Annotated in this window: 49 protein-coding genes (2 of these 49 cut by a window edge); 25 read left to right on the top strand and 24 right to left on the bottom strand. The window is 48.1% G+C overall.

Going from position 1 to position 57,671, the window contains the following annotated elements; genetic code table 11:
• Together KVT36_RS10440 and KVT36_RS10445 are read right to left on the bottom strand one after the other, a co-directional pair.
• On the bottom strand, window positions 1-1,276 hold the 5' portion of the coding sequence (locus KVT36_RS10440) for a glycosyl hydrolase family 18 protein (protein WP_217603434.1). It extends 2,837 nt beyond the left edge of the window; the window shows 1,276 of its 4,113 coding nt (coding positions 1-1,276); its start codon is at window positions 1,274-1,276; its stop codon lies off the left edge, out of view.
• Window positions 1,277-1,760: 484 nt separating this feature from the next.
• Entirely contained in the window at window positions 1,761-4,148 is a 2,388-nt protein-coding gene (locus KVT36_RS10445) for a glycoside hydrolase family 127 protein (protein WP_217603435.1), read from the bottom strand.
• Window positions 4,149-5,244: 1,096 nt separating this feature from the next.
• Here KVT36_RS10445 and KVT36_RS10450 point away from each other — a divergent pair.
• Window positions 5,245-6,153 (top strand): bestrophin family protein, encoded by a 909-nt coding sequence (locus KVT36_RS10450; protein ID WP_217603436.1) that lies wholly within the window; start codon window positions 5,245-5,247, stop codon window positions 6,151-6,153.
• A 23-nt stretch (window positions 6,154-6,176) separates the two neighbouring features.
• Window positions 6,177-8,783 carry a glucosidase gene (locus KVT36_RS10455; protein ID WP_217603437.1) on the top strand — a complete coding sequence of 869 codons (2,607 nt, stop codon included), beginning with the start codon at window positions 6,177-6,179 and terminating at the stop codon, window positions 8,781-8,783.
• 1 nt (window position 8,784) lies between these two features.
• On the opposite strand, the gene KVT36_RS10460 is transcribed toward KVT36_RS10455, so the two are convergent.
• From KVT36_RS10460 to KVT36_RS10480, 5 genes are all read right to left on the bottom strand, one after another.
• On the bottom strand, window positions 8,785-9,798 hold the full coding sequence (locus tag KVT36_RS10460; protein ID WP_217603438.1) for an AraC family transcriptional regulator: 1,014 nt from the start codon (window positions 9,796-9,798) through the stop codon (window positions 8,785-8,787).
• Between the two features lie 715 nt (window positions 9,799-10,513).
• Window positions 10,514-11,491 (bottom strand): AraC family transcriptional regulator, encoded by a 978-nt coding sequence (locus KVT36_RS10465; protein WP_217603439.1) that lies wholly within the window; start codon window positions 11,489-11,491, stop codon window positions 10,514-10,516.
• Window positions 11,492-11,697: 206 nt separating this feature from the next.
• Window positions 11,698-13,722 (bottom strand): gliding motility-associated C-terminal domain-containing protein, encoded by a 2,025-nt coding sequence (locus KVT36_RS10470; RefSeq protein ID WP_217603440.1) that lies wholly within the window; start codon window positions 13,720-13,722, stop codon window positions 11,698-11,700.
• Window positions 13,723-13,923: 201 nt separating this feature from the next.
• Entirely contained in the window at window positions 13,924-14,952 is a 1,029-nt protein-coding gene (locus KVT36_RS10475; RefSeq protein WP_217603441.1) for an asparaginase, read from the bottom strand.
• Between the two features lie 42 nt (window positions 14,953-14,994).
• Window positions 14,995-15,765, bottom strand: a complete 771-nt coding sequence (locus tag KVT36_RS10480; protein ID WP_217603442.1) for a TatD family hydrolase — start codon at window positions 15,763-15,765, stop codon at window positions 14,995-14,997.
• Between the two features lie 119 nt (window positions 15,766-15,884).
• On the opposite strand from KVT36_RS10480, the gene KVT36_RS10485 reads away from it, so the two are divergent.
• Window positions 15,885-16,760 (top strand): hypothetical protein, encoded by an 876-nt coding sequence (locus KVT36_RS10485; RefSeq protein ID WP_217603443.1) that lies wholly within the window; start codon window positions 15,885-15,887, stop codon window positions 16,758-16,760.
• Window positions 16,761-17,117: 357 nt separating this feature from the next.
• Here the strand turns inward: KVT36_RS10485 and KVT36_RS10490 are convergent, their stop codons facing one another.
• Entirely contained in the window at window positions 17,118-17,750 is a 633-nt protein-coding gene (locus tag KVT36_RS10490) for a polysaccharide deacetylase family protein (protein WP_217603444.1), read from the bottom strand.
• Between the two features lie 124 nt (window positions 17,751-17,874).
• On the opposite strand from KVT36_RS10490, the gene gltX reads away from it, so the two are divergent.
• Window positions 17,875-19,407, top strand: coding sequence for a glutamate--tRNA ligase (gltX, locus tag KVT36_RS10495; RefSeq protein WP_217603445.1), 1,533 nt, complete (start codon window positions 17,875-17,877; stop codon window positions 19,405-19,407).
• 85 nt (window positions 19,408-19,492) lie between these two features.
• Here gltX and KVT36_RS10500 read toward each other — a convergent pair whose 3' ends face one another.
• Window positions 19,493-21,166 (bottom strand): glutamine--tRNA ligase/YqeY domain fusion protein, encoded by a 1,674-nt coding sequence (locus tag KVT36_RS10500; RefSeq protein ID WP_217603446.1) that lies wholly within the window; start codon window positions 21,164-21,166, stop codon window positions 19,493-19,495.
• A gap of 129 nt (window positions 21,167-21,295) precedes the next feature.
• On the opposite strand from KVT36_RS10500, the gene KVT36_RS10505 reads away from it, so the two are divergent.
• The 4 genes from KVT36_RS10505 to fumC all read left to right on the top strand — a co-directional run bounded on the left by KVT36_RS10505 (window position 21,296) and on the right by fumC (window position 25,128).
• A complete protein-coding gene (locus tag KVT36_RS10505) occupies window positions 21,296-21,703 on the top strand; it encodes a cobalamin B12-binding domain-containing protein (RefSeq protein WP_254639943.1) in 408 nt (135 codons plus the stop codon).
• Window positions 21,704-21,816: 113 nt separating this feature from the next.
• Window positions 21,817-22,608 (top strand): outer membrane beta-barrel protein, encoded by a 792-nt coding sequence (locus tag KVT36_RS10510; RefSeq protein WP_217603448.1) that lies wholly within the window; start codon window positions 21,817-21,819, stop codon window positions 22,606-22,608.
• Between the two features lie 115 nt (window positions 22,609-22,723).
• Window positions 22,724-23,500 (top strand): enoyl-CoA hydratase/isomerase family protein, encoded by a 777-nt coding sequence (locus KVT36_RS10515; RefSeq protein WP_217603449.1) that lies wholly within the window; start codon window positions 22,724-22,726, stop codon window positions 23,498-23,500.
• 227 nt (window positions 23,501-23,727) lie between these two features.
• Window positions 23,728-25,128 carry a class II fumarate hydratase gene (fumC, locus tag KVT36_RS10520; protein WP_217603450.1) on the top strand — a complete coding sequence of 467 codons (1,401 nt, stop codon included), beginning with the start codon at window positions 23,728-23,730 and terminating at the stop codon, window positions 25,126-25,128.
• A 69-nt stretch (window positions 25,129-25,197) separates the two neighbouring features.
• On the opposite strand, the gene KVT36_RS10525 is transcribed toward fumC, so the two are convergent.
• The 8 genes from KVT36_RS10525 to KVT36_RS10560 form a co-directional block, all read right to left on the bottom strand.
• On the bottom strand, window positions 25,198-26,166 hold the full coding sequence (locus KVT36_RS10525) for a sulfite exporter TauE/SafE family protein (protein WP_217603451.1): 969 nt from the start codon (window positions 26,164-26,166) through the stop codon (window positions 25,198-25,200).
• Window positions 26,167-26,301: 135 nt separating this feature from the next.
• Window positions 26,302-29,172, bottom strand: a complete 2,871-nt coding sequence (locus KVT36_RS10530; RefSeq protein ID WP_217603452.1) for a TonB-dependent receptor — start codon at window positions 29,170-29,172, stop codon at window positions 26,302-26,304.
• Window positions 29,173-29,749: 577 nt separating this feature from the next.
• Window positions 29,750-30,412 carry a lipoprotein signal peptidase gene (locus tag KVT36_RS10535; protein ID WP_217603453.1) on the bottom strand — a complete coding sequence of 221 codons (663 nt, stop codon included), beginning with the start codon at window positions 30,410-30,412 and terminating at the stop codon, window positions 29,750-29,752.
• Window positions 30,413-30,522: 110 nt separating this feature from the next.
• The gene (locus tag KVT36_RS10540; protein ID WP_254639944.1) at window positions 30,523-33,048 is read right to left on the bottom strand and encodes a bifunctional UDP-N-acetylmuramoyl-tripeptide:D-alanyl-D-alanine ligase/alanine racemase; all 2,526 of its coding nucleotides are present in this window, start codon (window positions 33,046-33,048) and stop codon (window positions 30,523-30,525) included.
• 37 nt (window positions 33,049-33,085) lie between these two features.
• Window positions 33,086-34,033 carry a TerC/Alx family metal homeostasis membrane protein gene (locus KVT36_RS10545; RefSeq protein ID WP_217603454.1) on the bottom strand — a complete coding sequence of 316 codons (948 nt, stop codon included), beginning with the start codon at window positions 34,031-34,033 and terminating at the stop codon, window positions 33,086-33,088.
• 78 nt (window positions 34,034-34,111) lie between these two features.
• Window positions 34,112-36,547, bottom strand: coding sequence for a gliding motility-associated ABC transporter substrate-binding protein GldG (gene gldG, locus KVT36_RS10550; protein ID WP_217603455.1), 2,436 nt, complete (start codon window positions 36,545-36,547; stop codon window positions 34,112-34,114).
• Between the two features lie 189 nt (window positions 36,548-36,736).
• Window positions 36,737-37,201 (bottom strand): iron-sulfur cluster assembly scaffold protein, encoded by a 465-nt coding sequence (locus tag KVT36_RS10555; RefSeq protein ID WP_089906500.1) that lies wholly within the window; start codon window positions 37,199-37,201, stop codon window positions 36,737-36,739.
• Between the two features lie 171 nt (window positions 37,202-37,372).
• Window positions 37,373-38,587, bottom strand: a complete 1,215-nt coding sequence (locus tag KVT36_RS10560; protein ID WP_217603456.1) for an IscS subfamily cysteine desulfurase — start codon at window positions 38,585-38,587, stop codon at window positions 37,373-37,375.
• A 161-nt stretch (window positions 38,588-38,748) separates the two neighbouring features.
• Between KVT36_RS10560 and mce the strand changes: the two genes are divergently transcribed.
• On the top strand, window positions 38,749-39,150 hold the full coding sequence (gene mce / locus KVT36_RS10565; protein ID WP_217603457.1) for a methylmalonyl-CoA epimerase: 402 nt from the start codon (window positions 38,749-38,751) through the stop codon (window positions 39,148-39,150).
• 1,087 nt (window positions 39,151-40,237) lie between these two features.
• Here the strand turns inward: mce and murF are convergent.
• Window positions 40,238-41,521 carry a UDP-N-acetylmuramoyl-tripeptide--D-alanyl-D-alanine ligase gene (gene murF / locus KVT36_RS10570; RefSeq protein WP_217603458.1) on the bottom strand — a complete coding sequence of 428 codons (1,284 nt, stop codon included), beginning with the start codon at window positions 41,519-41,521 and terminating at the stop codon, window positions 40,238-40,240.
• Window positions 41,522-41,744: 223 nt separating this feature from the next.
• Between murF and KVT36_RS10575 the strand changes: the two genes are divergently transcribed.
• The 5 genes from KVT36_RS10575 (at window position 41,745) to apaG (ending at window position 44,750) form a co-directional block, all read left to right on the top strand.
• On the top strand, window positions 41,745-42,107 hold the full coding sequence (locus KVT36_RS10575; protein WP_217603459.1) for a hypothetical protein: 363 nt from the start codon (window positions 41,745-41,747) through the stop codon (window positions 42,105-42,107).
• A 106-nt stretch (window positions 42,108-42,213) separates the two neighbouring features.
• The gene (locus KVT36_RS10580; RefSeq protein ID WP_368670016.1) at window positions 42,214-42,762 is read left to right on the top strand and encodes a YceI family protein; all 549 of its coding nucleotides are present in this window, start codon (window positions 42,214-42,216) and stop codon (window positions 42,760-42,762) included.
• Window positions 42,763-42,890: 128 nt separating this feature from the next.
• Window positions 42,891-43,832, top strand: a complete 942-nt coding sequence (locus tag KVT36_RS10585; protein WP_217603460.1) for a DUF5777 family beta-barrel protein — start codon at window positions 42,891-42,893, stop codon at window positions 43,830-43,832.
• Entirely contained in the window at window positions 43,820-44,146 is a 327-nt protein-coding gene (locus tag KVT36_RS10590) for a DUF4157 domain-containing protein (RefSeq protein ID WP_217603461.1), read from the top strand. The genes KVT36_RS10585 and KVT36_RS10590 overlap by 13 nt, the downstream gene beginning before the upstream one ends.
• A 217-nt stretch (window positions 44,147-44,363) precedes the next feature.
• Window positions 44,364-44,750, top strand: coding sequence for a Co2+/Mg2+ efflux protein ApaG (gene apaG / locus KVT36_RS10595; RefSeq protein WP_089906493.1), 387 nt, complete (start codon window positions 44,364-44,366; stop codon window positions 44,748-44,750).
• A 109-nt stretch (window positions 44,751-44,859) separates the two neighbouring features.
• Here apaG and KVT36_RS10600 read toward each other — a convergent pair whose 3' ends face one another.
• Complete coding sequence (locus KVT36_RS10600; protein WP_217603462.1) at window positions 44,860-45,903, bottom strand: hypothetical protein; 1,044 nt, start codon at window positions 45,901-45,903, stop codon at window positions 44,860-44,862.
• Between the two features lie 99 nt (window positions 45,904-46,002).
• Between KVT36_RS10600 and KVT36_RS10605 the strand changes: the two genes are divergently transcribed.
• From KVT36_RS10605 to serS, 3 genes are read left to right on the top strand one after another with little or no spacing between them, the layout of a single operon-like run.
• The gene (locus KVT36_RS10605; protein ID WP_217603463.1) at window positions 46,003-46,680 is read left to right on the top strand and encodes a porin family protein; all 678 of its coding nucleotides are present in this window, start codon (window positions 46,003-46,005) and stop codon (window positions 46,678-46,680) included.
• A 29-nt stretch (window positions 46,681-46,709) separates the two neighbouring features.
• A complete protein-coding gene (locus KVT36_RS10610; protein ID WP_217603464.1) occupies window positions 46,710-48,374 on the top strand; it encodes an NAD+ synthase in 1,665 nt (554 codons plus the stop codon).
• A 37-nt stretch (window positions 48,375-48,411) separates the two neighbouring features.
• Window positions 48,412-49,683 (top strand): serine--tRNA ligase, encoded by a 1,272-nt coding sequence (gene serS / locus KVT36_RS10615; RefSeq protein WP_217603465.1) that lies wholly within the window; start codon window positions 48,412-48,414, stop codon window positions 49,681-49,683.
• A gap of 9 nt (window positions 49,684-49,692) precedes the next feature.
• Here serS and KVT36_RS10620 read toward each other — a convergent pair whose 3' ends face one another.
• Window positions 49,693-50,484, bottom strand: a complete 792-nt coding sequence (locus KVT36_RS10620) for an AraC family transcriptional regulator (protein WP_217603466.1) — start codon at window positions 50,482-50,484, stop codon at window positions 49,693-49,695.
• A gap of 130 nt (window positions 50,485-50,614) precedes the next feature.
• On the opposite strand from KVT36_RS10620, the gene KVT36_RS10625 reads away from it, so the two are divergent.
• From KVT36_RS10625 to KVT36_RS10645, 5 genes are all read left to right on the top strand, one after another.
• Window positions 50,615-51,154, top strand: a complete 540-nt coding sequence (locus tag KVT36_RS10625; protein WP_217603467.1) for a GNAT family N-acetyltransferase — start codon at window positions 50,615-50,617, stop codon at window positions 51,152-51,154.
• Window positions 51,155-52,201, top strand: coding sequence for a M48 family metallopeptidase (locus tag KVT36_RS10630; protein WP_217603468.1), 1,047 nt, complete (start codon window positions 51,155-51,157; stop codon window positions 52,199-52,201).
• A gap of 1 nt (window position 52,202) precedes the next feature.
• Window positions 52,203-53,288 carry a HesA/MoeB/ThiF family protein gene (locus tag KVT36_RS10635; RefSeq protein ID WP_217603469.1) on the top strand — a complete coding sequence of 362 codons (1,086 nt, stop codon included), beginning with the start codon at window positions 52,203-52,205 and terminating at the stop codon, window positions 53,286-53,288.
• A gap of 195 nt (window positions 53,289-53,483) precedes the next feature.
• A complete protein-coding gene (locus KVT36_RS10640; RefSeq protein WP_217603470.1) occupies window positions 53,484-53,801 on the top strand; it encodes a type II toxin-antitoxin system RelE/ParE family toxin in 318 nt (105 codons plus the stop codon).
• A gap of 4 nt (window positions 53,802-53,805) precedes the next feature.
• Window positions 53,806-54,144 (top strand): HigA family addiction module antitoxin, encoded by a 339-nt coding sequence (locus KVT36_RS10645; RefSeq protein WP_217603471.1) that lies wholly within the window; start codon window positions 53,806-53,808, stop codon window positions 54,142-54,144.
• Window positions 54,145-54,150: 6 nt separating this feature from the next.
• On the opposite strand, the gene moaA is transcribed toward KVT36_RS10645, so the two are convergent.
• Entirely contained in the window at window positions 54,151-55,122 is a 972-nt protein-coding gene (moaA, locus tag KVT36_RS10650; RefSeq protein ID WP_217603472.1) for a GTP 3',8-cyclase MoaA, read from the bottom strand.
• Window positions 55,123-55,124: 2 nt separating this feature from the next.
• The gene (locus tag KVT36_RS10655) at window positions 55,125-55,496 is read right to left on the bottom strand and encodes a hypothetical protein (RefSeq protein WP_089906482.1); all 372 of its coding nucleotides are present in this window, start codon (window positions 55,494-55,496) and stop codon (window positions 55,125-55,127) included.
• 69 nt (window positions 55,497-55,565) lie between these two features.
• Between KVT36_RS10655 and moaD the strand changes: the two genes are divergently transcribed.
• On the top strand, window positions 55,566-55,856 hold the full coding sequence (gene moaD / locus KVT36_RS10660; RefSeq protein WP_254639945.1) for a molybdopterin converting factor subunit 1: 291 nt from the start codon (window positions 55,566-55,568) through the stop codon (window positions 55,854-55,856).
• A 3-nt stretch (window positions 55,857-55,859) separates the two neighbouring features.
• Window positions 55,860-56,276: a molybdenum cofactor biosynthesis protein MoaE gene (locus tag KVT36_RS10665; protein ID WP_217603473.1), complete on the top strand. Its 417-nt coding sequence runs from the start codon at window positions 55,860-55,862 to the stop codon at window positions 56,274-56,276.
• Window positions 56,277-56,351: 75 nt separating this feature from the next.
• On the opposite strand, the gene KVT36_RS10670 is transcribed toward KVT36_RS10665, so the two are convergent.
• Both KVT36_RS10670 and moaC read right to left on the bottom strand, forming a co-directional pair.
• A complete protein-coding gene (locus KVT36_RS10670) occupies window positions 56,352-56,933 on the bottom strand; it encodes an NTP transferase domain-containing protein (protein WP_217603474.1) in 582 nt (193 codons plus the stop codon).
• Window positions 56,934-56,943: 10 nt separating this feature from the next.
• The gene (gene moaC / locus KVT36_RS10675) at window positions 56,944-57,435 is read right to left on the bottom strand and encodes a cyclic pyranopterin monophosphate synthase MoaC (protein ID WP_089906478.1); all 492 of its coding nucleotides are present in this window, start codon (window positions 57,433-57,435) and stop codon (window positions 56,944-56,946) included.
• A gap of 49 nt (window positions 57,436-57,484) precedes the next feature.
• On the opposite strand from moaC, the gene KVT36_RS10680 reads away from it, so the two are divergent.
• Window positions 57,485-57,671: the beginning of a molybdopterin molybdotransferase MoeA gene (locus tag KVT36_RS10680; RefSeq protein ID WP_217603475.1), read on the top strand. The gene runs 1,022 nt beyond the window's last position; 187 of the gene's 1,209 nt are visible here — the first part of the coding sequence; the start codon lies at window positions 57,485-57,487; its stop codon lies off the right edge, out of view.

The raw sequence follows: 57,671 nt of genomic DNA on the forward strand, positions 1-57,671 counted from the left end.
AACCGGAGCCGGTGTTCTGCAGTATGTAGCTGTAGCTGGGAGTACCATCCCACAGGTCTTTTGCCCAGTTGGTATAATCTGCGCAGGTCTGGATAGGACCATCCGGCTGCACAGTTTCTGCACGTTTGGTGGTAGCACCGTTCAGCGTAGCAGCGCCGTTGGTGATTACACCACGGCCATAAAAAGGCGCACCCAGGTTCACTTTGCTCATGTTAACGCCCAGTGTGCGTAAGGCCTTTACACAAGCATCTACAGAGAAGTTGTTGTACTCTGCACCGGGATAATCATACAACGGTGCATTATGGCCTGCTTTGTTTGACCAGCCACCGTTGAAGTCATAGGTCATCATGTTATAATAATTCATGGAATTATTTAACCGTGACCAGGGGAAACCCTGCAGCTTAGCAGGGGAAGCAGAAAACGCAGCAGTGATCAGCTTATTAGCGCCGATGGCAGCACGTACCTGCTCAATCAGAACCGCAAAGTTGTTATAATCTACCTGACCGTAATGCTCAATGTTCATACCCGGATCATTAGGGTATTCCCAGTCAAAGTCAATACCATCAAAACCCATAGCTATCAGCTTCTGACAGTCTGCCACAAACTTTGCGCGTTTGGTAGCATCAGCGGCCATTTCAGGATAGTGTTTGCACATGCTCCAGCCACCGATAGAGGCCATTACCTTTACACCCTTTTGGTGGGCCAGGTCTATTACGCCCGGTGCGCCGCCCTGTTTGGGAACAGACAGCGGAAATGCGCCGGTAGCACCGGTGTTCACATTTTTCCAGCCGCTGCCTTCATTGCGGTAGCCCAGCGTGTAGGCGTAGCTGCCGTCGGAGATATAATACAGCGGGGCATCCAGCTCGCCAAACAGCAGGAACATATCCCAGCTGCTGTAAATGTCTTCATTCACCAGCGCTGCAGGTTCCTGTACGGCGCCTACCTGGTAAATGTTCTTGTTACGGAAGTCACCACTGTGCAGTGAACCGTCTTTTGCTACACCAAAAAAGGAAAAGTTCAGGATGGTGTACTGGGAGTAATCTACGTTCAGGTGATTGTAACCGCCTTTCGGTACAATACCTGCTACGTCTTTCCAGGCATCCCATTGGGTGATGTAACCTATCACCTGTTTGCTGTGCTGTTTGGTGGTAGCCGGCACGGTTGGGCTAACCTGTGCCTGTGCGCTGCCCTGCCATAGCAATAGGGATAAACAGCATGCTTGCTTGAACCGGCGTAGCCAGCCGCCGGGAGGAGTAGTAACTCTCAAGGTTCTCATGTTCGGATAATTTGGTTTGTTTAATGACACGTGAAAGTGTCTGCAGGGTCATGCCTTGCAGAGATCCACAGGTGCCGGTTTTGTCAACTGATTATAGGTTTTAATGAATAATGCCATAGGTTCAATAACTCAAGATATAGTACGTGCTAAATCGATTTGGCCAAAGGGTATTAGATCAGCTCATGCATAGGTGTCGTTTGTACAATCAAGAAGTACTACTACGCTCCGGTTTTTTTACAATAAATCTGTTGACTACAGTATATGGAAGCAAAGATATTAGGTGAGGGAGTGATAAAAAACGCAGGTAAACAGGGATTAGGTGCAGCAAAATACGCATATACATATGCGTGAATAACGGAACATAGTGTTAGTTGTACATTAAGTCCGCGCAGGGTTTCAGGGGATGATGATAGCGCGTATATACAAGTGTGCCACACCGTTATGGTGTGGCACAGCTATATAAGTGTGGCGCTTCTCCACATTTTTATTCTACTTTCCATTCAACAATGCCGGCTGCATGTTCTTTGGGCAGCTGCACTTCCATCCGGAGCGCGCTGGTTTCTACCGGATCAAATTTTACGCTGTTGAAAGTATCTTTTTCTGTCGTGTAGGCATTGCTGTTCTTAACAGGTAACCATTCTCCGCTAGGATCTTTATACAGTAGCTTCCAGGAAGCGGGTAAGCGGCAGCCTCCCCAGGGGCTGTCATCATACCAGTATACCTGTGCGCCGGAAATTTTTGCCGGTACTGCAAAATCATACTGCACCCATTGCAGGGTATCTTTTAAAGGCCACCAATGGTAGTAGGGTACACTGCCATCATGTGAGCTGGAAGGTTCCAGCTGATCATTCAATGTTCTTAAAGCTTTTGTTTTGTGCGAACCGCTCACAGTGCTTTTAGATGCTATGGTAGCTGGTTTCAGCGGTACAACAGCAGTGGCTTTATCTGCTACCCATACCGTCATATCACCTGCACCGCGGTTAGCCCAGGCATAATAGGGAATGGCAGTAACCCTGGCTGGTTCCTGCACCACCTTATTATCCTCAGTAATGGTTTGTGTAAGCGCGGTAGTATGTATTACTTCCACACCATTCAGCAGGTTGGGCTCAAAGGCAGTACTGACATCGTTTTGCTCATTCACCAGCAAATGGCGTACAGAGGCCTTGTTATTATCCGGCCATTCAAAACAATATACCAGCGGGCCGCGTTGCAAAGCGGTTTTATCATCATCTGCTTTCACGGGTGCGGATGCTTTTACATAACGCACATCCATCGGGAAATTCACTTTAATAACATCGCCTTTTTTCCAGCTGCGGTGAATAACAGCATAGCCGTTTTCAATGGAATCCTGAGCAGGCGCGCCATTTACGGTGATGGTATATTTTTTTGTTTCCGGTGTTGCATAAGTATATAAACCGCCGGGCATAGGCGCATTATTTAACCAGGCGGGCAAACGGATAGCCATATCAAAGGTTTGATTGCCTGCAGGGTTCACCGTGAAAGTAATATCACCATCCCAGGGATAATTGGTTTGCTGATCTACCTCCACTGTTTTTTTCTTTAAGGGGATAGCAGCTTTGCTTTGTATGAACAGGTTCACATAAATACGGTCTTTACCCGTAGCATATACATAACCTGGTACAGATGGAATAAAGCGGCATACATTGCTGGGACAGCAGGCGCAGCCAAACCACTCGCTTCTTTCATGCTGGCCCATTGATTCCAGCGGGTTAGGATAAAAGAAACGGTCGCCGTTAATAGCTACCCCGGATATCATACCGTTGTAGAGGATCTGTTCCAGCACATCGTAATACTTAGCTTCCCCATGCAGCAGGAACAGGCGGTAGTTCCAGTAAATGTTGCCAATGGAAGCGCAGGTTTCATTATACGCGCTCATGTTGGGCAGCGCATAATCCGGTCCAAAACCTTCATGGCCGGCTTCTGCACCAATGCCGCCGGTAATGTAGATCTTATGATCTACCACATCATGCCAGATGGCATCTATTGCCTGCACATAACCTTTATCGCCGGTAAGCGCAGCCACATCTGCCATACCGCTATACATATAGGTGGCGCGCACAGCATGACCAACAGCACGGGTTTGCTCTGTAACGGGCGCCTGCGCCTGGTTGTATTCCGTACCATTCTTGCGGATGTCCAGGAAATATTTGGCCAGCTGCAGGTAGCGTTTATCATGGGTTACACGGTACATTTTTACCAGGCCCATTTCTACGATCTGGTGGCCGGGATAATATTTTAAACCGCCTTCCACAAAATCATGATATACCAGGTTGGCATTTTTAATAGCAATATTCAGCAGGGTTTTTTTACCGGTGGCCAGGTAATGCGCGGTAGCAGCTTCATACAGGTGGCCGCAGTTGTATAGCTCGTGGCTCAGGTCCGGATCTTTTTCCCAGCGTTTTTCTCCTGCCCAGGGATGCAGCTTTCCACTGTCTTTGGCAATAGTGCGGTTGGTGTATAAATAACCATCCGGCTCCTGTGCTTTGCCAATGTAATAGATCAGCGTATCCAGCTGTGCTTCCAGTTTTGGATCCGGGTAGGTTTGCAGCGAGTAGCTGGCCCCTTCAATGATCTTATAAATGTCTGTATCATCAAAGGGATATTCTGTATTGAACTTTCCTTTTTTGAGCTTACCGGCTATCAGGAAATTGTCTACCCGCCCGGTTTTGTAACACTGTTCCAGCGCAATGGGAATGGTTACTTTGTAATTACTAAGGATGCGCGGCGCCCAGAAATGGTCCGTTACTTTTACCGCGGTAAAAGGTACCGGCTGTATGGGATAGTCTTGCGCAAACAGCCTTGCTACGTGGAATGCGAGCATTATAACTGTCAGATATACAATTTTTTTCATGTCAGCAGTTTAAACCTGAGTATAATGGAATTATTGTAAATATAGGAGTATATAAGTTTGTTAAGTGGCAATATTTTAACCGGAGATCAACGGGAATTACGAATTGTCAATTACGGATTACGAATGGGGCACTGCGAACAGGATATTGTTCACGGAAATTATTGCTACTGAGGTAATTATTTGCTGGGTTTGATGATCAAAAGCCGGGAACAACAGCATTGGAATGCCTATAAAAGCATTGCGGGGGCATGTAAGAAGGCCGTGTAAGGAGGGCATGTAGGTGATGTTAAAAGGATGATGAGGGGGGAATAAAAGAAACGCAAAGAGAAGGTAAAGGAAAGGTAGGTTAAAACTCCGCACCAGAAAACAGACAAGGTCCAGCTCCATTGCTGCGGCAGGCCATTGCAGCCCCTGTTTAGGGATAAGAACCTTAACAAACAAAATGGAAAGCGCTCTTACAGCTTCAACACAGTTAAGCATGCCATTGCAGGCGTTGTATTAAATATTAAGGTGTAAAGGTATAAAGGGGTTAAGGCATAAAGTATAAAGGTATTAAGGTGTTAAAATTGTATTAAGTATAGCATTTTCAACCGGCAAAACTGGAAAGTCCCCAACCCCGCAGTGCGGCCGCAGGTCCGGATGCCGGCCCTTAGCCGGCGTGACACGGCCGGCGCTGCCCATGTACCTCCAACGCTCGTCCGCTTGATGCCGCCCAATAGCCGCACGCACAGGCGGGTACAGGCCGGAACCGGACCTGCAAAGCACGCCCGATTACACACTAACCAGGCAAGCCCCCACCCCGCAGGTCCGAATGCCGGCCCTTAGCCGGCGTGACACGTCTGGCGCTGCCCAAACACCTCCAACGCCCGTCCGCTTGATGCCGCCTGATAGCCGCATACCCGGGCGGGTACAGGCCGGAACCGGACCTGCAAAGCACACCAGGTCACACAGTAACCACACAAGCAACGAACAACCCGCAATTGAGGGCGCGGGAAGCTTTGCAGGTGATTTTGCAGAACGGGGAGTTAGTAAGTGCTTCTCCACTAATTTGCTCATCTCCCCCTTATAGAGTAACTTTTAGGTATAATCGGAATTTATGCTGTTGAACGACCGGCTTTCGCTAACCCAGGTTTTCAGGCTTACCTGGCGGGTGGACTTAATGATCCTGGCATGCTGCACCATTGCATACCTTACAGATAATTACTGGCTGGAAATGCAGATCTCCATACCAATCAGCATTTCAACTGTGCTGGGTACAGCTATTGCCTTTTTCATCGGGTTTAACAACAACCAGGCCTATGACCGCTGGTGGGAGGCCCGCAAGGTCTGGGGGGAGCTGGTGAACGATTCCCGGTCCTGGGGCCGTTGTCTGCTGTATAACTGCGCTACAGAGGAAAATGAAGAAGCCCCGCACATTACCCGCCGCATGATATACCGGCAGCTGGCTTTCCTGTACGCGCTGAAATCATCCCTGAGAAAAACACCCGAGGACATATACTACGCCGGTTACCTCAGCGAAACAGAGGCGGAGCGCGTAAAAATGCAAAGCAACATTCCTAATGCCATTTTAAGCCTGCAGGCAGAAGACCTGCAGCTGCTCACCCGCCAGGGCGTAATAGACGGTTTCCGTTTCCGCGAGCTGAACGCTTTGCTGATCAGGCATTGCGATAGCATGGGAAAATCAGAAAGAATAAAAAATACCGTATTCCCGCCCAGCTATTTATTTTTTACGCGTGTATTTATCTGGTTCTATGTGGTGCTGAATACATTGATGATGAGTGAAAGCATAGGCGCATGGTCTATATTATTTGGTTGGGCATTCGGGTTTGTATTTCATGTAACACACCAGAACGGCATCAGCATCATGAACCCTTTTGGCGCTACAATGATGGCTGTTCCGCTGGATAGCATAAGCCGCACCATTGAAATTAATTTACTGGAAATGCTGGGCCATGATAATATACCATCTCCCATACAACCAACAGACCAGCAAATACTTTTGTAACGGATCCATAAACAACAGATGAAATGAATAAGGAACAAGCAAGGCTGCAGCACAAAGAATGGAAAAAATGGGGCCCGTATGTAACAGACCGGCAGTGGGGAACCGTACGGGAAGATTACAGCGCCGATGGTAATGCCTGGAATTACACCACGCACGATATGGCGCGCAGTAAAGCCTACCGCTGGGGAGAAGAAGGTATTGCCGGCATTTGCGATGACCAGCAGCTGCTCTGTTTTGCCATCGCGCTGTGGAACAAAAAAGACCCCATCATTAAAGAAAGATATTTTGGATTAAACGGACATGAAGGTAACCATGCGGAGGATGTAAAGGAGCTGTATTACTACCTGGATAATACGCCCACGCACGCTTACATGAAAATGCTGTATAAGTACCCGCAGCAGGCATTTCCCTATACACAGCTGCTGGAAGAGAACCGCCGCCGTGGCAAACAGGACCCGGAGTATGAAATAATTGATACCGGCATTTTTGATAACGATGAATACTTTGATGTATTTGTGGAATATGCCAAAGCAGCGCCGGAAGACCTGCTTATAAAGATCACCGTACATAACCGCGCAAAAAATGCTGCGCACCTGCATATCTTACCCACACTGTGGTTCCGCAATACCTGGGACTGGGCGCCGGATAAAAGCCAGCCACTGCTGTCCGGCAACGGGGCAGATGTAATAGACATTGCCCATAAAGACCTGGGCTATTACCAGCTGTATTGCGAAGATGCAGGGGAAATATTATTCACCGATAATGAAACCAATTTTCCGCGTCTGTATAACTACCAGGATGGGAAACGTTTTTATAAAGATGGGATCAATGATTACCTGGTGCACGGCCATGCGGCTGCGGTAAATAATACCCGGCAGGGCACTAAAGCAGCCGCCAATTACGAGGTGACCATTGAAGGCGGCGGCGCTGTCAGCATCCGTTTGCGGTTAATGAAAGGAACGGAGTCACACCCTTTTGCGGATTTTGATGCCCTGTTCAGCACCCGCCTGCAGGAAGCCGATGAATTTTACAGCACGCTGCAAAAAAAGCTCAGCTCAGATGATGAGAAGATGGTGCAGCGCCAGGCCTTTGCCGGTATGTTGTGGAATAAACAGTTCTACTATTACTATGTAGCCCAATGGCTCAAAGGCGATCCCTCACAACCCACGCCGCCTGCGGAGCGGCTGAATGGCCGTAATAAAGAGTGGCAGCACCTGAATAATGAAGATATTATTTCCCTGCCGGATGAATGGGAATACCCCTTGTTTGCCGCCCGGGACCTGGCTTTCCCTTGCATACCCCTGGCTATGATAGATAGCGGGTTTGCCAAAGATCAACTCAGCCTGCTTACCCGCGAATGGTATATGCATCCCAGCGGGGAGCTGCCTGCTTATGAGTGGGCTTTTGGAGATGTGAACCCGCCGGTGCATGCCTGGGCCGCCTACCGTGTGTTTCAGCTGGACCGGGAATATAACGATGGTAAAGAGGATATCTCATTCCTGGAATCAATTTTCCATAAGCTGCTGCTCAATTTTACCTGGGGGAAAAACCGAAAGGAGGCCAATGACAACATAATTTTTGAAGGCGGTTTTTTAGGCCGGGAAAAATTTGGGGGGTTTGACCGTACCGCCCCCCGCCCCCCCGGCGGTTATATTGAGCAGGCAGATGGCACCAGCTGGATGGCCATGTATTGTTTGAATATGCTGCGCATATCGCTGGAGCTGGCCAAACATAATAAGGTGTATGCAGATATGGCTACCAAGTTCTTTGAGCACTTCCTGTACATAGCAGGCGCTATTAGCAGTATTGGGGAGGAAGCCAGCGGGGAAGGCCTGTGGGATGAGGAAGATGGATTTTATTACGACCAGCTGCGTTTTACCAACGACGGGGTTCAGAAAATGAAGGTACGCAGCATGGTGGGCCTTATACCCCTGTTTGCCGTGGCCGTGCTGGATGAAGAGATCTTTGCCACGCAGCCGGAATTTACAGAGCGCCTAAAGTGGTTCCTGAGCTTCCGGCCGGACCTGGCTGGCCTGGTAAGCCGCTGGTATGAGAAGGGCAGCGGGGAAAAACATTTACTAAGCCTGCTGCGGGGGCACCGTATGAAACGCATCTTGCGCCGTATGCTGGATGAAACGGAGTTCCTGAGCGATTATGGCATACGCTCCCTCAGTAAGCATCACGAACAGCACCCCTACGAGTTCTGGCTGGATGGCAACCAGTTTACCGTAGCCTATGCCCCGGGAGAAAGCACTACCGGCATGTTTGGCGGTAACAGTAACTGGCGTGGGCCGGTATGGATGCCGGTGAATTTCCTGATCATTGAAAGCCTGAAACATTTTCACCATTATTACGGGGATGATTTCCGGGTGGAGTACCCTACCCACAGCGGCAATTATTTATGCCTGAAGGAAATAGCAGTGGAGCTAAGCAAGCGCCTGGTGCGGCTGTTCCTGCGTGATGAGCATGGCCGGCGCCCGGCTATGGGAGCTAATGACAAAATGCAGTTTGATCCTCACTTCCGGGATTACCTGCTCTTTTACGAATATTTTCATGGGGATAATGGGCGTGGTGCAGGCGCTGAACACCAGACCGGGTGGACCGGCCTGGTGGTAAAGCTGTTATCTTAAACTATTGCGCATTACGGATGGCAATAGGATCATATCCATAATACTTTTCAAACTCCACGGTAAGTGCCAGCCGGTTACGGTAACCGGTGCGGTAGGCTATGCTATTCAGGCTGGACCGGGTTTGCAGCAGCAGGTCATAGGCCGTCATCATTCTTTGCTGCAGAATAAAATCATCTGCCGGCGTGGCAAACACCTGTTCAAAGGCTGTACGCAGCAAAACCTCCGGGATATTGAACCGCACGGCCAGCTCTTTGCTGGTGAACCTTTCGGGTATATGCGTTTTAATATACTCCAGCACGCGGTGCATGAGCGCTATCTGCGAATCCGGCAGGTGCGCGGGCTCCTGTAAGGATTGCGCATACTGTATGGCAAAATTCTGGTAAAGATCCACACAGCAGCGGTACAGGTAACATTCCGCCTGCATGCCCACATACCGGCAGGATAATAACTTGCTCAGTAATAAAGAGCCTACGAAATTGATCTGGTACGGCTGCTTGTTCACCGGTCCGTTTAAGTGTTCCGTGGACTCTAAGGTAAGTGGTTGCAGGGCCGGGAATTTGGCTACCAGCGCAGGCAGCATAGCCGGTTTTACATTAATGTGAAAGCTGGTGATCCGCTGGCCAACATCCAGTGCAGCGGTATGGAAATCCGCATGCAGGCTAAAGAGGTTCACCTCCTTTTCACTTAGCCGGAAAGGTCCCATGTGGTCGATCATGGCATGGATGGTATCATCGTGCATGTAGTGCAATGCCAGGATATGCTGGCTGGTGTAGGGCCGCAGGATAAAGTACTGACGGGCAAAGATATCATGACCGAATATGGAGAACTCGCCTACTTTAATGTGTTGGGTTAACATATCACAATCATCATCGCGGTAGAAATAAGCGCCGGCATAAGGCATGATCAGCTGCAGGTATTCATCGGGAATATTTTCTGCAGCGGTGTAATTGTGTGTGTCTTCCCGCTCAATGAGCAGCCATTTTTCAGCGGGTTTGTTGAATGCATGTTTTTCCATGGAAAAAGGTGTTTAAACAAATTAATTGGATGTTGTAACACGGAACCATTTCTGCCTGCAGGTTTAAGCTACGTCAGGAAATAGGAGTGATAGCCTTTGCACCGGCTGTTCTGAGGAGTTGGCGCTAAGGTTATCAGAAGCTATTTAGCTGTTTCACATGGGAACAAACAATCAATCAGACGCTATTATTCTGTTAATATACGTAGCATACCGAAAAGGAGATTTTAAAGATCTTATTCCTGACAAAAAAATTATACAACCTGCCGTATCCGGGTTGGACGCGGACAGGAGGGAGGGAAAAGCATGGCGATGGAAAATGGTGTTGTTACAAGGGAAAAGCGTTCCACCTGGAAAGGTAGAACATGCTATATGTTCAAATAACCATAAAGACACCATATAGGTAGTGAACCTAGTTGAGTGTGATAGAAAGTTTGTTAAACGTATTTTATCTCAAAACTTTTACCGGAGCAGTACCCATCCCTTCAGCGTGATGGGTGCCTGCCACCGGTGGGAACAACGGAACCAGGCGTGAGTCGCCTATATATATATAACGAAAGCTAATGGTTCTCTCTGCGTGCGTTACCGGCATTGATATGAAAAACAGTGCATATGTGATACCGTACTTCGTTTATAAAATTCCTTAGAAATGGAGAATTATCGCTTATCCGGGTAGTACTTTCTTCGCATCATTTCCGGACAATCTCACTGGATAATTTTATCGCATATTGCGTAGTGCCTGCGGGGGAATGCCATGGTGTTTTTTAAATGCACGGTTAAAATTGCTGATCTCTGTATAGCCCAGATCATAAGCAATATCCGACAGGTTCTGCTCTGTTGTAGTGATCAGGTAATAGGCCCGCGCCATGCATTGCTTATGCACAAAAGCCGGCAGGCTTATTTTAAACAGGCGCTGGAAATGGCGGCTTAATGTTTTTTCATGCATGTGATTCATAAGCGCCAGCCTGGCCAGTGTATGGTGAATATGCGGATTGGCTTTTACCATTTCCCATATTTTCACCAGCAGCTCCTTATTGGGTATATCGGGTAAGCCATCCAGGTGATCCTGTTCCTTCAGCACTTTGCCATACTGGGTCAGTATTTTAAGAATGCCGGTTTTAAATTCCATCAGCAGGATGCCGCCGGTTTCCTGGCTATGGCGCATAGCATGTAAGGTTTCATACACGTTATAATCTATGAGCGCAGGTAACATCAGCTTGCCTTCATTACTAACCGTCATTACACGGTTCATGAGCTCTGCTATCTCCTCATTGCTTTCTGCCATTTCTTCCAGCCAGGTATATTCCAGCTCCATGTGTAAAGATTCTGCAGGCCCGGCTTCAAACCACGCCTCATTAATGCTGGTAGGCAGGTATATTAAGTTATAACGCTGCGGCTCCAGTGCTACACGTCCAAAACCCTGCACCTCTGCATACACACTGCCTTCCAGCATATGACGTAATGCAATGGTAGGCTCGTTTACAGCAAAGAACAGGTTCACCGGCTGGGTTATCATAAACCGGTAAATATAAATGCGGTAATGTTTGTGCAAAAAGGTTTGGGTCAGAATAGTGCCAAACTTATATTGCCGGTATTGCCTGGTGCCCCAGGGCACCAGGTAGGGGTGAAGATGATCTGGGATAACTATCTCTTGACCCGGATCTTTAATTTGATCAGGCGCAATCAAAACGTTCATTACGTGATGTGGTTGTTATAGATTAGGTTGACTAGAATAACTCACTAAGCAGGTTTATACTAACGTTAATGGGTCCGCTCATACATGGAATTAAACTTCCGATACGTTCGGTTAATGGACGCATTGTTAAAGCAATATTAACTAAAAACTGTTGAATTAGGCCGCAGTACTATTAAATAGCTATAATGGACAAAGTAGTGTATGCGTTACCGTAGTAAAACGGTTACGCCCTTCTTGAATACTTTTTCGCCGGTGTCTTTGTTGGTGTAACTAAGCATCCAGGCATAGGTGCCTATAGGTTGCGGCCTTCCGGATACAGTACCATCCCACTTATGACGCCAGTCGTTGGTTTCAAAAATAAGCTGGCCAAGGCGGTTGAAAATGGAGAATTTGAGATTAATTGCTTTATAACCGTTCAGCGGGTACAGATAATCATTTGTACCATCGCCATTCGGGGTAAAACCTGTAGGTACATCAATATAACAGCTGGCCACGGCTTTAATGAGGTGATAAGCTGTATCAAAACAGTTCATGCTGCTTTGTGCAATAAGCAGCACATTATAATCACGGTCTTCTTTTAACTGCGGATAACTTTGCGGCAAAGGATTCGTTGTTGTGGTAACAATGCCATTCCCAAACTCCCAGCGGTAGCCAATAATATTTTTGCCGGTGCTTTTGTTGGTAAAGGTTGTAGCATCCTGCGGGCATAGTATGTCGGCAGATGCGGTGAAATCTGCATGCAGCTCATTGTCCAATAAAATATCCTGTGAGCTGCTGTCGCTGCATACATCATTGGATACGGTTAGCTGAATGGTATGCGGGCCAAAAACATCATAAGATTTAATGGGGTTTTGCGCATTGCTGAAGGTATTGCCATCAGAGTTCCAGATCCATTTATTTACACTGTTGGCGCCATTGTGTGTTAATGCTACTGTATCATATTCACAATGCAGGCGCATGGTGTAGGTGAAATCCGCATTCACGGTATCGCTGGTATTAAAGGGAAGCGAGGTGCCTGCAGGTGTAGGCTTCCAGCATTCACTTAATAAGGTATTACCGTCACTGCCTGTTTTTAAGGTTACCTGGTAAGCGCCGCCCCGGTAAATAGGGCTGGCAAGCTGCAGGATAACAGTATCTGTAAGCCCGTTGTTGCAAACACCTGCGGCGCTTTGTATGTTAACGGCATTGCTGCCGCTGATGGTAAAATCACTGCCATTGGCTGCAATGGAGCTGCAGCGCACAGGATCGGATAATACCAGCTTTACCTGCTGCGGTTTGCAGCTTACCGGTTCAATATGATCCAGGTAAGAGGGCATTTGCACATCTACCATAAAAGGAGTAACCGGTATGCCTGGACCGGTGGGGGCTGGATTGGAACAGTAATCCAGCAGCGAGTTACCATCTGTACCGTTCTTTAAGCTTATGCTGTAATTGCCGGGCGGTAAGGGCCCGCTGAGGGTTAATATAATGGAGTCCATATCAAACCCATTCACATCACAATTTACACCTGTAGCCCCGGTAATGGTTACCCCTGCGCCGGTTAGTAAAAAGTCGCTGCCATTAGCGGCCAGGCTGTTGCATCGTACTTTTTTATTCAGCTTTACCCCAATACCCGGTACACCGCAATGATAACCTGCATGATCTATTTTCGTGATCTCGGGATCTGTAATGCTGGCGGTGCCGCCGTTAAAAGCAAGATCGTACCCGCTTTGTGAATCGGAAAAATGGCTGATGAGCAGCAGGTACTCATGTCCTCTTTGTATAACAGGCATGGAGCTCCATAAGGGCTGGCCAAAACCGCCACACACCTCATGTGCAGCGCCTGCGCTGGATGCGCCGGTAATGCCATACTCGCCGGACCAGCCGGAAGCTACGAACAGCTGTTTGTTGGTGAACACCTCTCTTAAAGAGCGGTTGGTAACATCAAACAGCTGCCAGTCATAATCTTCTTCCAGGGTATGCGGGGTAATGGTAAAACCCAGGGTGCCGGTGGTGAAACAGGTAAATTTATACCAGAAAGGATTTTTATCAGTGTATGCATCCGGACAGTTAATACCAGGAACAGTTCTGCCGCCGCAGATAGGTACGGATGCCTGTGTAAAGGTTTTGGTACCGCACACCGGGAAAGCTGTTTCCGGAGTTTGCCCATTGGTTGTGCACAACACTGTTTGCGCATATAAGGGCTCCGTAACGAACAATACCAGCAGCAGTGGCAGCAGAAAATATTTCATTTGTATATCAGGTCAGATCAAGCGTTCAACGAGGTTTTAAAAATAAGGATAATTTCCGGGAGAATCCCTGTTATTTGCTAACGTTTGAGGGCGCACGTTAGTTACAAAAAAGAGGTGGAAATATGCAAATATGCAGGTGCACAGATGAAAGACATTCGTCTCAATTCATTTACACATTCACATATTTGCACATCTGCATATTTAATCGGTAATGGGCGTTAGCTCGCCGCGCAGGGGTTGTTCTATCAGGCGTTTGGTGTCTTCCTGGGATAGCTCCTGGCCCAGTACGAACATCAGTTTTGTGATGGCTGCCTCAAACGTCATATCATGGCCGCTTATAACACCTATCTCTTTGAGGTACTGGCTGGTTTCATATTTACCCAGCTCCACGGAGCCGCCATCACACTGTGTAATATCTATTACAATGGCGCCTTTATCAATTACCTTTTTTAAACTTTCAATAAACCAGGGCTGCGTGTTTGCGTTACCGTTACCAAAGGTTTCCAGTATCACACCTTTAAGCCCGGGCACACTAAGCGTAGCTTCCACACACTTGCGGGTAATGCCGGGAAATACTTTCAGCACCGTTACATTATCATCCAGGTGTTTATGCACTTTCAGCGGCTGGTGCGGGTGGGGTAATACGGATTCCCTTTTATATTTAATATCAATGCCTGCTTCGGCCAGGGGCGGATAGTTCATGGAATAGAACGCCTCAAACTTTTCCGCGTTATATTTTTTGGAGCGGTTGCCGCGGAACAGGGAAAAGTCGAAGTAAATACATACCTCCGGTACCATCACATGCCCGTTTTGCCGGGTAGCGGCAATTTCCATGGCAGTAATAATATTTTCCTTGGCATCCGTACGGATCTTACCAATAGGCAGCTGGGAGCCGGTAAGTATTACGGGTTTGGAAAGGTTTTCCAGCATAAAGCTGAGGGCCGATGCAGTAAAGGCCATGGTATCGGAACCATGCAGGATCACAAAACCATCATAGCGGTCATACCGGTCTTCTATAATGCTGGCCAGCTCCACCCATATTTCCGGGTGCATGTCGGATGAGTCAATGGGCGGGTTAAAGGTGTACACGTAAAAATCGATCCCCATCCGGTATAGTTCCGGTAAATTATTACGGATCTCATTAAAACCTATCGGGCGCAATGCTTTCGTCTTTTCGTCGAAGATCATGCCTACCGTGCCGCCCGTGTAAATAATCAGGATTTTACTCATCTCGAAACACCTAAAATTGCCGCAAAGGTATCCACTTATATATTAAATGGATTTGAATAATTTATGGGCATTGCTGCTTGTTATAGCAGCCACTTCCTCAATTTTTAGATGTTTTACATCCGCTACCATTTGCCCTATGAGGGGAATATAGGCGCTTTCGTTCCGTTTGCCCCGGTAGGGCACCGGCGCTAGGTAAGGAGCATCTGTTTCCATTACAATGTGCTGCAGGTCAATTTGTTCTACTATTTTGTCCAGGCCGGATTTCTTGAAGGTCACCACCCCGCCTATGCCCAGGTAAAAGCCCAGGTCTATGACCTCCCTGGCCTCTTCCAGTGTGCCGGAAAAGCAGTGGAATACCCCGCTTAAGCCGCCATCCTGCAAGGCTTTAACATCATCAATACACTCGCGGGTGCTTTCCCGGCTGTGGATCACTACCGGCAGCCGGTAGGCTTTGGCCATTTCCAGCTGCTCCCGGAAGGCCTGGTGCTGCTGGGCGGTAAAGGTTTTATCCCAGTAAAAATCCAGCCCTATCTCGCCTACGGCTATGAAAGGCCGTTTTTCCAGCCACTCCTGCACCCAGGCCATTTCGGCTTTTACATTTTCCGTTACATAACAGGGGTGCAGTCCCATCATGGCAAAACATTGCCCCGGGTATCGGGCTTCCAGGTCCAGCATGCCGGGAATGGAAGCTTCGTCTATATTGGGTAACAGCATTTTATACACCCCGGCTTCCAGGGAGCGGGTTATCATGGCTTCCCGGTCCTGGGCAAATTCCTTACTGTATAAATGGGCGTGCGTATCTATCCACTGCATAACGTATAATTAACAAATGATATATTAATATTAAGTAGGAAATAATTAAATTTGTTATATTTTTAATATCTGATTAAACCTCGGCACAAAGTTAAAGTCCTAAAAAAAACTATCCTATCATGAAAAATTTTTGTTTTAACCGCATCTTAGCCGCTGTGTTGATACTGCTAGCTACTGCTACGATCTTCTTTGCGTGTAGCAAGAGCACTGAAGCAACACCCGATACCAACGCAAACGATAACAAAGCCCTGGCTGCAGCCTCTTACGAAGCCCAGGCAAGCACCCTGTACGACGATCTTTTTGATGTGACTTTAGCTGTTGGTGATGAGCAGGGCCTTAACACCAGTGGCCGTAAGGCAACCAGTACACCCGGCCAGTTTAAGCTGGGAGCTTGTTATAAATTTGACATTGATGACGTTACTATAGATAAATGGCCTAAAACCCTGACCCTGGACTTTGGTACCGGTTGTACAGGTACAGACGGCCGCGTACGTGCCGGTAAAGTGATCATCACTATCAGCAATTACATTATGAAGCCGGGTGCCATCATTAATATTACCCTGGATGGTTATTCAGTGAACCTGGTACAGCTGCAAGGTACAAAGGTGATCACCAACCAAAGCAGCGGCACTACCTTTAAATACAGCACCAAAGTGACCGACGGCGTTATTAAGCTGGATACCCTGACCTTTGGCTATAGCTGCGAAAAAGTTATTACCCAGGTAGAAGGCGGCAACACACCGTTTGTAACTGAAGACGATTCTTACAGCGGTACCGGTACTGCCAGCTTGACTTACCCTGGTGGCACTGTTGTTACCTACACTACCAAAGAGCCGCTGATCAAAGCTTTGAAATGCGCCTGGATAGGTAAAGGTAAAGCTGATGTTACTTTTGACCAGGTAACTGCTACCATTGATTATGGCGCCGGCATCTGCGATGATTCCGCTACCGTAAACATTGGCGATAAAGTGAAAGGCATAATATTGCCGAGATAATGAATTCAATTACGAATTGTAATTACGAATTACGAAATGCGAAGCATTCACGAATGCCATTGAAAATAAATTATGATATGAGTAATTGGAATGCAGCAGAGATTGAGAAGGGATTGATTTGTAATTAACAATAAAATAGTTCAATAAAAAGCAGAAGGTTTGAAGTTAAAGGCAATTATGCCCGCTTCAAACCTTCCGCTTTTGTATTCTGAATACTACGAATTACTATTGATATGAAGTAATTCCAATCATTCGTAATTACTCATATCATAATTACTTTCAATGGCATTCTCCGCTTGGCGGGGCAGGCTGTGTGCCGCTTTGGGCGGGATGGTAATTGACAATTCGTAATTCCTTCTACTTCCCCAGCGGAATCGCTTCCATGCCCCATTGCTGTTTTTTACAGAACTCCAGCACACGGGGAAGGGCATACGAAAGCCGGTCCCAGGCTTTGGTGCTGTCATGAAATACAACAATAGAGCCCGGCTTGGTTTTAAACACTACATTCTGCACACAGGCCTCTCCATTAATGGCTGTATCAAAATCCCCGCTTAACACATCCCACATAATTACCTGCGCCTGCGGGATCTTATTTTTCAATGCTTTTATCTGGAAAGGGGTAATGCGCCCATAAGGCGGGCGGAACAAAGGTGAATCAATGTACTGCCGGGCTTCCAGAATATTCTGGATATAAGTATCTGTACCGGTTTTCCAGCCATTGAGGTGCTGGTGGGTATGGTTGCCCACGGTGTGCCCCTCTTCCAGCAGCTGCTGATAAATTTGCGGATACTCCTTTACGTTCTTGCCTATGCAAAAAAAGGTGCCTTTGGCATTGTACTTCTTTAGCTGTTCCAGCACAAAAGGCGTGGCCTGCGGATGCGGGCCATCATCAAAAGTAAGGTACACCGCTTGTTTGGCCGGTGAAAGGTGCCAGGTGCAGCTCCTATACAGGGCTTTCAGGATGCCGGGCGTTTTGGTCAGGTAGAACATACAGTTGTAGTTTGCAGCCAGTGGCAAGTTAAGGATTAGTTGGCAGTTGCAAGTGGATAGTCAGAAGCAAGTTAGTTATTAGTGGGCCCACTAAAGACTGCCAACTAATTATTAACTTGCGCCTATGGAACACCAAAAAGTAAGAGTACGTTTTGCCCCCAGCCCTACCGGTGGCCTGCACCTGGGTGGGGTGCGCACGGTTTTATTCAATTCTGTGTTTGCCAGGAAACATAAAGGCGACTTTGTGCTGCGTATAGAAGATACAGACCAGACCCGTTATGTGGAAGGTGCAGAAGAATATATTCTGGAATGCCTGCGCTGGTGTGGTTTAAATGCTGATGAAGGACCGCATGTGGGCGGCCCTTATGGGCCCTACCGGCAAAGCGAACGTAAAGCGCAGTACCGCCAGTATGCTGAGCAGCTGGTGAAAGACGGTTATGCCTATTACGCGTTTGACACACCGGAAGAGCTGGATGAAATGCGTACCCGCCTGAAAACGGAAGAGAATCCATCCCCGCAATATAATCACATTGTACGCACGCATATGCGCAACTCCCTGCGCCTGCTGCCGGAAGAAACTGCTGCTTTATTAGCGTCCGGTACCCCGCATGTGATCCGCATTAAAATGCCCGCCAATGAAGAAATATCTTTTACAGATATGATCCGCGGCGACGTACATTTTAATACCGGCACCGTAGATGATAAAGTGCTGCTGAAAGCAGACGGTATGCCTACCTATCACCTGGCCGTGGTGGTGGATGATTATTTAATGAAGATCAGCCATGCATTCCGTGGAGAAGAATGGCTGCCCTCCGCCCCTGTGCATATTATGCTGTGGCGTTACCTGGGCTGGCAGAACCATATGCCGCAATGGGCGCACCTGCCGCTGATCTTACGCCCGGATGGGAATGGTAAGCTCAGCAAACGGGATGGCGATCGTTTAGGCTTCCCCGTATATGCCATGAACTGGAAGGATCCCCGCAGCGGTGATTTTACCAAAGGTTTCCGCGAAATGGGTTACCTGCCGGAAGCATTTGTGAATATGCTGGCTATGCTGGGCTGGAATGATGGTACGGAACAGGAATTGTTCACTATAGACGAGCTGATAGAAAAGTTCTCTATGGAACGCGTACACCATGCCGGCGCCAAATTCAATATTGAAAAGGCCAACTGGTTCAACCATCAGTATATTGTAAAGGCCGGTAACCAGCGCCTGGCGCAGCTGTTTATGCCCGTTCTGAAGGAGAAAGGTGTACAGGCTTCTGAAGAATATGTAGCTATCATTGCAGGATTGGTAAAAGAGCGCTGCAACCTGGTCAATGAAATATGGGATCATGGTTTCTTCTTTTTCCAGCAGCCGGAGAATTATGACCTTAGCCCCGTAAAACCCAAGTGGAATGCGGATAAACGCCAGTTCTTCCTGGACTGGGCTTCTGTGCTGGAAACCCTGTCTGATTTTTCTTTACATTCTGTAGAGGAAAGTTTTAAACAGCTGGCCACTTCCATGAATATTAAAGTAGGAGAGCTGCAGCTGCCTTTCCGCATTATGCTGTGCGGTGGTAAGTTTGGGCCGCCGGTATTTAATATTGCTGAAACATTGGGCAAACATGAAACCATTGCAAGGATCATGAAGGCGCTGACATTACTGGATGCTTAAAGTGTGCACCCTTAAAGGCGTGGCGCACATCTCAAATAAAAAAACGCTCCGAAGGTATTACCTCCGGAGCGTTTCATTTATAAAACTATTCCTTAACCTTTTTGGCTTCCTTGGCCCAGGTATCCTTCAAGGTTACTGTGCGGTTCAGCACCAGCTTTTCAGGCGTGGTATCCGGATCTACGCAGAAATAACCTTTGCGCAGGAACTGGAAACGGTCGCCGGGTTTGGCGCTGGCCAGCGCTGGCTCTATCAGCGCATTCTCCACAACCTGTAAAGAATCCGGGTTAATGTAAGATTTAAAATCACCATCCTCGTTGTTCGGATCATCTACTTTAAACAGGCGGTCGTACAGGCGCACTTCTGCTTTGGCGGCATGCGCTGCGCTTACCCAGTGAATGGTGCCTTTTACGGTAAGGCCGCTGCTATCGCCACCACTGCGGCTTTCCGGCAGGTAAGAGCAGTAGACGGTGGTAATATTGCCATCCGCATCCTTATCAAAGCTATCACATTTGATGATGTAGGCATACTTCAGGCGTACCATATTGCCGGGTCCCAGGCGGAAGAATTTCTTGGGAGGATCCTCCATAAAATCATCCCGCTCTATGTACAGCGTATTGCTGAAAGGAAGGGTGCGGGTACCGGCGCTTTCATCTTCCGGGTTATTCTCTGCCTGCAGCTCTTCTACCTGTCCTTCCGGGTAGTTGGTGATCACCAGCTTCAGGGGATCAGTTACTACCATTACTCGGTTGGCAGTACGGTTCAGCTCTTCGCGGATGAAGTATTCCAGCAGGCTTACTTCGATCAGGTTATCCCGTTTCTGGATACCTATACGGTCGCAGAAGGTGCGGATGCTGGCCGGTGTAAAACCACGGCGGCGCAGGGCGCTGATGGTAGGCATGCGGGGATCGTCCCAGCCGCGAACAAAACCATCTTTTACCAGCTGCTTCAGTTTTCGTTTGCTCATCACCGTATAGTTCAGGTTCAGGCGGGCAAACTCATACTGATGGGAAGGGAAGATCTCCAGCTTCTCAATAAACCAGTCGTACAGCGGGCGATGCGGTATAAACTCCAGCGTACATACGGAGTGGGTAATATGTTCTATGCTATCGCTTTGGCCGTGCGCAAAATCGTACATGGGATAACGGCACCATTTATCGCCGGTACGGTGGTGATGTGCATGTTTAATGCGGTCCATAATAGGGTCGCGCATGTGCATGTTGGGCGATGCCATATCTACTTTGGCCCGCAGCACTTTGGCGCCGTCCTTGAACTCACCGTTCTTCATTTTTTCAAACAGCTGCAGGTTCTCTTCCACGCTGCGGCTACGGTAAGGGCTATCTTTTCCCGGTTCAGTAGGCGTGCCTTTCATGGCCGCTATTTCCTCCGCAGTAGAATCGTCCACATAAGCCAGCCCTTTTTTAATGAGGGCTACTGCAAAATTGTATATCTGGTCAAAATAGTCGGATGCATACAGTTCGTTGGCCCATTCAAACCCCAGCCATTTAATGTCGGCCTTAATGGAATCCACGTATTCCGTATCTTCTGTTACCGGGTTGGTATCGTCAAAACGCAGGTTGGTTTGCCCGTTGTATTTCTGGGCCAGCCCAAAGTTGAGACATATAGATTTGGCGTGCCCAATGTGCAGGTACCCATTGGGTTCCGGCGGGAAACGGGTATGCACCCGGCCGCCATTAGCGCCTTTTGCGAGATCTTCTTCTATGATCTGTTCTAAAAAGTTGAGAGATCTTTCTTCACTCATATTAAACCGGTTGTAATTTTACGGATAGCAAAGGTAAGCAAAATTGGCCCATGGTCCATGGACGTGGACCATCATCCAAAAAACACTACATTTACCCCTCAATATCTTATACACCAAATGGTCAACCCTTTGAAACGCCCGTTGCGGGTACTGGTAGCTAAAGTGGGCCTGGACGGCCATGACCGCGGGGCCAAGGTAATAGCCGCTGCCCTGCGCGATGCCGGTATGGAAGTTATTTACACCGGCCTGCGCCAAACCCCGGAAATGGTGGTGAGCGCCGCCCTGCAGGAAGATGTGGACGCCATTGGCATCAGCATACTCTCCGGCGCTCATATGACCGTGTTTCCACGTATTATATCCCTCATGAAAGAAAAGGGTATGGATGATGTGCTGCTTACCGGCGGCGGTATTATTCCCGATACCGACATGCAGGCCCTGCAGCAGCTAGGCATAGGCAAGCTGTTCCCCCCGGGCACGCATACACAGGAAATAGCCAGCTATATTTCCGGCTGGGTAGCGGAGCACAGAAATTTTTAAAGCTTGCAACCTTTTCCACGGTCATTCGTCTTTTAAATAGCAGCTTGAAAAGTATAGGGAAGCAGGCACAATAACTGCTGCCTGTATAACTAACCGCTTAAAAAATCCAACGAATGAAAATGAAACGTTACCTGATCCTTCTTGCAGCAGCCTGCCTGTTGCAGTGCAGTGTTTTTGCACAGGAAAAAACAGATTCCACCAAAGATTGGAAAAAGATGGCCTTTGGCGAATATGCCGGTGGTAAAAAGAACAAGGTATACACATCCTGGGGTGGCGACGGGCCTTTGCTGTCCTTTGCTACCAGTGTAAAAGATAATGGCGTGCATGTGCGCAATATTCCCCGCTTTACCTTTTTTGTAAATATAGGCACCAACTTCAACTACGATTTTAATAAGAACTTCGGCATCTTCACCGGTTTAAATATCAAGAACATTGGGCTGATCACCAAAGCCAACGACTCTGTAAAGCTGAAACGCCGTGTATATACGCTGGGAGTGCCTTTGGGCTTTAAGATCGGCGACCTGCGCCACGGCCGCCTCTTCTTTTTTGCCGGCGGCTCCTATGACCTGGCCTTTAATTATAAAGAGAAACAGTTTTTGAATGGTGATAAGAAACACAAATTCAACGAATGGTTCAGCGACCGCACGCCCCTGCTTATGCCTTCCGTGTTTGCCGGTTTCCGCTTCCAGCCGGGCTTTGGGCTTAAAGTACAGTATTACCTGAACGATTTCTTTAACCATGATTTCCAGGAGACTGTGAACGGTGTGGCTACACAACCTTACAAAAACCTGGAGGCAAAAATGTTCTTTGTAACCCTGAGTTATGATTTTGGGCGCATAAATTATCACAAGGATAAGTACAAGCATAAGCATAAGCGCCACTACCACGCAGAAACTAACTTTTAGTATCCGCCATACTAAGTCCCGATCAGAATGGTGTTAACTGGCTTTGGCCGGGTAACACCATTTTATGTTGGCGCTAATTCAATAACTTAGTTGTGTAAAACCAAAACAAGTAACCATGTACGAAACCATCAGCACCACCCTGACAGATGATATTTTGATCATAGCTATCAACCGCCCGGATAAGATGAACGCCCTGAACCAAACCGTGATGAATGAGCTGGCACTGGCTGTGGATGAGGTGTACAAGAAAAAGGAGATCAAAAGCGCCATTATTACCGGTACCGGTGAAAAGGCTTTTATTGCCGGGGCAGATATCTCTGAGTTCCTGGAGCTGTCGCCGGAGCAGGGCGCTGCATTAGCTAAAAAAGGGCATACCATTTTCCAGCGTATAGAAGAATGTCCGAAACCTATTATAGCGGCTGTGAACGGTTTTGCACTGGGCGGTGGCTGTGAGCTGGCCATGGCCTGCCATTTTCGTATAGCCAGCACCAATGCAAAATTCGGGCAGCCGGAGGTGAACCTGGGCCTGATACCCGGTTACGGAGGCACCCAGCGCCTTACGCAGCTGGTAGGTAAAGGCCGGGCCCTGGAGCTGATGATGACGGCCGATATGGTGAGCGCGGCAGATGCGCATGCCATGGGACTGGTGAACCATGTGGTGGAAAAAGAAGCGCTGCTGGACAAAGCCAAAGAAATACTGCAAAAGATCCATGCCAAAGCGCCGCTGGCCATAGCCGGGGTGATCAAATGCGCCAACGCCGCCCTGGATGGGGAGGTGGATGGTTTTGCCCTGGAGATCAACGAGTTTTCTTCCTGTTTTGCCACCCAGGACCTGCAGGAAGGGGCAGCCGCGTTTATACAGAAACGGAAAGCGAACTTCACCGGAGAATAATTAATAATTACGAATTGTCAATTACGACCCCGCCAAAGCGGCACATAGCCTGCCCCGCCAAGCGGGGAATGCCATTGAAAGCAATTACGATATGAGTAATTACGAATGAAAGCCTTTTTGCTGAGGGCCCTATGTTGCACAATATCACTGCAATGCAACCCAATCCGCAATTCGTAATTCGTAATTCCTAATTCTTTATATAGTTTTGTGGCTCAAAATTCAAGCATATGGAATTCAGAATAGAGAAAGACACGATGGGCGAGGTACAGGTACCCGTAAAGGCCTATTATGGCGCTCAAACCCAACGCTCCATTGACAATTTCAGGATAGCACAGGACATTAATAAAATGCCCAAAGAGATCATCCGCGCATTTGCCTATCTGAAAAAAGCGGCCGCGCTTACCAACCTGGATGCCGGTGTGCTGCCCAAAGAAAAGGCCGATCTCATTGGCCAGGTATGCGATGAGATCCTGGAAGGCAAGCTGGATGCTGAATTTCCCCTGGTAGTATGGCAAACCGGTTCCGGTACCCAGTCTAACATGAACGTGAATGAAGTGGTAGCTTACCGCGCCCACGTGATCAACGGCGGCCAGCTTACTGATAAGGATAAGGTGATACACCCGAATGATGATGTAAATAAATCACAATCCTCCAACGATACGTTCCCTACCGCCATGCACATTGCTGCATACAAAATGCTGGTAGAGGTAACTATTCCCGGCATCCGGAAACTGCGGAATACATTGGCGCAAAAGTCGCAGGACTTTATGCATGTGGTAAAAATAGGCCGCACCCATTTTATGGATGCTACGCCCCTTACCGTAGGCCAGGAATTGAGCGGGTATGTGTCCCAGCTGGATCATGGCCTGAAAGCCATTCACAACACCCTGGCACACCTGAGCGAGCTGGCTTTGGGCGGTACCGCTGTAGGCACAGGCATTAATACCCCGAAGAACTATTCCGTGAATGTGGCCCGGCATATTGCCAACCTTACCGGCATTCCCTTTATTACTGCTGAAAATAAATTTGAGGCCCTGGCTGCGCACGATGCTATTGTGGAAGCACATGGCGCACTGAAAACCGTAGCAGTAAGCCTCATGAAAATAGCCAACGATATCCGTATGCTGAGCTCCGGCCCGCGTTCCGGTATTGGTGAGCTGTTCATCCCGGATAATGAGCCCGGTTCTTCCATCATGCCCGGTAAGGTAAACCCTACTCAGTGTGAGGCGCTTACCATGATAGCCGCACAGGTAATGGGGAACGATGTTGCCATTGGTATTGGCGGCGCCAACGGCCATTTTGAGCTGAACGTGTTTAAACCGGTAATGATCTATAATTTCCTGCACAGCGCCCGCCTGTTAGGCGATGGCTGTGTGAGCTTTAATGATAAATGTGCGGAAGGTTTAGCGCCTATTGAAGCCAACATTAAAAAGCACGTTGATAATTCACTGATGCTGGTAACTTCCCTGAACACAAAGATCGGTTACTACAAAGCAGCAGAGATTGCGCAGAAAGCCCATAAAGAAGGCACTACCTTAAAAGAAATGGCGGTGAAGCTGGGATATGTTACACCAGAGCAGTTTGACGAGTGGGTAGACCCGGCCAACATGGTAGGAGAAATCAAGTAACTACAAATGTGCAGATATGCAAAAAGTGCAAATGGTTATCCCATTTGCACTTTTTTATTTTAAGACGGTTTAATGAATACTTAAGTAGATAGTACGCAGGCTGAGGATGATCACCATAATACCCACCATGATCATGAGCGGTTTGCGTTTGATCTTACGTACCAGGATGGCTGCAAAGGGAGATGCTATTACCCCGCCAATGATCAGTCCTACCACAACCTGCCAGCTGCTGATGCCGGTGAAGATCAGGAAGGTAACAGCGCTGGAAGCAGAAATGAAGAATTCTGCAGCATTTACGGAGCCAATAGTATAATGTACGGTGCGGCCTTTGCTCAGTAAGGTAGAAGTTACGATGGGCCCCCATCCGCCGCCGCCAATAGCATCCATAAAGCCACCTACAAAAGCCAGGGGCCCCAGGCGTTTTACTTTGCTTTTACGGCGCTGGCTTTGCAAACCTTTTCTGATGATGATAATACCCAGTATCATAAGATAAGCGCTCATAAAGGGTTTGATCACATCACCGTCAATCTTGTCAGATAACAGGTACGCACCTATGATAGCGCCTGCCATACCAGGTATAAGCAGGTATAAGAATAATTTTTTGTTTACGTTGCCCAGCTTAAAGTGTGCAATGCCGGAAGCACCGGTAGTGAACACTTCTGCCACATGCACGCTGGCACTGGCAATGGCCGGGGGAATACCCAGGCCCAGTAACAGGGAGGAGGAAGTAGCTCCGTAGGCCATGCCCAGGGCGCCATCTACCATTTGAGCGGCTAAGCCCACTCCTATATAAAATAATAGCTGTGAAGTAAAAAGGGATTGTATGAAGTGATATACCCGGGTTTGGGTAGCTGCAGGCACATTGTAATAATAGGTGACCCACAGGCCGGCTATGGTAACAATTGACAGCAGGGTAATAATTACCCACAGGCCACGCTTTTTCTTATTGTCTTCGTTTACCAGCGTTATAAGCATTTCCTGCCTTCTCAGCGTAGCCGGTTGTTGTTCCAGTTTGTCTATCACCTCGTTATGCGACATAATACTTAAACGTTATATAGTCTATATAAATTATAGACTAAAGGTAGACGGAATAAACAGGATATCCAAATAAAAACAAAAAAAAGTCCCGGGTTTTTATTCCCGGAACCTGTCCTATAATGATTGGTTCTTTAATTAAGATCCTTTCTTTTTGAAAACCCCATCATACGTAATAGTTACATAGTACAAACCGCGCATGGTAGGCCCGCCCACATACTGGAAATAAGCGGTATTTAAGATATTGGAACCGCCTACTTTAATGGTGGTGCTTAGCTTGGGCAGCTGGTAGCTAACCTGTGCATCAACCGTGTTGTAGGCCGGCACATCGCCATTGCCAAACAGGTTTTGCCAGTAAAAGGTATCCTGCCAGTGCCATACAATGTTAAACCCTACATGGGGTAACACGGCCCGGTTGCCAAAGCTTACGTTGGTGAACCACCGCGGAGTGTTGAAACCGGGAATGAGGGCATCATCCTGGGTTTTGTCCTGCGCCAGCTTGTTGTAGTTGACATTACCGCTGATAGTATAGGTTTTATAGAAGTTGTAAGACAGCGCTACTGCTGCCCCGTAGTTTTCCACGGTTGATTTACTGTTGGTCCATACCCGGTAGCGGTTTTGCTTGTTCTTATCCAGCATTTGCAGCAGCACATCGGAGGTAGGGGTGTTCACATCCCCGCTTTGCGGCACAGCTACTTCTACCTGGCCTATGAAATGTTTATAGGAGTTGTAATATCCATCTACATCCACAAACACTTTATTATCAAATAAAACGCTTTTGTAACCAGCTTCAAATGCGTGGATCTGTTCAGGTACAATGGGATCCAGGTTGGCTACTTTCAGTATAGATGCATTCTGGGCCGCTGCATTTTCAGTGGTCATACCCGGGTTGGCGTTAATGGTGCGGTTAGTAGCTGTACCAAAGGCTGTTACGGTAGAGGTAAGGAAGGAGTTCTTGAAATAACCCAGTCCATCTTCAATAAATGCCAGCCCGCCTACACGCCGTACCTGCCCGTTGTTTACGAAGGAATAGGCTTCAAACAGGGAGGGGAAGCGGAAACCGTTCTGCCAGGATACGCGGATGTTGTGCTTCTGATCTTTGGTAGTATATACTGCGGCTATACGTGGGTTTATTTTACCGCCAAACTCCTGGTTTTTGTCGTACCGTAAGGAGCCGGTGAGCTTAATGGCATCGTTAAAGAAGGTTTTGGAAGCCTGTACAAAGCCGCCTACTTTGCCGTACCAGATGTGTTTTCCGCCGGGCTGGTTGCGTTTGTCCAGCGAGCGGGTAAAGTCCACGAAGTTGTTCCCATCGGGGATGATCTCATAGGTACGGTAATCAGCGCCTATCAGCACATCGGCAAAATGAACGTACTGGCGCAGGTTCCAGGTACCTTCTGTATGGTAAAAGCGGCTCATTTGCAGTAAGGCTGCACCGCCGGATTTGTTGGTAGAGTCTTTGGATACCGGGTAAATATCCCAGTCGTTAATGCTTTTGATCTTGGCTACCTGCGCATCAAATGCAGCGGTGCCGGGTGTCCAGCGGCCGTTATCAGCAGCAGCGCGGGCTGCGCGGTGAGCGGCTGCCAGGTCACCGGGAGCGGCAGTGAGGGCGTTATTGAGCGCTGTGGTATAATCTGCTTTCCACTGGTTATCTGATTTAAAGGATTTCTCCAGGTTATCCGCCAGCGGGTTCATATTGTAGGAGTCGCCGGTGTTTTCAATGGAAACATAGGAGCGCAGGGTAAAATCATTGTGCACCAGCTCCAGCTTGTGATTCTGTACTACCACGTTCTTTAAACCAATACGGTTACCACGCTGAAAGAAGCCATCCATCAGGCCTACACGGTAGGCATAAGATAATTCCAGCTTAGGATTGATCTTATAATGAAGGGCAGCATCGGCCTTTACATTCTTTACGCCATAATCGCCTACCAGGTCTTTTTCCCAGTAACCGGTGCGGTGCACATTGTAGGCGCGGCCATCTTTATCCTTAATAGCAATATCTGTCTGGTCCGCATATTTATTCCACGCATCATTGGCAATATTATCTGCACCGCTTAGCTGCGGAAAGTCAGGATTGGCCTTGCTTTGCGGGTTAAAGTCGTTATGGCTGTCGGCATACCAGTCGGTACCCTTCATGTAGCTGAAGTTCACTTTAAATGCCCATTTATCATTGATCGCCTGCGCATAACGGATGGCAGTTTCCGTGATGGGCTTGGGGGAGCTGCCTTTACCGTCAAAATGATTAAAGGCTACCTTTTGCATTACGCTTACGCCCTGGTACTGAAAGGGATTTTTAGTAACAAGGTTGGACATGCCGTTAATGGCGTTCATGCCATACAGGGCGGAAGATGCGCCGGGCGTAACTTCTACGCTTAGGATATCCAGCTCTGTGGGCCCGATGGCGTTACCCAGGGGTACGCCCAGGGTAGCGGCCTGGTTATCCACCCCATCTACCAGCTGCATGAACCGGAAGTTATTGGGCACGTTAAAACCGCGGGTATTGAACACTTTAAAGGTAAGGCCGGCTGTGGTCATCTGCACACCTTTAAGGTTGCCGATAGCATCGTAAAAAGAGGCTGCGGGTGTGGATTTCAGCGCCCGTATATCCAGCTTTTCAATGGCTACCGGTGATTTTAACAGCTTCTCCTGCTGGCGGCTGGCAGATACCACCACTTCATTCACCAGTAAGGATTGGGTATATAATTGTATCTGCAGGCGGCTGTTGCTGTTGCGTACATCAAACTCCTGCGGTTGGTAGCCCATGAGGCGTATTACCAGCCGGTAGGGGAATTTGGTATTGGTAGTCAGCTCAAAATGGCCGGTGCTGTCTGTTGTGGTGCCAAAAGAAGTATTCTTTATCTGGATGGAGGCGCCGGGAAGAGCCTCTCCCTTATCATCTACGATCCGTCCGGCTATAATATAGTTGCCATTCAGCTGCGCCTGGGCCAGTACCGGCGGCAGCAGTAATAACAGCCACAGGCAGGTAGACTTAATTCGTTGCATTGTAGTTTATTTGGTAGTAAATTTTTTAATGTATGGTTGGTGTAGATCAATAATGTATTGTGGATGCGCTGTTTGTACAACATCGGTCAAAGGCATACTGTATATGAGCGCTCCAGAAAATCATATAGTCTATAGAATTTGTGGACAAATGTATAAAAGGGAATTAACTTTTCAAAGCAGGCGGAAAAAAAGTCCTAAAATGAGGGGAGAAGGGGGAATGAGAAGATGTGCAAATATGCTGATATGCAGATGTGCAGAAGGAGTAATGTATTGATAGGCTAATATGCTGGCTGGGATGCTTCAATAGGTTGATCTGATATGCTAATATGTAGGTTTGACTTAAGAGCCTAATGTGTATGCTGATGACGGTTAACGGTTTGACACCTTGCCGCGCATACCGGCTTCTATGTTGTAACCATAAGTATCTTTCAGGTTCTTATCTATCTGCTCTTATACGGAAGTGAGGATGATGTTTGGGCAAACGACAATGCATATACGTAAACGCCCATACCGATGAAAAGTAAGGTAGCTTTCATACATAGTGATAACAGGTTGTGAATGACCGGCGGAGAACGCTTTATTCTACTGCGCCATTTACTACGGCTTCACTATGGGAACCGTTACCGTTAGTAGTTTCCATGCGTTTGCTGAAAAAGCGGCGCTGGAACACCAGGATGGTAATTACCCCGGTAGAAATGGCTGCATCTGCAATATTAAATACGGGACGGAAGAAAATAAAATAATCGCCGCCCTTGATAGGGATCCACTTTGGCAGGTAACCTTCATAAATGGGGAAGTACAGCATATCTACCACCCGGCCGTGTAAAAAGGCGCCATAACCGCCTTCCTTTGGCATAAAACGGGCAATATCATAACTGCTGTCGCTGAAAATAAGCCCGTAGAACATACTGTCTATCAGGTTGCCGGCTGCACCGGCCAGTATCAGGGAGCCGCAAATGAGCAAGCCGGTATGGAATTTCTGGGCTACCAGCTTGCGCATGTACCAGAAACCAATTACCACAGCTACCAGGCGGAATAAGGTCAGCAATATTTTACCGAAGTCTCCTCCGAACTTTAAGCCATACGCCATCCCTTCATTTTCAATGAAATGAATGCGGAACCAGTTAGGGAGGATCACAAACTCCTGCTGCATATACAGGTGGGTTTTTATCCAAAACTTCAGCGCCTGGTCTATGATCAGGATCAGTACTACGATAAATATGACGTGACGATATTTCATAATGGTTTAGTGCTGTTTATGTAAACCGCAAAACTGTACCGGTAACGGCTGTTTTGAAGGAACACAAATTTTACCAAAAATAATAGATTTATTTAAAGTGGAAAGCGGTATTACTCTTCAAAATAAATCCTTTTTACCCGCTGGGAGATCCCGGTTAAGATCTCATAAGGAATAGTGCCTGCCCAGGAGGCTATCTGCTGAACGGGCAGCTGCTGCCCAAAAACGATCACTTCATCACCTTCCGCTACTTCAGGAATATGGGTTACATCCAGCATCAGCATATCCATGGCCACTATACCGGCTACCGGGGCCAGCTGCCCGCGCACGAGCATCTTCCCTACCCCATTGCTCAGGGAGCGGGGGTATCCATCGGCATAGCCTATACGAACCGTGGCAATTACAGCCGGGCCAGGGGCGGTCCATTTGGCGCCGTAACCTACGGTTTCCCCTTCGGAGAGGTATTTAAGCTGGGCAATAGTGGTTTTAAGGGTGCTTACATTTTGCAGCTTTTCCTGCATTTCACCGTTACCGCTGTCAATACCATACATGCCAATGCCCAGGCGCACCATATCCAGCTGAAGGTCCGGGTGGCGCTGTATGGCGGCGCTGTTAGCTATATGGCGTATGCCAATATACCCCAGCGCTTTTTGCAGCTCGTGGCTCATTTCATAGAACAGGCGGCCCTGCCGGCGGGTAAATTCGTCCATGGCAGGGTCTTCGCTGGCAGCCAGGTGGCTGAAAATAGACTTCACTTTCAGCTGCCCGTTCTCTGTAAGAATGCGGGCCAGGGCAGGAATATCCTTTTTATCAAATCCCAGGCGGTGCATGCCGGTATCCAGCTTCACGTGAATGGGAAAATCTGTTTTACCGCTGGTACGCACTTCTTCCTCAAACTGCTGCAACAGCAGCAGGGAGTAAATTTCCGGCTCCAGGTTCCATTGCAGAATGGCGTCAAAAGAGCTGGGCTCCGGGTTCATGACCATAATGGGCATGGTAATACCGGTGCGGCGCAGCTCTACCCCCTCATCCGCATAAGCTACGGCCAGGTAATCAATGCCATGGAACTGCAGCAGGTTGGCTATTTCAAAACTGCCGCTGCCGTAGGAAAAAGCCTTTACCATGGCCATTAACCTGGTTTCCGGCTTCAGGAGCGCCTGGTATTGTTTTACATTATGTGTGATGGCGCTCAGGTTAATTTCCAGGATGGTCTGATGCACTTTATGCTCCAGCAGCTTGCCAATACGCTCAAACTTGAACGGGCGGGCGCCTTTCAGCAAAATGGTCTCATGCTGAAAATCCTGCTGGCTGAACTGCTGGATAAACGCTTCCATAGTGGGAAAGAACTGGCCTTTTAAGCCTGGTATATCCTGGAAGGCGCGCGTTTCCCGGCTAATATTCTTGCCAATGCCAATAAGGCGCTGGATACCTTTTTTCTTCAGCATGCCGGCTACTTCCTCATACAGGGAAGCATCACTACGGCCGCTTTGCAAAATATCACTGAGTATAACCGTACGCGTAGGGTGCTGTTGCTGCTGCTGTAAAAAATCCAGCGCAATGGCCAGCGATCCCAGGTCGGAGTTATAGCTGTCGTTAATGATAGAGCTGTTGTTAATGCCCTGTTTCAGCTCCAGGCGCATGGCGATATTACCCAGCAGGTCCATCCGCTGGCGAATCACCTGGTGATCAATACCCAGATACAGCATCAGCGCCCAGCAGTGAATGGCGTTTTCCACGGAACCTTCATCTACAAAAGGAATGCTGATATAGATGGGCGCGTTCTGGTACAGCGCATCAATACGGGTGCAGGCATGATCCTTATCTACACTGATAATGCGCAGGTCTGCATCTGTTTTGCGCGACCAGGCCAGCAGCTGTAAGCCCTGCTGGTTATCCCGTTTGCCGATCTGCGAGTGAAATTGAAGCACACATTCATTCAGCTCCAGGTAATCTTTACTGTAAATAAGCACATCGCTTTTGGCAAACAGCACCAGCTTTTCATTGATCTTCTGGCGCCGGTTCAGGAAGCCTTCATTATGCGCGTCGCCTATGTTGGTAAAAATACCGATGGTAGGGCGGATGATCTTTTCCAGGTGCTCCATTTCACCGGGCTGGGAAATGCCGGCTTCAAAAATGGCCAGCTGGTTGGCGGCGTCCATTTGCCATACGGATAAGGGCACGCCTATTTGCGAGTTATAGCTTTTGGGGCTGCGTACAATATTGTAATCCTTTTCCAGCAGCTGGAACAGCCATTCCTTTATAATGGTTTTACCGTTACTGCCGGTAATGCCTATTACAGGAATGTGGAACTGCTGCCGGTGCCAGGCTACCAGCGTGTGCAGGGACTGCAGGGTATCTTTTACCAGGATGATGTTAGCATCAGGGTACAGCTCCAGCGGCAGGTGCTCGCTTACCAGGAAGTTACGTACCCCTTTTTCATATAATTCGGGGATGTACTGGTGAGCATTGCGCCGTGTGCTGACGATTGGAATAAAAAGCGAGGTCTCCGGAAAGATCAATTTCCTGCTGTCCAGCAAAATATGCGCTATCTCCGGTGCTCCTGCGTCCTGTAAAAGTTCTCCTTTCAGGACCTTACTGATACTTGCTGCGTTATACATAGTTTCTCTGTCTGTTGGCATCGGGCAGGCTGACTCTTTACCTGCCAATGCGCCTGAATTACTTTTCTGAAGTTACCTTTTCCCCTGCTCCCTTCTTGTTATGATAAATGGAGTACAGGATAGCGCCGCCCAAACAGCATACAATCACTATGAGCGACACATATACCGGCATATGAAAATGGAATATTTCTGCCAGCATTTTTACACCTATAAATATCAGTACAATGGCAATACCCTGCTGCAGGTAATCAAACTGGTCCACTGCACCCCGTAACAGGAAGAACAGGGAGCGCAGGCCCAGCACAGCAAAGATATTGGAAGTATACACCACCAGCGGCTCCTGCGAAATGGCAAATACGGCCGGAATGGAATCCAGCGCAAACAGCACATCAGTTACCGCCAGCATTACCACTACTATACTGAGATTGGTGAAATATACTTTATTATTTTTTTTAACGGTGAAACGGCCGTGCGGCTCTTCATGCGTAATGCGCATGTATTTACTCATAAACCGGTAGGCAATATTTTCCTCCGGTTTAAACTCCTCTTCCTGATCTACTACGAACATTTTAATGCCGGTATACACCAGGAAGGCGCCAAATACATACAGGATCCAGCTGAAGCGGGCTATGAGCGCGGCGCCAACTGTGATAAAAACAGCGCGTAACACAATGGCCATGAGGATGCCGATGAGCAGCACACGCGCATAACTGCTTTCTTTTATTTTAAAGAATCCGAAGATGAGGATGAACACAAAAATATTATCAATAGAAAGCGACCATTCCATGAGGTAGGCGCTCAGATAGTTGATGGCTGTTTCATGCCCGTTCTCATACCACACAAATGCAAAGAAGACTAATGACAAACCTACCCAGAAAGAGGTTTGCAACAATGCTTTTTTAATAGAGACAGTAGTAGACTTTTTACTTAATAAACCCAGGTCAAAGATCAGCGCCAGGACGATAACGATGCCAAAAATTAGATACGTCCACTGTGTGGGTGTCATGCAGCCGTTTAGTATTTAGTGAATGGCAAAGATAATAGATTTAGTTTATGGTCCATGGACCATAGACAGCAGGGGCCGCTACTCAAACTTACGCTGACGTATAAACTGGAATACCATGGCAAATAAGAGGATCAGGCCTACGGGCGCCAGGAAACAGATGACCTGCCATTTGGTGCGTTCCTGTTTTATTTTTTGCGCATCCAGCAGGCGCAGGGTTACTTCTTTATTGCGCGTTTCCATAATGCCGGAGGTGTTGGTGAGGTATTCCAGGCAGTTCAGGAAAAATTCTTTATTGGCAAATACAAAATCCGGGTTAAAGGAATTGATGCCCATTTGTAGCGGCCCATCCTTACGGGATACGGCATTGGTAATAATATCACCATCGCTGATCACGATCATTTTATTGACAGTATCTGCCTTGTCGCGGAAAGGTTCGCCGGAGGCCACTTCCACAGCAGCCTGCTGCGCTTTATCCAGCCGGTGGCGGAACAGGGAGGTAAAACGGCCTTCCAGCAGCACGGCGGCGGGCAGGTAAGCCTGCCGGTAATCGCGCGGGTTAGGTTTGGTGCGCACACTTTCCCAGCTTATTTCTGCCGGGGTACGTATGCTGCGGCTGCTGCGGGAGGAGGTGAGCAAGATAGTTTTAGTAACATCTTCTCCTTTAATAGTATCAATAGAGCTGGTAAAATGGCTCAGCACCAGATCCATATTTTTTACAATAGGATGGCTGCCGGTGGGCGACAGCAGCGGGAAGTAAGGGAAAGGTACCGGCCGTATCTGCGGTTTGTTGCCCATATTACCTACTACCAGCGGCACCAGGTCTGACTGCAGATCCTCTATCAGGTCCGGGTTAATGCGTACCCCGTAACGGAACAGCAGGTCTTCCAGGTTCAGGCCCCGGTCAAATGCAATAAAGGAATTCTGCTGCTGCAGGCTGTCCATGCTGGCATTCAACACATCCAGGCACCACAGCACTTTGCCGCCCCTCATTACATACTGGTCTATTTTCAGCTTATCATCATCCGTGAATTTTTGTGTAGGCCTTGCAAACAGCAGCAGGTCAAAATCGCGGGGAATGTGGCTATTGCCCTGCAGGGAAAAAGTATCCAGCTGGTAATTGCTTTGCACGGTGGTAAGTGCATCGTACACCTCTGCGCCTAAAGATTCCCCGTTGCCCAGCATATAACCTACCAGCGGTTTGCGGGGTTGCTGCAGTTTGTAAATGGCGTTAATGAACTGGTATTCCAGCAGCGCTTCTGAATTGCTCATAGCGGCCGTAGGATCCTGCCCGCCCTGGCTTTTCAGCAGGTTTACGCCAATGCTTTTATCCTTGTAATGCACCAGGGCGCCGGGGAAAATAAGCTTTTCGGAAAAACCTTCATTGGCATCCTGCTGCACCTGCAGGTTAAAAGGCATGATACCTTTGGCTACCAGCTCCTGCTGAAAGGCCGCCCGTGCACTGTCTGCCATGCCCTGGCCGGGGCCCTGGAAAGAGAAGCGGATGTTTTTGCCGCCATATTCCCGGAACTCGCTCAGCAGCTCTTCCGTGGCCTGCGCCAGCTGTTTAAAGGCTGCGGGATAATCGCCTTTCAGGAACACTTCTATGGTAACGGTGCTATCCAGCCCGCGTAATAATTGTTTGGTGGAGGGGGCCAGGGTATATCTTTTTTCGGCAGTAAGGTCCGCACGGCCATGTATATACGCTGCTGCCACATTTACGCCTATTAAAACCGCTACTATTACCAGCGCGCGCTGCAGGTACTTTTTCTGGTTGCCGGAGCTTTGCCATACCCGGCGCTGCAGGGATAACTTGCTGAGGAACAGCATCAGCACAATTACGCTGGCAAAATAGATCACATCCCGGCTATCTATTACGCCCCGGCTAATGGAGGTGTAATGGAATTTTATACCGGCCATTTGCAGGTAATAATCCGCCCCGCCGGAAAAGGCAGGGATCTTGCTCAACGCATCAAACCCATTATAAAAAAGGAAACAGGTGAAAACCGCTACCAGGAAGGCTACCACCGCATTGCCCGTAAGGGAGGATGCCCAGATGCCAATGGCGGTGAACACAATACCCAGCAGCAGCAGGCCCAGGTAAGAGCCGGCAATGCCGCCATTGTCCAGGTGCACAGTGGGTGCGCTGAGCTGCTGAATGGCTAAATAATATACCAGTGTGGGAATGAGCGATATCAATACAATTAATGCGCTGGCCCAGAACTTACCCTGCACTATCTGCCACCAGGTAAGGGGTTTGGTGCTAAGCAGCTCTATGGTGCCGGACCGGAACTCATCTGCAAAGCTGCGCATGGTAATGGCCGGGATCAGTAAAAGGTAAATGATGGGCGCCAGCTCAAAAAGCGGGTCCAGGTTGGCATAACCAAAGTCCAGCAGGCTGGTATCCGGGAATACAAAGAGCAGCAGCCCGTTTGCCAGTAAAAAAAGGATGATGGCCACATAGCCAGTGATACTGCTGAAGAACTGATGTATTTCCTTTCTGAAGATGGCTATCATAGCATTAATAAAAGTACAAATATATTAGAACGGTGGAAATCTGTACTTATTATTTTAAAAGGGGAACAAAGGTTGTAATTGTAAGTCAGTGGGTTACTATAGGAAAGTGCAGATGGGGGAGTGAAAGGTAGTGGCTACAGGTAGTTGGTTACTACCTGCTGCCTGCAGGGGCATGCAGTAATGGTTGGATTAGTGGAACGCGCTTTCGCTTTCTTCCTCTTCTTCTTCGTATTCTTCCTCCTCTTCTTCCAGCACCAGGGCTTCCAGGCCGTTCTTGTACCGGTAATTATTCACTGCGGCTTTGATGGCTTCTTCAGCCAGCACAGAGCAGTGCAGCTTTACGGGCGGCAGGTTCAGCTCTTCTACAATATCCATGTTATCGATCCGTAATGCCTCATGGATAGTTTTGCCTTTCAGCCATTCTGTTACCAGGGAGGATGCTGCGATAGCAGATCCGCAGCCAAAGGTCTTGAACCTGGCGTCAGTGATCACCTGCGTTACGGGATTTACCTCGATCTGTAAACGCATTATATCACTGTGTCCATGCTCCGGAGACCCTACCAGCGCGGTTCCTACTGCTTTACTGTTTTTGTCCAGCGAGCCTACGTTCTTCGGGTTGTTATAATGCTCCAGTACTTTTTCCGAGTAAGCCATACTGATATATATTTAAATAAACGATTGCAGATTTTTTACTTAACTAATGTAAGCAGTGATTGATTAATACACACCCCCCTTTCATGCCATTTCGATCTGCGATTTTAGATTTCGCCTGAGGCGATTGTTATGTTAGTTGTATTTGTCCCTTTAAATCTAAGATCTAAAATCTCAATGCGCCCATTGTATAGTGTCAAGGTCTATGCCATCTTTAAACATTTCCCAGAGGGGGCTAATGGCGCGCAGCCGGTTCACCGCATCTGTAACGGCTTGTATGGTATAGTTTATTTGTTCCTCTGTAGTAAAACGGCCCAGTCCAAAACGCAGGGAGGAGTGGGCCAGATCATCGCCCAGGCCCAGTGCCTTCAGCACATAGCTGGGTTCCAGGGAGGCGCTGGTACAGGCCGATCCGGAGGAAAGGGCAATGCTTTTGTTGAAGCCCATCAGCAGGCCTTCACCTTCCACATACTTAAATGAAATATTGCTTACATGGGGCAGGCGCTGGTTGGGGGCGCCATTCAGGTAAGATTCTTCCAGCTGTAGTAATGCTTTTTCAAGCTTGTCCCTTAATATTTGCAGGTGTTTGCCGTCTTCTTCCATTTCCTGCTGGCATATTTCACAGGCTTTTCCGAAACCCACTATGCCCGGCACATTCAGCGTACCGGAGCGCATGCCTCTTTCATGGCCGCCGCCATCCAGCTGGGCGGTTACCTTTACCCGGGGCGATTTGCGGCGTACATACAGTGCGCCTACCCCTTTGGGGCCATACATTTTATGGGCGCTAAAGGCCATCAGGTCTATACCATCTTTGTTCACATCCACCGGTATCTTGCCCACGGCCTGTGTGGCATCCGTCATTAACAGCACGCCATGGCGGCGGGTAATGGCGCTGATGTCGCGCATGGGGTTTATAACACCTATCTCGTTATTGGCATATATCACGGCTACCATGATGGTGGCAGGCGTAATGGCGGCTTCCAGCTCCTTCAGGTCTATAAAGCCTTCGCTGTTCACACCCAGGTAGGTGACCCGCGCGCCCTGTTTTTCCAGGTGCTTGCAGGTGTCCAGCACGGCTTTATGTTCTGTGGCGGTGGTAATTATGTGATTGCCTTTGGCGGCGTACATCTCAAACACGCCTTTAAGGGCCAGGTTATCGGATTCTGTGGCGCCGGAGGGGAAAATGATCTCCTTGGGATCGGCGCCTATCAGCTTAGCCACCTGTTCCCGGGCAAAGTCCACTGCCTCCTCTGCTGCCCAGCCAAAAGGATGGTTACGGCTGGCTGCATTGCCGAAAGTTTCGGTGAAATAAGGCAGCATAGCCTCCACCACACGGGGATCGCAGGGGGTGGTAGCGTTATTGTCCAGGTATATCGGTAGCTTTAACATGACGGTTTGATCTTAATGTAATTCTAAACGATGTTAATCAAATTTACGACGAAACTTGCATTGATGCCCTGTTAGGCCCATCTATAAATACAATAGGCAAATAGAATGCCTCTATGGATTGGGAATTTTTTGGGAACTTGCCCCTGCTAAATAACACATGCATGTTAAAAGTAGAACATATTGGCATTGCCGTGGCTTCCCTTACGGATGCTATTCCCTTATTTGAAAAGCTGCTGAACAGCCCCTGTTATAAGCAGGAGGCGGTGGAGAGCGAGCAGGTGCAGACGGCTTTTTTCCGCCAGGGCGAGAGCAAGGTGGAGCTGCTGGAAGCCATGGGACCGGATAGCGTGATTGCCCGGTTTATTGCCAAAAAAGGCGCGGGCATACATCATATTGCCTTTGAGGTAAGCAATATTGAGGAAGAAATGCAACGACTTGCTGCGGAAGGCTTCACCCTTTTACAAGATAAGCCCAGGCAGGGGGCGGATAATAAGCTGGTGTGTTTCCTGCACCCGAAGGATACGAGCGGGGTGCTGGTGGAGCTGTGCCAGGAGCGGAAGTGATGCGCAGATATGCAGATATGCGGATGTGCAGATGGATGTTGGAGGATGGAATTGGGTAAATATGGTGGAGGGGATGGTTAAATGAGTAGTTTAGCCTGTTTAACCATCCCCTGACATGGACTTCACTAGGGATTCACCAGGGAAAAACATGGGATTTAGTAGGGAAACTCATGAGAAACTCATGAGAAACTCATGGGAAACACATGGAGTTGAAGAGGTAAGATGCAGGATGTAAAAGTGGGAAGTAAGCGGTAAGAAGTGGGATGATTGAGACTGGGATGTTGAAAATTGTGGTAAAAATGATGTGGGGTTTTATGTAGGGGGGAGGAGTTGCGCAGCAATGTCGCAGCAATTACGGAGCCTTTTTAGGAGGGAAGCATACCAGTATCACTGCCCTCTGGGCAAGTTATCTGTGCCGCTGTGCCTGTTTAGATAAGCTATTCTCCAGCCTGCAAGTTCTACTAAAATTATTAGGTAAACTTTTTAACAGTGTTACATACTGATTACCAGTTTTTTGTTATTGATAAAAAAAATTCCATTTTATTAAATCCAAACATGTTAATGTTAACGTAAGTAGTATAGTGCAGAGTTAATTGATGGAAAGATTTAGTTAATATAAACAAATGCCTTAATAAGGATTAAAGACCATACGAGCTTTGTTTATACTTCAATTTGAACTTCGAGAGTGTTTTACAGATAACTAGGAAAGTGGGTATTATGCCCGCTTTTTTAAACGAACTCTAAAGTTGGCATAGGTTATGAACACCTGCGGGTTTTTTAGCTTGCAGGTCTTTTTTTTTATTAAAGCGCCAACTTTTTTAGGATACGGATGTGGAATCATGTGGTGCGGTGCTGGCGGATTTGAGATGTTTAAATGGAATAATTTGCTGATGTGCAGCTATGGAATGAATGTACTGCTATGCTAATATGCTGGCGGGTTTGATGTGTAGGTGGAATAGTGTGCTGTGGAGGATATGCAATTGAGATAATAAGCTGAAATGCTAGTTTCTATTGGGAATATTTGACAATCAAAAATGCCTGCCAGGCTTCAATCCGGCAGGCATTTTTTGTTAGCAAAAACAGCACATCAGCCGATCACCTTCTCCATTCCCATGCTGCGGCTGCCTTTAACAAGAATATAAGTATCCGTGAACTGCTGCTGCTGTAGCCAGTTAGCCGCTGCTGCTGCATTGTCCAGGTATACATAGGGTTGGTTTATTTTACTGAAATCACCTCCTACCAATACCACGGCATGCCAGTGTGTGCGCTGCAGCAGATCGGCCAGGGCCTGGTGTTCCTTTACACTATCTGCTCCCAGCTCCATCATAGCGCCTAACAGCAATACCTTTTTAGCTGCATTAATACCGGTAAAATTTTCAATAGCGGCCTTCATGCTGGATGGATTAGCATTATAAGCATCCATGATAATAGTATTGGAGCCCTGCTGTATCACCTGGGAGCGGTTGTTGGAGGGCACATAACCTTCAATAGCTGCTTTGATATTAGCCGGCGGTACGTTGAAATACAGGCCCACGGCTACTGCGGCCATTACATTGGGAAAATTATAGGCGCCGGTAAGCCGGGTTTGCAGCGTGCCTACTTCTTCATCGCTGGTTACCTGCACTCCTAAGAATGCGCTTTCTGCCAGGGGGCGGCCGGTAAAGTCGGCCTCTTTTTCACCGTAGGTGATCACTTCCATCATACCCTTGCTCATGTCCAGCAGGTAAGGGTATTGGTTGCATACAAACACGGTGCCGTCATGCTCCCGCAAATAATCATACAGCTCGCCTTTGGCCTTGCGCACCCCTTCTTCGCTGCCAAAGCCTTCCAGGTGGGCCTTACCAATATTAGTAATAATACCGTGTGTGGGCAGGGCTATGCGGCAGTAGGCTTCAATTTCATGCTGGTGGTTAGCGCCCATTTCTATTACGGCTATCTGCGTACCGGCGGGTATGCTCAACAGCGTAAGCGGTACGCCAATGTGATTATTAAGGTTACCAACGGTGGCCACTGTTTTGTAGGTGCTGGCCAGCACAGTGCTCACCAGCTCTTTCGTAGTGGTTTTACCGTTAGTGCCGGTAATGGCCAGTATAGGTATGTTCAGCTGCCGGCGGTGCCACAATGCCAGCTCCTGCAGGGTATGCAGGGCATCTTTTACCAGCATCATTTTTTCCGGCTGTGTGTAATATGCTTCCTCATCTATTACCGCTAATGCAGCACCAGCCTGCAATGCTGCTTCAGCATAGGCGTTGCCGTTAAAGTTAGGTCCTTTAAGCGCAAAGAAAATATCGTTGGCTTTAAGCTTGCGTGTATCCGTCTGAACAGCAGGATGTTGCTGGTAAAAAGCATAGAGCTCGTCAATACTTGTCATATACAAATATATTTAAAATATAATTTATGTTGCCGTGCTGCGTTATTCTTCCCGATAGAGGCAACCGTTTTTAATTTGTTACCGTATTAAATACTGATTGCTTAGCCGGAGCACTATCCGTCGGCCAATGATCCAATAAAGATCGGGTTTTGTAAAAAAATATTGTTCACAATTTAAAACCAAATAATAACCATTTTTTTTCATCAAACCATTTTGCCTAGTAATGAAGACATATCTTTTATTGATTAGCCTACTCGCTGTAGCAGTGTATAGCTGTACCAACAAAGAAGCCATAGCCCCCGATAGCGGGCCGCATACCGTGGACTGTGATAGTAAGCAGATCCCAGCCGCGTACGTTTACGGAATTATCCAATCCAACTGTACCCGGTGTCACAGCGGAGCTACCGCACCTGCGGGAGCCGACTTTTCCACACTGGAAAAGTTCAGAAATTTTGTAAGTGGTAATGAAGCAACATTCCGGCTGCGCGTTACCAGCGCCCAGGCGAATATGCCACCCCGTGGCGCATTGGGAGCGGGAATGCGCGACTCCATTAACTGCTGGATATCGAAAGGAATGCCGGAATAAGAACAATGAACAATAGAACTGCCGGTCCGGTATTGCTACATCCTATTGGGTCATTGATCCCGGATCAGGTAGTTCGTATAAGTCTTTAATTAAAAATTGTATCAAGGTGAAACGACTTCTTTTTGCTATTGTTGTTCTCTTAGGAACAGTGAATGTTTACGCACAGGATATTTACTCCTGCCGCAATGCCAATCTATCTTTCTTTTCATCTGCTCCGATGGAAGACATTGAGGCCAAGACAGACAAAGGGGTATCTGCCATCAACGCCAAAACAGGCGCGGTGTATTTCAAGGTGCCGGTAAGCTCTTTCAAGTTCAGGAAAAAACTGATGGAGGAGCACTTTAATGAGAACTACCTGGAAACAGAAAAATATCCCTATGCAGAGTATAAGGGGAAATTTTCCAGCCCGGTAGACATCACTAAGGACGGCACTTACGATGTAACGGTGGAGGGTGTTCTATCCCTGCACGGTGTGGATAAAACCTATAAGGAAAAAGCCACCATCACCGTACAGAATGGTAAGGTCACTACCCTGTCTAAATTTAATGTCCGCCTGGAAGATCATAAGATCAAGATACCGACGCTGGTAATAAAGAACATTGCTGAAGTAGTAGAAGTAACGGTAAATGCAACCTATGCTGCATCCGGCAAATAGCCTGCAACGGTTACCGGCTCAATGGCTATATGTGCGTAATGGCCGTATAGCCATCGGCCGTAAAAAAAGTTTCCCTGGTATCTGAACAACCAATAATAACACCTAGTACAACCATCACAAATTATATTATGAGAATTTTACCGCTATTATTTGCCTGCTGTAGCTTAAGCATGGTATGCCGCGCACAGGACGACCTGAGCAAAATGTTCGAGGATTCTACTGGTCACAAACCGGTGATCGGTACTTTTAAATCTACCCGTATTATTATGGGCCATTCCAATGAAACGCTGAAGAAACATGAGCTGGATTTCAGGGTGGCGCACCGTTTCGGCGATGCCGGCGGCGAATTTGGCGGCGGTAAAACTGCTTTTGGACTGGATAACTCTACGGATATACGCATTGCGTTTGAATATGGTATTTCAGATGACCTGATGGTGGGCATCAGCCGTGCCAAAGGCTCCGGCGACCTGTCGCAGATCTTTGAAGGATTGGCTAAATACCGTTTGCTGAAACAAACTACGGATAACCATATCCCGGTATCAGTATCTCTGTTTGGTAATGTTACGGTAAGCACCATGACCTCTAACGATGCGCTGACCTCTGCCAGCCATTTTGATGAATTTACGGACCGTATGACCTACGTAGGCCAGGTGATCATTGCCCGGAAGTTTGCGGACCTGGTATCCCTTACCCTGTCGCCTACCTACATTCACCGCAACCGGGTGGGTTATATGGATATGAATGATATGTTTGCGCTGGGCGGCAGCGGCCGTATCAAGCTGTCTAAAAGACTGGCTTTCATTGCAGAATACTATTATCCCTTCCGCAACCAGGCCAGCAAGGATTATTACAAATCCCTGGGTGTGAAGTTCTATAACCCGCTGGGTGCGGGGCTGGAAATAGAAACCGGTGGTCACGTGTTTAGTGTTAACTTTACTAACTCAACGGCTATACTGGAAAACCAGTTCATTGGTGAAACCAAGTCATCCTGGCTACAGGGGCAGTTCCGTTGGGGTTTCAATATTTCACGGAGATTTTCGCTATTTGGTAAAAGGGATTGGAAAAAATAATTTGTCGTATTAAAGAGCGTTCCTGGCTGGCCGGGCGTGCTGCCCGTAAAATGGACAGCGCCCGGTTAGCTATGGTACTGGGCCGTACCATTCACCTGCATGGGGTGAACCGGCAGGCTTTTCTGGCAGATGTGGCCTGGCTGCGGCATGAGGTGTGCCATGTGCGGCAATTCCGCAGTTATGGTTTCTGGCGCTTTCTGTGGCTGTACCTGCTGGAGTACCGGCGCCGTGGCTATTATAATAACCGGTTTGAGGTGGAGGCCCGGCTGGCAGAAAAAGACGAGGGGATGTTAGCGGGAGTGGAGATTGAGTAGTTAGCCGTTAGCAGTTAGTGTAGGGCTATACGAAGTGAAAGGCGGTGTTTTTGTTGGCCCGGAGCGGACCTGCTATGAGTATGAGGCGCTTACAATTAGTAAGCGGCAACCCCTGCTACAGACTGTTAAAGCCCGGTTAAAGTCTGTTTAAATAGCATATAAATTTATTTCCTGCTGGATTAATTTTCCTTATTTTTACGTTAAAGGAACGGCTCTTATGGTAAAGAAGGTAACAGAAGGTATCACGATCAGTGTGGAGACATTCTACCAACCTGATTATTCCAACCCAGTTGGAAGTGAATACATGTTTGCTTACCGGATCACCATTGAGAACAATAACACCTTCCCCATCAAGCTCCTGCGCCGTCATTGGTACATCATTGATTCCAACGGTACCCACCGCGAGGTAGAAGGAGAGGGCGTAGTAGGCGTGCAGCCTTTACTGGCCCCCTCAGAAAGCTACCAATATGTATCCGGCTCCAACCTTCGCACAGAGATCGGCAAAATGTATGGAACTTATCAAATGGAAAATCAGCTCAACAAAAAACTGTTTGAGGTAAAGATCCCTGAGTTCCAGATGGTAGTACCGTTTAAGCTGAATTAATTACGAACGCTTAATGCTTAATGCCAAACGCTTAACGCTGATCGTGTTTTGCTTTGGGTATTATGTTTTATGTTTTGAGCGTTCAGCGTTAAGCATTCAGCGTTTAGCATTACCTCTTCGGTCTATACTTCGATTCACTAAACACTCCCATCAGGTCTTTATTTTCCATTAATTGCTGTAAGCTTACTTCAGGATGCCTTTCCATGTATTTACGTACGATCTGCCTTCCCACAAAGTAGCCGATACGGCCGGGGGAGCCTTCCGGCATGCCTTGCGTGGCAGGGCCGTCGCCCATAAAGTGCATAGCTTCCTGCCAGTCGGTTTTATATAACAGCTCGTTCTGAATAAAGTATTGCCAGATCATTTGCTCATTATCATTACACCATTTCAGCTGTTGTTTCGTGTAGCCCATACGTATAGTATCCGGTGTTTCCGGCAATACCTGTTCCAGGAAGTACTGCTGTTTGCCGGCTGCTACCAGCTGCTCTACCAGCTTGGCATTAGCGCCGGCTTGCGGGAACATGTTCTGCGTAATGGCCTGCATGCTGTTGGTGGTAATATATTCTTTGGAAAAACGGCGCACCATGTACTCCGGGTAATCGGGCAGGTTAGCATATATCGGGAAATCGCTGCCCATGTACATATCCAAACCCACACCCAGCAAAGTATCTACCGTTACGGCGCCATAGTTACCAATGGCGGAAATAAAGGTAACTACCTTTGGCACCTTAAATTGCGGAAAGTAATATTTCATGTACCGGAAGCCCTGTGCCAGGTCCTGCTCCAGCCAGTGCAGGTCCGGGAACTTGGTTTGCACGGCCTGCTGCAGGTAGCGGAAATCCTTATTGGTCAGCAACAGGCGCATTTGCTGTGGAATATGGCGGCTGCTGTCTGCAAAGGCGCCAAACCCCATAATATGCTGCACATAAGTGGGCAGGAACAGCGGGTAACGGCTGTACAGCTGCTGCAGGCCGGGCGCCACCTGGTTGGTGTCTATTTTTACAAGGTCCTCATCAAACCGGGCAATACTAACGGTTACCGGTATATGGCTTACATCCGGCGCCTTTTTGCGGGAGGAGCAGGCGGAGAACACTACCAGCAGCAACAGGGCCGGTCCGTATAAACACGAAGTTTTATTAATGTACCTTTGCATCGGTTTAAATTACGATTTTAGATTTACGATTTTAGATTTGCCCGGCGCTAAGCCCTTAATCTAAAATCATAAATCTATAATCTAAAATCCAAATATTATATGAAGCACAGCGTTTGGATCGTGTTATTATTGGTATTGGGCCTCAACAGCCAGGCACAGCGCAGGTTTTCCATGGAAAGGGTACGGCTGGGTTTTAAGCTGGACCCGGTTATATCCGTACTAAAACCGCAGGATGCGGGCACCAACCGTACCAGCAGCCGCCTGGGACTGAGCTACGGCCTGATGGTGGATTTTTTACTGAATGATGAAGGAAATTATGCTTTTGCTACCGGCCTGCAGATCAGCATGGGCGGCAGCACCCTTAAATACGACGCTGGCAAGGGCCTGGAACGTTTTAACGCCAACCCTGCGGAATACACGATGAAATTGCAGCACATTGAAATACCGGCTACCATTAAGCTGAAAACCACGGCTTACAACGGTATTGGTTTCTGGGGGCAGTTTGGTACCTACCTGGGTTTTCCCATCCGGGGCCGGGCCGATGTGATCAGCCTGGACCAGCGCTACGAAAAAGAAAATGTGCTGGGCTCCCTGACACCTATTAATGCCGGCATGTTATTGGGAGCAGGTATTGAATACCCGCTGGGAGAGCGGCTGGCTGCCGTGGCAGGACTTACCTTCCAGAACGGGTTTGTAGATGTAACACGCAATAGCAAGTGGGATGATGGTAAGGTGAATATGAACAGCTTTGCATTACGCTTAGGCATGTATTTTTAATTTTAGATGTTAGATCGTAAATCATATTTATGAAGATTGTACTGGCGCAGCAGAATTACCACATCGGTAATTTTGAGCTGAATACGGAAAAGATCATTAGCGGAATACAGGATGCCATTGCCCAGGAAGCAGACCTGGTGGTGTTTTCAGAGTTATGTGTATGTGGGTACCCGCCGCGTGATTTTTTGGAGTTTGAAGATTTCATTAACAAGTGTTACGCTGCTATAGATACTATTAAAGCCTATACAGACCGTATAGCCGTTATAGTAGGTGCACCCTGCCGTAATCCACAGCTGGAAGGGAAGGACCTTTTTAATGCAGCCTGGTTCCTGTATGAAGGGGAAGTAAAACAGGTGGTGCATAAAACGCTGCTGCCTACCTACGATGTGTTTGATGAATACCGCTATTTTGAGCCGGCCTATGAGTGGAATGTAATTCCCTTTAAAGGTAAAAAGCTGGCGGTTACCATTTGTGAAGATATCTGGAACCTGGGCGATAACCCGCTGTACCGCATTTGCCCCATGGACCAGCTCATACTGCAGCAGCCGGATGTAATGATCAATATTTCCGCAAGTCCTTTTGATTATGATCATGACCAGGACCGTAAAGAAATTATCCGCGCTAATGTGATGAAATATAAGCTGCCCATGCTGTATAGCTGTACCGTGGGATCACAAACAGAGATCGTGTTTGACGGCGGCTCCCTGGTGTTTGATGCGCAGGGTAATATTGTAAAAGAGCTGCCTTATTTCGAGGAAGCCGGCTACACCCTGGAGCTGGATGAGCTGCTGCAATCCACCAAACCCGCGCCGGTGGTAGCACACACGCCTGTTAAAGAATTGGTTTTTGATTATAATATAGACCGTATTTACCAGGCGCTGGTGCTGGGCATCCGCGATTATTTTGGCAAGATGGGTTTTACCAAAGCCATCCTGGGATCATCCGGCGGTATAGACAGCGCCGTTACCCTGGCCATTGCCTGCGAAGCCTTGGGCAAGGATAATGTACGGGCTATCCTGCTGCCATCGCCTTACTCTACCGAGCATTCTGTGGATGATGCGGTGGCGCTGTCAAAGAATTTAGACAATCCACATGATATCATCCGCATCAGCGATATTTACGAAAGCTTTTTAAACACGCTGGAACCGCATTTTAAGGGATTGCCCTTTAGTTTGGCGGAAGAAAATTTGCAGTCGCGCATAAGAGGTAATTTGCTGATGGCCCTTTCTAACAAATTCGGATATATTTTATTGAACACTTCCAATAAAAGTGAGCTGAGCACCGGTTACGGTACCTTGTACGGCGATATGGCCGGCGGCCTTTCTGTGCTGGGCGATGTATACAAAATGCAGGTGTATGCGCTGGCGCGGTATATTAACCGCGACCGGGAAATTATACCGGCCAATATTATTGACAAAGCCCCGTCGGCAGAGCTGCGGCCCAACCAGAAGGACAGTGACAGCCTGCCGGATTACAGCATCCTGGACCGCATCCTGTACCAGTACATTGAGCGGCGGCAGGGCCCCCGTGAAATTATTTCCCTGGGCTTTGATACCGCGCTGGTAGACCGTACGCTGAAGCTGGTGAACACCAATGAATACAAGCGTAACCAGTTCTGCCCTATTATCCGTGTATCGTCCAAGGCATTTGGCGTAGGCCGGAGAGTGCCGATCGTGGGAAAGTATTTGAGTTAGGTTTATTTATCTTTGACAAAATTTATACTGATATAAAATGTTACAGGTTCCGTTCATTCGTCAAAACAAGGAATTAGTATTAGAGCGGCTGGCCCTCAAACAGTTTAAGGAACTGGGTTTAATAGAGGAGGTGCTGGCGCTGGATGATAAGCGTAAACAATTAACCCTGGCCTATGATGAAACACAGGCCAAGATCAAGATCGCTTCAGACGAGATCGGAAAACTGATGAAGGGCGGGCAGAAAGAAGAAGCGGAACAACGGAAAGCTACGGTGGCTGATCTGAAACAGCAGCAGCAACCGCTTACGGAGCAGCTGAACGAAACTGAAAAGCTGCTGCATGATACGCTGATCAAGCTGCCTAATTTACCGGCTGCAAGCGTACCTCCCGGCAGAACGCCGGAAGAAAATGTGGAAGTACGCGCTGGTGGCGCTAAACCGGCCCTGGCTGCAGAAGCCGTACCCCATTGGGACCTTGCAAAAAAATACGACCTCATAGATTTTGAGCTGGGCAACAAGATCACCGGCAGCGGTTTTCCTGTATATAAAAATAAAGGCGCCCGTATGCAACGCGCGCTCATCCAATATTTCCTGGATTATAATACCAGCAAAGGGTATATGGAATATATGCCCCCGCACCTGGTAAATGCAGATAGCGCCTACGGTACCGGGCAGCTGCCTGATAAGGAAGGGCAAATGTATTTTGTAGGCGAAGACAAGCTGTACCTGATACCTACTGCTGAAGTACCGGTAACTAACATTTACCGCGATGAAATTTTAAAGGATAGCGACCTGCCCATAAAGATGACGGCCTATACCCCCTGTTTCCGCCGGGAAGCCGGTTCTTATGGTAAGGACGTACGGGGTTTGAACCGCGTGCACCAGTTTGATAAAGTGGAAGTGGTGCAGCTGGTACATCCTGAAAAGTCTTACGAGGTGCTGGAAGAAATGGTGGCGCATGTAGAGGGCCTTATACAGGCATTGCAGCTGCCCTACCGGGTCTTAAGGCTTTGTGGTGGCGATATGGGCTCTTCTCCTGACCTTACCTATGATTTTGAAGTGTACAGCGCCGCGCAGCAAAAGTGGCTGGAAGTAAGCTCTGTATCTAACTTTGAAGCTTACCAGGCTAACCGTATGAAAATACGTTTCAAAGACAGCGGCGGCAAACCGCAGCTGGTGCATACGCTCAACGGCAGCTCCCTGGCGCTTCCGCGTATACTGGCCTGTTTGCTGGAAAATAACCAGGCTGCAGACGGTATTCACATTCCGCCGGTATTACAACAATACTTTGGCGCAGAAAAGATCAGCTAACGCATAAGGTTATACTAAGGAAGGCGGTGTGCCAAATGTTTTTTTAAAAGCAAAGGAAAAATGGGAGAGATCTTCAATCCCTACTTCCATATACACATCCGATGGTTTTTTACCTTTTTCTTTAATCAGGTAATAAGCTTCCTTTAACCGTTTCTGCTGCAGCCAGCGGTTGGGAGATGTATGGAAGATCTTTACAAAATCCCTTTTAAAAGTGGCCAGGCTTCTGCCCGTGAGGTAGGCAAAACGTTTCATTTCCACATTAAAATTAAAGTGTTTGTTCATGTAGGCTTCCAGGTCTATTTTACCCGGCTCACTGAAATCAAACAGCAGGTTTTTTAACTGCGGGTTTATCCTTAGCAGGATGAGCAGCGCTTCCTTGGCTTTGAGCGTGGTGAGCATCTCTGTATTAGCAGCATCCGTATTCAGATAGGGCGCAATAGAGGCCATGTAGGTGCTGCTCAGCGCATCATGGGGCAGCTTAATAATGCCGGGGCCTTCGTAGAGGCTATCGGCTGTTATGTGATACTCCACGCTGAAATTGCGTAAAGTATCCTGGTTAAAGAAAATGCTGATGGACTTAAACTCCCCGCCACTGGCCGGCGGGCGTTTCATTACCTTGGTAAGCTGGTTCCTTTTAATAAGCAGGGTATCGCCTGCTTCGCATACCATGGGTGTGCCGGAGGTCCGGAAGGTCATGCTGCCGGCCAGGATATGCGTCATCACATGTTCTGCCACAAAGGATTCATTTTCGCGGGTCTGATGCGCGTAACAGGAATACATGATACGGGTTGATGAAGCCATCGTTATTACAATTGAACCTAAAGATAAATATTTTCCGCTTGTCGTGCTTTGTTGTACGGCTCAAATAGAGTTTGTTGAAAAGCTCATTTTCTCTTCTCCTCAGTACGCTTTTTTTTAATACTTTACAGGCATGCATCACTTTTTACCCAATGGGCAGGAGCTGTGGATACGGCCGGCCAAACCCGAAGATGCACCAGCGCTGCTGGACTGCTACCGTCAAACCACGAAGGAAACGGATTTCCTGTTGAACACACTTACAGAAGCGCAGGCCATGAACCTGGCATCAGAACGGAGCTTTATTCAATCTTTCGGGGATAACAGCCGGCACCTGCTGCTGCTGGCGGAAGTGGGCGGGCAGATCGTAGGATCTGTAACCGTAAAACAATCGTCTTTCCACAAACAACGGCATTTGGGTGAATTTGGGATTGCAGTGCAGCATGCTTACTGGAACCTGGGCATAGGCCGCCGTTTAATGACTGCTATGATGCGCTGGGCCGTTCAGCACCCGGAGATCATCATTATTCATTTTAATGTACTGGCCAATAATGAAAAGGCCATACAGCTATACCGCAACTTTGATTTTACAGAATACGGTCGGCAGCCACAGGCCATCTGGCAGCCGGATGGTACGTTTGTGGATCTGATCATGATGTGTAAAACGGTGAAATAAATGCAAACCTATACGGGGAAATATTACAATGCACAAACAGATAGCAGCGTGGATGCTGCTATTACATTAACGGCCAAACAAATTACCATTGAGATAAAAGATGCGCAGGGCGGGCTGCGCCAGATACACTGGTTCTGGGACCAGGTAAAACGCCCTGCAGCCAACACATTGGAGTACCCCGGTTATCCTTTGCAGCGCATTACAGTATCATCCCTCACCTTTGCGGATGCAGTGGCTTTTAACCTGCAGCACAAAAAAGGCCCGCGGGTTTTTGCCAACCGCGGACGTACCATTGTAGGTATTTCTTTTTTGGTGGTAGTGGGATTGATAGCGCTGGTGTACTTCTGGTTCATTCCTTTTGTGGCGGTGCGTATTGCCAACAACATCCCGGTGAGCTATGAAGAAAAGCTGGGGCAAAGCAGCTATGATGCGCTGATGCAGCAATACCATGAGGATACGGCAGCTACCCGGCTGGTAAATGAATTTTTTGATCAGCTGCATATACATTCCAATTATGCCGTACAGATCACGGTGGTGCAGCAAAAAGAAACCAATGCATTTGCGCTGCCGGGCGGCCATATTATTGTGTATGACCAGCTGCTGAAACAAATGAAACATTATGAGGAGCTGGCAGCCCTGCTTTCCCACGAATACTCGCATGTGGAGCTGAAACATACTACCAAAACCATCTTCCGCAGCATGGGCACTTATATGTTTATGTCGCTGATCTTTGGGGACATGAGCGGCGCCGGGGCTGTGGTAGTGGAAAATGCCAACAGCCTGAAAAGCCTGCAGTATTCCCGCCGCCTGGAAAAAGAAGCAGACCTGCACGGGCTGGAGCTGTTACAGGTCCGGCATATTGATGCGCGCGGATTCCAATGGCTGTTCAACACATTAAAGCAGGAAAGCGGGCTGCAGCCATCGGAATGGCTAAGCAGCCACCCTGACCTTGACAACCGTGTGCGCTACATTAATGAACATGCCCTGCCGGAACACGCGGTTACGGATAGCAGTTTGTATCGTATCTTTATAACCTTAAAACAGTGAGATGCAACGATATGACCGCCAGCTAAGGCTGGAAGGCTTTGGCGCAGAGAAGCAACAGTTGTTGGGAAAAGCCAGTGTGCTGGTAGTAGGGGCCGGTGGTTTGGGCGTACCTGTACTGCAATACCTAACGGCCATGGGTATAGGAAAACTGGGTATTGCAGAGCAGGATAATGTGTCCATCACCAACCTGCAGCGGCAGGTGATATACACCACGCAGGATGAAGGCAAACCCAAGCTGGAAACCGCTGTTAAGCGCTTACAGCAGCTGAATCCTGAAGTAACATTTGTACAACATCCTTCCTTTTTAACACCGGAGAATGCGTTAGCCATCATAACACCGTATGATGTAGTAGTGGATTGCACGGATAATTTTGGTACCCGCTACCTGGTGAATGATGCCTGTGTAATACTGCAAAAGCCGTTTATATACGGCGCCATTTACAAATATGAAGGGCAGGTGAGCGTATTCAATTACAAAGGCAGCGCTACGTACCGCTGCCTGTTCCCCGAAGCGCCGCAGGCCGGTGAAATGCTGAATTGCAGCGACATTGGCGTGCTGGGCGTGCTGCCCGGTATTATTGGCTGCTACCAGGCCAATGAAGCGGTAAAGGTGATCTGTGGTATTGGCGAGCCGCTGGCCAACCAGCTATTAACTATTGATACCTTGTATAATACCCATCATATTTTTGAGGTGAAACCCGTGCCGGGCAATCATGACATCAGCACCTTGCTGGATGATTATGAGCAGGGCGTATGCGCTACCGGTACGGTACAAAGCATGCAGGTGCAGGAGCTGCAGCAGTGGCTGGATGCCGGTACCCCGCTGCAATTGCTGGATGTGCGGGAACCTGATGAATGGGAGATCTGTCATATTCCGCAGGCACAGCTTATTCCTATGCGTACCGTGTTAAGAGCATTACCGCAGCTGCAGCCGCAGGTGCCGGTAGCAGTGCTTTGCCATCATGGCATGCGTAGCTTAATGGTGGCCAAACAGCTGGTGGAAGCCGGTTTTCAAACGGTGTATAACGTAGAAGGCGGAATACATGCGTGGGCGCAGGAGATAGATGAGGAGATGGGGGTTTATTGATGTGGGTAGAGGGGATTAGGGCTGTATTGATATTGTATGCAGGGATGTTAATAAGGGGTTAACTCATTAATTCTTCCAGATAACATATTATAGAGGTTGATTTTTTAACCCTGTAGGGGTTACCGGTTTTTGGTAATTATTATTACCATTTTTTGGTAATTCTTGGTTTTTTGTTAACTTTATCTGGGTATTACAATGGAAATTGTTTTTAAGAACCAGGAACTGGAAGATATTTTCAGGACCGGCAAAGAAACAGGCAAGCCCCGCTATGGACAAGCTATCGTAAAGGCATTTGTAAAAACAGTGATTATCTTAAAAAGGGCGCCTAATACCATGTTACTGACCAAATTGAGAAGCCTTCATTTTGAAGCATTAAAGCGTGGTCTCAAAGGGCATCATTCGGTAAGGGTAAACGATCAATACCGGCTTGTTTTTAAGGTGGTGAAAAAGGGATTAAAAGTGCGCATTATGGTAGAAACGATAGAAATATATTCTTTGGAAGATTATCATTAACGACATGCATAATATGTATAATGAAAATATAGTGTTGGGGAAGAACGGACAGCCTATCCATTCCAGGATAGCTATTCATCCTGGTGAGGTATTAAGAGATGAAATTGAAGCCCGTGGCTTAATAAAGAAGGAGTTTGCTGCCAAGATCGAATTACTACCACAGCATTTAAGCGAGCTGTTTGCCGGTAAACGGCATTTTACAGCTGTACTGGCAATTAAACTGGAAGAGGTACTGGATATTGATGCAGAGTTTTGGCTACAGCTACAAAATGAATATGATCTGACTATCGAAAGGAATAAAAAAATAGCGAAAGGCAAACCAGCAGCCAAGCGTTTACGCTAACAGCATTTAACCCCCTATCGTTGACATACTCGCCATCTTTTCATTGGCTTCTTCCGCTTCAAACCCATTTAAAAAACGATGATGAATAGCGTCCTGTATACGCTGCAGCAAAAAATCGTCCGGTGCGCCGCCACGTATAAGATCCCGCACATTAAGATCATCTTTCCCATACAGGCAGGTTTTTAAGCCGCCGGTAGGGGTAACCCGGATGCGGTTGCAGCTGCCGCAAAAAGTACGGCTGTAAGCAGGTATTACACCAATATGGCCCTGGTGGCCGGTTATATGATAGTTAAGGGCAGTAGTATGCGGTGCATCCGGCAGTTTTTGTAAGGGGTAAGTGCTGCGTAAGGTATCCAGTATATGCTCAAAGTTCCACTTAATGCCGGAAAATGCTTTGCCATGGCCGTTAAATGGCATTTCTTCAATAAAACGTACAGATACAGGATGGTCTTTGGTAAGCGAGGCAAAGTCCAGCAGCTCATCGGTATTTACCCCATCCATTACCACGGTATTTATTTTTACGCTCATGTTGTGCGCCAGCAGGGCTTGCAGGGTATCCATCACGGCGTTGAACTCATCGCGGTAGGTAATACGTTTAAACTTATCGCGCTGCAGGGTATCCAGGCTCAGGTTTATGTGACGGATGCCTAAGTCCAGCAGGGCGGGGATAAAAGAGCGGGTAAGCACGCCATTGGTAGTAATGGATACCCGGTCTATGCCAGGCATTTGCACCAGCTGTTCCAGCAGGTGCAGCAGGTCTTTCCGCAAAAAAGGCTCGCCGCCGGTAATACGTACTTTGTTGATGCCCTGGCCGGACAGCAGCTGCATGAGGCGCAGGATCTCATCGTAGGAAAGCAGCTCTTTCCTTTGCAGGAACTGCATGTGTTCCGGCATACAATAGCTGCAGCGCAGGTTGCAACGGTCAGTAACAGCCAGCCTAACGTAATTAATTACCCGGTTATGTGTATCCGTAAGCATGTTTAACAATTGTGCGCTGCCAGTGGATTATCAAAGGCCTGGCTATCATCCTCATCACGGGTGGTAAGGCATTTAAAATCCTTTTCCACCACTATCTTTAATATAGAACCGTCCGGGTTGGCAATCTCCTGGTCAATACCCACCTGCTCCGTTTGTATCCATTGCTGCACCTGCGCCAGTGGCAGGGAAAGGTGCACGGCCTGTGCTTCCAGCTTGATCCTGGCTTCCGGGCTGTCTTTTGCTTTTATACAAAAGTGCAGGGCCCCGGCGCCGATCCTGGTTTCCTCTTCTACCTTACCGGTTTGCTCCAGGGCGGCGATGTCCTGTTTATCCAGCCGGTACCGGATGCTGTTACCCCTGATCCTTATCTTCATAAATTCAATATTGGAACTATCCAAAATTAACACTTTATGCAGGGTATATTGTAGTTTTAAAGCAATAATTTGCAAGTAGGCTGGGATGCTGGTATTAAACAGCGCCTGGCCATTGAAGTGAAAGGCATGAAAATTTTATTATTTGGTATAGCAAAGGATATTGCAGGCGCGCCGGTTATACAGGTAGATGCGCCGGTAGCAAAGGTAGCGGCGCTTAAAGAGCACCTGTACCAGCAGTACCCGCGGCTGCGGGAGCTGAAGTCCTGCATGATAGCGGTGAACAAGGTATATGCAACGGATGATGCAGCCCTGCAACCCGGTGATGAAATAGCAGTGATACCCCCTGTAAGCGGAGGATGATATATGGATGTTTGGATTGATATAAAAGAAAATATCACAGTGCAGGAAGCCCTGGACTTTGTACAATCGCCGGATTCCGGCGGGGTGGCGGTGTTTGTGGGTAATGTGCGTAATGAAACCAAAGGCAAACCGGTACGCCAGCTCTTTTTTGAATGTTATGCCCCGATGGCCCTGCTGGAGCTGGAAAAAATTGCAGCGCATACCCGTGCTGCAATGGGCATTAAGAAGATCGCCATTTTACATGTAAGCGGCAATAAATTACCGGGTGATACGGTGGTGGTGATTGCGGCTGCGGCGCCTCACCGGGCAGCAGCTTTTGAAGCCTGCCAGTATGCTATTGATACTTTAAAAGACACCGTGCCTATCTGGAAAAAAGAATATTTTGAAGATGGAGAGGTTTGGGTAGCGGCACACCCGTGAGAATTTGCAGATGTGCAAAAATATGCATATGTGCAGATGGATGGGCTTTATATTAAGTATTTGCACATCTGCATATTAGATAATTCTTTTTAACGCTTCCTCCATCTCCCCGGGGGTATTGGCATTAAACTGCTCTACTGCATAGGGATTTTCCAACACTTGTATATCTGTTTGTAACAAGGCTTTGCGGGGACATTGTTTTCCATTAGCTACGCTTTCCTGTAAAACCTGCAGGCCGCGGGGCTCCCAGATGGCGATCACCGGTTCCGGTAAATGATTCACCGGGCTGTTAAAGGCCGTGGCTGCTTTTTGCGGATCGCGCATGGTGGCCAGGTGATCCAGGCTTTGCTGGCTGATAAGGGGCAGATCGCAGGCCAGCACCAGCCAGGCCGTATCAGGGAAAGCAGCGTACGCGCTGAGCAAACCTGCTGCCGGGCCGCCTATGGTAACACTGTCTGTGATCAGCGGCGCAGCGCCTGCAAAGATCTCCTGCTGATCCGGGCGGCAGGAAATATATACTTCCGGCACCACCTTGCTTAATAAGCTGTGCAGGTATAACCATTGCGGCATACCATGGTAAGCGATCCGGCTTTTATCCTGCTGCATGCGGGTGCTGTACCCGCCGCATAATATCAATCCTTTTAAAGCAACTGCCATTATATTTGTTTTACTCCACTACTACATCCTGTTTACCACCTGTTTTACTGATCAACCTGGTTTGCCGGATGATCATCTCATGCGTAAAGGCCTTACACATATCATACACCGTGAGCGCCGCTACAGTGGCGCCGGTGAGCGCTTCCATCTCCACCCCTGTTTTGCCGGTGGTTTTAACGGTGCAGCGGATCACGGCTTCTTCATTTACCAGCTGAATATCCACGCTGCAATTATCCAGCAGCAGGGTATGGCATAAAGGTATCAGCTCCGGCGTTTTTTTTGCACCCATAATACCTGCAATGATGGCGGTCTGGAACACAGCGCCCTTGCGGGTATTAATGTCGCCGCCATTAAATTCCTTACGGATAATTTCCGGCAGATATACCCGGCTCTCGGCAATGGCTACACGAATAGTGCTGCTTTTGTCACTGATGTCTACCATGGCCGGCCTGTTTTGCTCATCCAGGTGCGAGAAAGAGGAAGTGCTTGATGTATTAGACATAAAAGAATAAATTTACAAAACGGCTAATTCTTCACCCAAAGTTACTACAATGCTGTTAGATGTATCTACTGCTTATGCAGCTGTTATGAATACAGTGCGCGATTTTGGTACAGAGCAGCTGTCTTTTACGGCAGCTACCGGCAGGGTATTGCGGGAGCCGGTGCTGGCCGACAGGCCGTTCCCGCCCTTTGACCGTGCTACTATGGACGGTATTGCCATCAACTTTGCAGAAAGTT

Source organism: Chitinophaga sp. GbtcB8 (assembly GCF_019091455.1).
GTDB lineage: Bacteria > Bacteroidota > Bacteroidia > Chitinophagales > Chitinophagaceae > Chitinophaga.

Excerpts from the sequence above, each read along its gene's own strand:
- KVT36_RS10445 (WP_217603435.1), bottom strand. The coding sequence starts at position 4,148 with ATGAAAAAAATTGTATATCTGACAGTTATAATGCTCGCATTCCACGTA.
- KVT36_RS10450 (WP_217603436.1), top strand. The coding sequence starts at position 5,245 with ATGCTGTTGAACGACCGGCTTTCGCTAACCCAGGTTTTCAGGCTTACC.
- KVT36_RS10455 (WP_217603437.1), top strand. The coding sequence starts at position 6,177 with ATGAATAAGGAACAAGCAAGGCTGCAGCACAAAGAATGGAAAAAATGG.
- KVT36_RS10460 (WP_217603438.1), bottom strand. The coding sequence starts at position 9,798 with ATGGAAAAACATGCATTCAACAAACCCGCTGAAAAATGGCTGCTCATT.
- KVT36_RS10465 (WP_217603439.1), bottom strand. The coding sequence starts at position 11,491 with ATGAACGTTTTGATTGCGCCTGATCAAATTAAAGATCCGGGTCAAGAG.
- KVT36_RS10470 (WP_217603440.1), bottom strand. The coding sequence starts at position 13,722 with ATGAAATATTTTCTGCTGCCACTGCTGCTGGTATTGTTCGTTACGGAG.
- KVT36_RS10475 (WP_217603441.1), bottom strand. The coding sequence starts at position 14,952 with ATGAGTAAAATCCTGATTATTTACACGGGCGGCACGGTAGGCATGATC.
- KVT36_RS10480 (WP_217603442.1), bottom strand. The coding sequence starts at position 15,765 with ATGCAGTGGATAGATACGCACGCCCATTTATACAGTAAGGAATTTGCC.
- KVT36_RS10485 (WP_217603443.1), top strand. The coding sequence starts at position 15,885 with ATGAAAAATTTTTGTTTTAACCGCATCTTAGCCGCTGTGTTGATACTG.
- KVT36_RS10490 (WP_217603444.1), bottom strand. The coding sequence starts at position 17,750 with ATGTTCTACCTGACCAAAACGCCCGGCATCCTGAAAGCCCTGTATAGG.
- gltX (WP_217603445.1), top strand. The coding sequence starts at position 17,875 with ATGGAACACCAAAAAGTAAGAGTACGTTTTGCCCCCAGCCCTACCGGT.
- KVT36_RS10500 (WP_217603446.1), bottom strand. The coding sequence starts at position 21,166 with ATGAGTGAAGAAAGATCTCTCAACTTTTTAGAACAGATCATAGAAGAA.
- KVT36_RS10510 (WP_217603448.1), top strand. The coding sequence starts at position 21,817 with ATGAAAATGAAACGTTACCTGATCCTTCTTGCAGCAGCCTGCCTGTTG.
- KVT36_RS10515 (WP_217603449.1), top strand. The coding sequence starts at position 22,724 with ATGTACGAAACCATCAGCACCACCCTGACAGATGATATTTTGATCATA.
- fumC (WP_217603450.1), top strand. The coding sequence starts at position 23,728 with ATGGAATTCAGAATAGAGAAAGACACGATGGGCGAGGTACAGGTACCC.
- KVT36_RS10525 (WP_217603451.1), bottom strand. The coding sequence starts at position 26,166 with ATGTCGCATAACGAGGTGATAGACAAACTGGAACAACAACCGGCTACG.
- KVT36_RS10530 (WP_217603452.1), bottom strand. The coding sequence starts at position 29,172 with ATGCAACGAATTAAGTCTACCTGCCTGTGGCTGTTATTACTGCTGCCG.
- KVT36_RS10535 (WP_217603453.1), bottom strand. The coding sequence starts at position 30,412 with ATGAAATATCGTCACGTCATATTTATCGTAGTACTGATCCTGATCATA.
- KVT36_RS10540 (WP_254639944.1), bottom strand. The coding sequence starts at position 33,048 with ATGCCAACAGACAGAGAAACTATGTATAACGCAGCAAGTATCAGTAAG.
- KVT36_RS10545 (WP_217603454.1), bottom strand. The coding sequence starts at position 34,033 with ATGACACCCACACAGTGGACGTATCTAATTTTTGGCATCGTTATCGTC.
- gldG (WP_217603455.1), bottom strand. The coding sequence starts at position 36,547 with ATGATAGCCATCTTCAGAAAGGAAATACATCAGTTCTTCAGCAGTATC.
- KVT36_RS10555 (WP_089906500.1), bottom strand. The coding sequence starts at position 37,201 with ATGGCTTACTCGGAAAAAGTACTGGAGCATTATAACAACCCGAAGAAC.
- KVT36_RS10560 (WP_217603456.1), bottom strand. The coding sequence starts at position 38,587 with ATGTTAAAGCTACCGATATACCTGGACAATAACGCTACCACCCCCTGC.
- mce (WP_217603457.1), top strand. The coding sequence starts at position 38,749 with ATGTTAAAAGTAGAACATATTGGCATTGCCGTGGCTTCCCTTACGGAT.
- murF (WP_217603458.1), bottom strand. The coding sequence starts at position 41,521 with ATGACAAGTATTGACGAGCTCTATGCTTTTTACCAGCAACATCCTGCT.
- KVT36_RS10575 (WP_217603459.1), top strand. The coding sequence starts at position 41,745 with ATGAAGACATATCTTTTATTGATTAGCCTACTCGCTGTAGCAGTGTAT.
- KVT36_RS10585 (WP_217603460.1), top strand. The coding sequence starts at position 42,891 with ATGAGAATTTTACCGCTATTATTTGCCTGCTGTAGCTTAAGCATGGTA.
- apaG (WP_089906493.1), top strand. The coding sequence starts at position 44,364 with ATGGTAAAGAAGGTAACAGAAGGTATCACGATCAGTGTGGAGACATTC.
- KVT36_RS10600 (WP_217603462.1), bottom strand. The coding sequence starts at position 45,903 with ATGCAAAGGTACATTAATAAAACTTCGTGTTTATACGGACCGGCCCTG.
- KVT36_RS10605 (WP_217603463.1), top strand. The coding sequence starts at position 46,003 with ATGAAGCACAGCGTTTGGATCGTGTTATTATTGGTATTGGGCCTCAAC.
- KVT36_RS10610 (WP_217603464.1), top strand. The coding sequence starts at position 46,710 with ATGAAGATTGTACTGGCGCAGCAGAATTACCACATCGGTAATTTTGAG.
- serS (WP_217603465.1), top strand. The coding sequence starts at position 48,412 with ATGTTACAGGTTCCGTTCATTCGTCAAAACAAGGAATTAGTATTAGAG.
- KVT36_RS10620 (WP_217603466.1), bottom strand. The coding sequence starts at position 50,484 with ATGGCTTCATCAACCCGTATCATGTATTCCTGTTACGCGCATCAGACC.
- KVT36_RS10625 (WP_217603467.1), top strand. The coding sequence starts at position 50,615 with ATGCATCACTTTTTACCCAATGGGCAGGAGCTGTGGATACGGCCGGCC.
- KVT36_RS10630 (WP_217603468.1), top strand. The coding sequence starts at position 51,155 with ATGCAAACCTATACGGGGAAATATTACAATGCACAAACAGATAGCAGC.
- KVT36_RS10635 (WP_217603469.1), top strand. The coding sequence starts at position 52,203 with ATGCAACGATATGACCGCCAGCTAAGGCTGGAAGGCTTTGGCGCAGAG.
- KVT36_RS10640 (WP_217603470.1), top strand. The coding sequence starts at position 53,484 with ATGGAAATTGTTTTTAAGAACCAGGAACTGGAAGATATTTTCAGGACC.
- KVT36_RS10645 (WP_217603471.1), top strand. The coding sequence starts at position 53,806 with ATGCATAATATGTATAATGAAAATATAGTGTTGGGGAAGAACGGACAG.
- moaA (WP_217603472.1), bottom strand. The coding sequence starts at position 55,122 with ATGCTTACGGATACACATAACCGGGTAATTAATTACGTTAGGCTGGCT.
- KVT36_RS10655 (WP_089906482.1), bottom strand. The coding sequence starts at position 55,496 with ATGAAGATAAGGATCAGGGGTAACAGCATCCGGTACCGGCTGGATAAA.
- KVT36_RS10665 (WP_217603473.1), top strand. The coding sequence starts at position 55,860 with ATGGATGTTTGGATTGATATAAAAGAAAATATCACAGTGCAGGAAGCC.
- KVT36_RS10670 (WP_217603474.1), bottom strand. The coding sequence starts at position 56,933 with ATGGCAGTTGCTTTAAAAGGATTGATATTATGCGGCGGGTACAGCACC.
- moaC (WP_089906478.1), bottom strand. The coding sequence starts at position 57,435 with ATGTCTAATACATCAAGCACTTCCTCTTTCTCGCACCTGGATGAGCAA.